This is a genomic window from Iodobacter fluviatilis (assembly GCF_900451195.1).
In the GTDB taxonomy this organism is placed as follows: Bacteria; Pseudomonadota; Gammaproteobacteria; order Burkholderiales; family Chitinibacteraceae; genus Iodobacter; species Iodobacter fluviatilis.
The window spans coordinates 2592543-2647804 of sequence record NZ_UGHR01000001.1 but is presented as its reverse complement, the minus strand read 5'-3'; the positions used below and the strand labels follow the sequence as shown (position 1 = coordinate 2647804).

Annotated in this window: 64 protein-coding genes and 1 riboswitch (2 of these 65 cut by a window edge); of the genes, 30 read left to right on the top strand and 34 right to left on the bottom strand. The window is 50.5% G+C overall.

Features of this window, described 5'->3' with window-relative positions; translation table 11 throughout:
• The 5 genes from DYD62_RS12215 to DYD62_RS12195 all read right to left on the bottom strand — a co-directional run.
• On the bottom strand, nt 1–291 hold the beginning of the coding sequence (locus DYD62_RS12215) for a type I restriction-modification system subunit M (RefSeq protein WP_115227589.1). Its footprint begins 2505 nt before the window's first position; 291 of the gene's 2796 nt are visible here — the first part of the coding sequence; it begins with the start codon at nt 289–291; its stop codon lies off the left edge, out of view.
• A 465-nt stretch (nt 292–756) separates the two neighbouring features.
• Nucleotides 757–3279: a DUF262 domain-containing protein gene (locus DYD62_RS12210; RefSeq protein WP_267896129.1), complete on the bottom strand. Its 2523-nt coding sequence runs from the start codon at nt 3277–3279 to the stop codon at nt 757–759.
• Nucleotides 3280–3290: 11 nt separating this feature from the next.
• Nucleotides 3291–5039, bottom strand: coding sequence for a DUF262 domain-containing protein (locus DYD62_RS12205; RefSeq protein WP_115227587.1), 1749 nt, complete (start codon nt 5037–5039; stop codon nt 3291–3293).
• 62 nt (nt 5040–5101) lie between these two features.
• The gene (locus DYD62_RS12200; protein ID WP_115227586.1) at nt 5102–5629 is read right to left on the bottom strand and encodes a hypothetical protein; all 528 of its coding nucleotides are present in this window, start codon (nt 5627–5629) and stop codon (nt 5102–5104) included.
• A complete protein-coding gene (locus DYD62_RS12195) occupies nt 5629–6078 on the bottom strand; it encodes a helix-turn-helix domain-containing protein (RefSeq protein WP_174900835.1) in 450 nt (149 codons plus the stop codon). Before DYD62_RS12195 ends, DYD62_RS12200 begins: the two co-directional genes overlap by 1 nt.
• Nucleotides 6079–6316: 238 nt before the next feature.
• On the opposite strand from DYD62_RS12195, the gene DYD62_RS12190 reads away from it, so the two are divergent.
• The 14 genes from DYD62_RS12190 (at nt 6317) to DYD62_RS12125 (ending at nt 16539) form a co-directional block, all read left to right on the top strand.
• A complete protein-coding gene (locus DYD62_RS12190; protein ID WP_115227585.1) occupies nt 6317–6625 on the top strand; it encodes a helix-turn-helix domain-containing protein in 309 nt (102 codons plus the stop codon).
• A 12-nt stretch (nt 6626–6637) separates the two neighbouring features.
• Nucleotides 6638–7552, top strand: coding sequence for a DUF3102 domain-containing protein (locus tag DYD62_RS12185; RefSeq protein ID WP_115227584.1), 915 nt, complete (start codon nt 6638–6640; stop codon nt 7550–7552).
• Between the two features lie 3 nt (nt 7553–7555).
• Nucleotides 7556–9340: an integrase catalytic domain-containing protein gene (locus DYD62_RS12180; protein WP_115227583.1), complete on the top strand. Its 1785-nt coding sequence runs from the start codon at nt 7556–7558 to the stop codon at nt 9338–9340.
• 14 nt (nt 9341–9354) lie between these two features.
• Nucleotides 9355–10575 carry an ExeA family protein gene (locus DYD62_RS12175; protein ID WP_115227582.1) on the top strand — a complete coding sequence of 407 codons (1221 nt, stop codon included), beginning with the start codon at nt 9355–9357 and terminating at the stop codon, nt 10573–10575.
• Nucleotide 10576: 1 nt separating this feature from the next.
• A complete protein-coding gene (locus tag DYD62_RS12170; RefSeq protein ID WP_115227581.1) occupies nt 10577–10900 on the top strand; it encodes a hypothetical protein in 324 nt (107 codons plus the stop codon).
• The gene (locus DYD62_RS12165) at nt 10897–11175 is read left to right on the top strand and encodes a hypothetical protein (protein ID WP_115227580.1); all 279 of its coding nucleotides are present in this window, start codon (nt 10897–10899) and stop codon (nt 11173–11175) included. Before DYD62_RS12170 ends, DYD62_RS12165 begins: the two co-directional genes overlap by 4 nt.
• On the top strand, nt 11157–11513 hold the full coding sequence (locus DYD62_RS12160) for a hypothetical protein (RefSeq protein WP_115227579.1): 357 nt from the start codon (nt 11157–11159) through the stop codon (nt 11511–11513). Before DYD62_RS12165 ends, DYD62_RS12160 begins: the two co-directional genes overlap by 19 nt.
• Nucleotides 11510–12121: a DUF3164 family protein gene (locus DYD62_RS12155; protein ID WP_115227578.1), complete on the top strand. Its 612-nt coding sequence runs from the start codon at nt 11510–11512 to the stop codon at nt 12119–12121. The genes DYD62_RS12160 and DYD62_RS12155 overlap by 4 nt, the downstream gene beginning before the upstream one ends.
• Before the next feature lie 36 nt (nt 12122–12157).
• The gene (locus DYD62_RS12150; protein WP_115227577.1) at nt 12158–12442 is read left to right on the top strand and encodes an HU family DNA-binding protein; all 285 of its coding nucleotides are present in this window, start codon (nt 12158–12160) and stop codon (nt 12440–12442) included.
• A 67-nt stretch (nt 12443–12509) separates the two neighbouring features.
• Nucleotides 12510–13091, top strand: a complete 582-nt coding sequence (locus DYD62_RS12145) for a gp16 family protein (protein WP_115227576.1) — start codon at nt 12510–12512, stop codon at nt 13089–13091.
• Entirely contained in the window at nt 13088–13444 is a 357-nt protein-coding gene (locus tag DYD62_RS12140) for a Mor transcription activator family protein (RefSeq protein WP_233702910.1), read from the top strand. The genes DYD62_RS12145 and DYD62_RS12140 overlap by 4 nt, the downstream gene beginning before the upstream one ends.
• A gap of 263 nt (nt 13445–13707) precedes the next feature.
• Nucleotides 13708–14502: a bifunctional hydroxymethylpyrimidine kinase/phosphomethylpyrimidine kinase gene (thiD, locus tag DYD62_RS12135; RefSeq protein ID WP_115227575.1), complete on the top strand. Its 795-nt coding sequence runs from the start codon at nt 13708–13710 to the stop codon at nt 14500–14502.
• Between the two features lie 285 nt (nt 14503–14787).
• Nucleotides 14788–15768: a hypothetical protein gene (locus tag DYD62_RS12130; protein WP_115227574.1), complete on the top strand. Its 981-nt coding sequence runs from the start codon at nt 14788–14790 to the stop codon at nt 15766–15768.
• A 114-nt stretch (nt 15769–15882) separates the two neighbouring features.
• Complete coding sequence (locus tag DYD62_RS12125; RefSeq protein WP_115227573.1) at nt 15883–16539, top strand: glutathione S-transferase family protein; 657 nt, start codon at nt 15883–15885, stop codon at nt 16537–16539.
• On the opposite strand, the gene DYD62_RS12120 is transcribed toward DYD62_RS12125, so the two are convergent.
• From DYD62_RS12120 to DYD62_RS12100, 5 genes are all read right to left on the bottom strand, one after another.
• A complete protein-coding gene (locus DYD62_RS12120; protein WP_115227572.1) occupies nt 16519–17019 on the bottom strand; it encodes a DUF2938 domain-containing protein in 501 nt (166 codons plus the stop codon). The genes DYD62_RS12125 and DYD62_RS12120 overlap by 21 nt on opposite strands.
• 193 nt (nt 17020–17212) lie before the next feature.
• Entirely contained in the window at nt 17213–18472 is a 1260-nt protein-coding gene (locus DYD62_RS12115; RefSeq protein ID WP_115227571.1) for an ABC transporter permease, read from the bottom strand.
• Nucleotides 18465–19145, bottom strand: coding sequence for an ABC transporter ATP-binding protein (locus DYD62_RS12110; protein ID WP_115227570.1), 681 nt, complete (start codon nt 19143–19145; stop codon nt 18465–18467). Before DYD62_RS12110 ends, DYD62_RS12115 begins: the two co-directional genes overlap by 8 nt.
• A gap of 135 nt (nt 19146–19280) precedes the next feature.
• Nucleotides 19281–19769, bottom strand: a complete 489-nt coding sequence (locus DYD62_RS12105; RefSeq protein ID WP_115227569.1) for a DUF2796 domain-containing protein — start codon at nt 19767–19769, stop codon at nt 19281–19283.
• Between the two features lie 16 nt (nt 19770–19785).
• The gene (locus DYD62_RS12100; protein WP_115227568.1) at nt 19786–20439 is read right to left on the bottom strand and encodes a DUF3299 domain-containing protein; all 654 of its coding nucleotides are present in this window, start codon (nt 20437–20439) and stop codon (nt 19786–19788) included.
• Between the two features lie 145 nt (nt 20440–20584).
• Here DYD62_RS12100 and DYD62_RS12095 point away from each other — a divergent pair, with 145 nt between their 5' ends.
• The 11 genes from DYD62_RS12095 to DYD62_RS12045 all read left to right on the top strand — a co-directional run bounded on the left by DYD62_RS12095 (nt 20585) and on the right by DYD62_RS12045 (nt 30587).
• Nucleotides 20585–21061, top strand: a complete 477-nt coding sequence (locus DYD62_RS12095; protein ID WP_115227567.1) for a low molecular weight protein-tyrosine-phosphatase — start codon at nt 20585–20587, stop codon at nt 21059–21061.
• An 86-nt stretch (nt 21062–21147) separates the two neighbouring features.
• Nucleotides 21148–21257, top strand: a riboswitch (yybP-ykoY riboswitch).
• 105 nt (nt 21258–21362) lie between these two features.
• On the top strand, nt 21363–21932 hold the full coding sequence (locus tag DYD62_RS12090; RefSeq protein WP_205836294.1) for a TMEM165/GDT1 family protein: 570 nt from the start codon (nt 21363–21365) through the stop codon (nt 21930–21932).
• 94 nt (nt 21933–22026) lie between these two features.
• Complete coding sequence (locus DYD62_RS12085) at nt 22027–23319, top strand: NCS2 family permease (protein WP_099396195.1); 1293 nt, start codon at nt 22027–22029, stop codon at nt 23317–23319.
• 12 nt (nt 23320–23331) lie between these two features.
• Nucleotides 23332–23892, top strand: a complete 561-nt coding sequence (locus DYD62_RS12080) for an adenine phosphoribosyltransferase (RefSeq protein WP_115227566.1) — start codon at nt 23332–23334, stop codon at nt 23890–23892.
• A 79-nt stretch (nt 23893–23971) separates the two neighbouring features.
• On the top strand, nt 23972–24526 hold the full coding sequence (locus DYD62_RS12075) for a hypoxanthine-guanine phosphoribosyltransferase (protein WP_115227565.1): 555 nt from the start codon (nt 23972–23974) through the stop codon (nt 24524–24526).
• A gap of 138 nt (nt 24527–24664) precedes the next feature.
• Nucleotides 24665–26344 carry a magnesium transporter CorA family protein gene (locus DYD62_RS12070; RefSeq protein ID WP_115227564.1) on the top strand — a complete coding sequence of 560 codons (1680 nt, stop codon included), beginning with the start codon at nt 24665–24667 and terminating at the stop codon, nt 26342–26344.
• A 106-nt stretch (nt 26345–26450) separates the two neighbouring features.
• On the top strand, nt 26451–27698 hold the full coding sequence (glyA, locus tag DYD62_RS12065; RefSeq protein ID WP_115227563.1) for a serine hydroxymethyltransferase: 1248 nt from the start codon (nt 26451–26453) through the stop codon (nt 27696–27698).
• 252 nt (nt 27699–27950) lie between these two features.
• Nucleotides 27951–28403, top strand: a complete 453-nt coding sequence (nrdR, locus tag DYD62_RS12060; protein WP_115227562.1) for a transcriptional regulator NrdR — start codon at nt 27951–27953, stop codon at nt 28401–28403.
• A gap of 179 nt (nt 28404–28582) precedes the next feature.
• Nucleotides 28583–29710, top strand: coding sequence for a bifunctional diaminohydroxyphosphoribosylaminopyrimidine deaminase/5-amino-6-(5-phosphoribosylamino)uracil reductase RibD (ribD, locus tag DYD62_RS12055; RefSeq protein ID WP_207916422.1), 1128 nt, complete (start codon nt 28583–28585; stop codon nt 29708–29710).
• Nucleotides 29685–29879 carry a YfgJ family double zinc ribbon protein gene (locus tag DYD62_RS24425; protein ID WP_115227561.1) on the top strand — a complete coding sequence of 65 codons (195 nt, stop codon included), beginning with the start codon at nt 29685–29687 and terminating at the stop codon, nt 29877–29879. Before ribD ends, DYD62_RS24425 begins: the two co-directional genes overlap by 26 nt.
• On the top strand, nt 29880–30587 hold the full coding sequence (locus DYD62_RS12045) for a riboflavin synthase subunit alpha (RefSeq protein WP_115227560.1): 708 nt from the start codon (nt 29880–29882) through the stop codon (nt 30585–30587).
• Nucleotides 30588–30699: 112 nt separating this feature from the next.
• On the opposite strand, the gene DYD62_RS12040 is transcribed toward DYD62_RS12045, so the two are convergent.
• The 20 genes from DYD62_RS12040 to DYD62_RS11945 form a co-directional block, all read right to left on the bottom strand.
• Entirely contained in the window at nt 30700–31278 is a 579-nt protein-coding gene (locus tag DYD62_RS12040) for a hypothetical protein (RefSeq protein ID WP_174900834.1), read from the bottom strand.
• Between the two features lie 137 nt (nt 31279–31415).
• Nucleotides 31416–32642 (bottom strand): beta-ketoacyl-ACP synthase, encoded by a 1227-nt coding sequence (locus tag DYD62_RS12035; RefSeq protein WP_115227559.1) that lies wholly within the window; start codon nt 32640–32642, stop codon nt 31416–31418.
• On the bottom strand, nt 32639–33370 hold the full coding sequence (gene fabG, locus DYD62_RS12030) for a 3-oxoacyl-ACP reductase FabG (protein WP_115227558.1): 732 nt from the start codon (nt 33368–33370) through the stop codon (nt 32639–32641). Before fabG ends, DYD62_RS12035 begins: the two co-directional genes overlap by 4 nt.
• 210 nt (nt 33371–33580) lie before the next feature.
• Nucleotides 33581–34048 carry a hotdog family protein gene (locus DYD62_RS12025; RefSeq protein WP_172476499.1) on the bottom strand — a complete coding sequence of 156 codons (468 nt, stop codon included), beginning with the start codon at nt 34046–34048 and terminating at the stop codon, nt 33581–33583.
• Nucleotides 34035–35219 carry a beta-ketoacyl-ACP synthase gene (locus tag DYD62_RS12020; protein ID WP_115227556.1) on the bottom strand — a complete coding sequence of 395 codons (1185 nt, stop codon included), beginning with the start codon at nt 35217–35219 and terminating at the stop codon, nt 34035–34037. Before DYD62_RS12020 ends, DYD62_RS12025 begins: the two co-directional genes overlap by 14 nt.
• 177 nt (nt 35220–35396) lie before the next feature.
• Nucleotides 35397–35942 carry a DUF3261 domain-containing protein gene (locus DYD62_RS12015; protein ID WP_115227555.1) on the bottom strand — a complete coding sequence of 182 codons (546 nt, stop codon included), beginning with the start codon at nt 35940–35942 and terminating at the stop codon, nt 35397–35399.
• Nucleotides 35930–37153 (bottom strand): NAD(P)/FAD-dependent oxidoreductase, encoded by a 1224-nt coding sequence (locus DYD62_RS12010; protein WP_115227554.1) that lies wholly within the window; start codon nt 37151–37153, stop codon nt 35930–35932. Before DYD62_RS12010 ends, DYD62_RS12015 begins: the two co-directional genes overlap by 13 nt.
• Nucleotides 37154–37223: 70 nt before the next feature.
• Nucleotides 37224–37493: a CBU_0592 family membrane protein gene (locus DYD62_RS12005; protein WP_207916428.1), complete on the bottom strand. Its 270-nt coding sequence runs from the start codon at nt 37491–37493 to the stop codon at nt 37224–37226.
• Between the two features lie 4 nt (nt 37494–37497).
• On the bottom strand, nt 37498–39840 hold the full coding sequence (locus DYD62_RS12000) for an MMPL family transporter (protein ID WP_132038636.1): 2343 nt from the start codon (nt 39838–39840) through the stop codon (nt 37498–37500).
• The gene (locus DYD62_RS11995; RefSeq protein WP_165928638.1) at nt 39824–40405 is read right to left on the bottom strand and encodes an outer membrane lipoprotein carrier protein LolA; all 582 of its coding nucleotides are present in this window, start codon (nt 40403–40405) and stop codon (nt 39824–39826) included. Before DYD62_RS11995 ends, DYD62_RS12000 begins: the two co-directional genes overlap by 17 nt.
• A 233-nt stretch (nt 40406–40638) precedes the next feature.
• On the bottom strand, nt 40639–41076 hold the full coding sequence (locus DYD62_RS11990; RefSeq protein ID WP_115227551.1) for an acyl-CoA thioesterase: 438 nt from the start codon (nt 41074–41076) through the stop codon (nt 40639–40641).
• A complete protein-coding gene (locus DYD62_RS11985) occupies nt 41066–42610 on the bottom strand; it encodes an HAL/PAL/TAL family ammonia-lyase (protein WP_115227550.1) in 1545 nt (514 codons plus the stop codon). Before DYD62_RS11985 ends, DYD62_RS11990 begins: the two co-directional genes overlap by 11 nt.
• The gene (locus DYD62_RS11980) at nt 42597–43556 is read right to left on the bottom strand and encodes a lysophospholipid acyltransferase family protein (protein ID WP_115227549.1); all 960 of its coding nucleotides are present in this window, start codon (nt 43554–43556) and stop codon (nt 42597–42599) included. Before DYD62_RS11980 ends, DYD62_RS11985 begins: the two co-directional genes overlap by 14 nt.
• Entirely contained in the window at nt 43553–44290 is a 738-nt protein-coding gene (locus DYD62_RS11975) for a glycosyltransferase family 2 protein (RefSeq protein ID WP_115227548.1), read from the bottom strand. The genes DYD62_RS11980 and DYD62_RS11975 overlap by 4 nt, the downstream gene beginning before the upstream one ends.
• 73 nt (nt 44291–44363) lie before the next feature.
• A complete protein-coding gene (locus tag DYD62_RS11970; RefSeq protein ID WP_115227547.1) occupies nt 44364–46061 on the bottom strand; it encodes an ApeI family dehydratase in 1698 nt (565 codons plus the stop codon).
• Nucleotides 46054–46587: a COG4648 family protein gene (locus DYD62_RS11965; protein ID WP_115227546.1), complete on the bottom strand. Its 534-nt coding sequence runs from the start codon at nt 46585–46587 to the stop codon at nt 46054–46056. The genes DYD62_RS11970 and DYD62_RS11965 overlap by 8 nt, the downstream gene beginning before the upstream one ends.
• Nucleotide 46588: 1 nt before the next feature.
• Nucleotides 46589–46846, bottom strand: a complete 258-nt coding sequence (locus DYD62_RS11960; RefSeq protein ID WP_115227545.1) for an acyl carrier protein — start codon at nt 46844–46846, stop codon at nt 46589–46591.
• Nucleotides 46847–46877: 31 nt separating this feature from the next.
• Nucleotides 46878–47138, bottom strand: a complete 261-nt coding sequence (locus tag DYD62_RS11955; RefSeq protein WP_115227544.1) for a phosphopantetheine-binding protein — start codon at nt 47136–47138, stop codon at nt 46878–46880.
• Complete coding sequence (locus DYD62_RS11950; protein WP_115227543.1) at nt 47125–47907, bottom strand: lysophospholipid acyltransferase family protein; 783 nt, start codon at nt 47905–47907, stop codon at nt 47125–47127. The genes DYD62_RS11955 and DYD62_RS11950 overlap by 14 nt, the downstream gene beginning before the upstream one ends.
• A complete protein-coding gene (locus tag DYD62_RS11945; protein WP_115227542.1) occupies nt 47900–48619 on the bottom strand; it encodes a beta-ketoacyl synthase chain length factor in 720 nt (239 codons plus the stop codon). The genes DYD62_RS11950 and DYD62_RS11945 overlap by 8 nt, the downstream gene beginning before the upstream one ends.
• Nucleotides 48620–48975: 356 nt before the next feature.
• Here DYD62_RS11945 and ribBA point away from each other — a divergent pair, with 356 nt between their 5' ends.
• The 5 genes from ribBA (at nt 48976) to DYD62_RS11920 (ending at nt 52585) form a co-directional block, all read left to right on the top strand.
• Complete coding sequence (gene ribBA, locus DYD62_RS11940) at nt 48976–50082, top strand: bifunctional 3,4-dihydroxy-2-butanone-4-phosphate synthase/GTP cyclohydrolase II (RefSeq protein WP_115227541.1); 1107 nt, start codon at nt 48976–48978, stop codon at nt 50080–50082.
• Nucleotides 50082–50555 carry a 6,7-dimethyl-8-ribityllumazine synthase gene (ribH, locus tag DYD62_RS11935; protein WP_099396170.1) on the top strand — a complete coding sequence of 158 codons (474 nt, stop codon included), beginning with the start codon at nt 50082–50084 and terminating at the stop codon, nt 50553–50555. Before ribBA ends, ribH begins: the two co-directional genes overlap by 1 nt.
• The gene (gene nusB / locus DYD62_RS11930) at nt 50552–51019 is read left to right on the top strand and encodes a transcription antitermination factor NusB (RefSeq protein ID WP_115227540.1); all 468 of its coding nucleotides are present in this window, start codon (nt 50552–50554) and stop codon (nt 51017–51019) included. The genes ribH and nusB overlap by 4 nt, the downstream gene beginning before the upstream one ends.
• A 107-nt stretch (nt 51020–51126) precedes the next feature.
• Nucleotides 51127–52086, top strand: coding sequence for a thiamine-phosphate kinase (gene thiL, locus DYD62_RS11925; protein ID WP_115227539.1), 960 nt, complete (start codon nt 51127–51129; stop codon nt 52084–52086).
• Nucleotides 52076–52585: a phosphatidylglycerophosphatase A family protein gene (locus DYD62_RS11920; RefSeq protein ID WP_115227538.1), complete on the top strand. Its 510-nt coding sequence runs from the start codon at nt 52076–52078 to the stop codon at nt 52583–52585. The genes thiL and DYD62_RS11920 overlap by 11 nt, the downstream gene beginning before the upstream one ends.
• 51 nt (nt 52586–52636) lie before the next feature.
• Here DYD62_RS11920 and DYD62_RS11915 read toward each other — a convergent pair whose 3' ends face one another.
• The 4 genes from DYD62_RS11915 to mog form a co-directional block, all read right to left on the bottom strand.
• Nucleotides 52637–52981, bottom strand: a complete 345-nt coding sequence (locus DYD62_RS11915; protein WP_115227537.1) for a PEP-CTERM sorting domain-containing protein — start codon at nt 52979–52981, stop codon at nt 52637–52639.
• A gap of 386 nt (nt 52982–53367) precedes the next feature.
• Nucleotides 53368–54120 carry a 5'-methylthioadenosine/adenosylhomocysteine nucleosidase gene (locus DYD62_RS11910; protein WP_099396166.1) on the bottom strand — a complete coding sequence of 251 codons (753 nt, stop codon included), beginning with the start codon at nt 54118–54120 and terminating at the stop codon, nt 53368–53370.
• Nucleotides 54121–54298: 178 nt separating this feature from the next.
• On the bottom strand, nt 54299–54970 hold the full coding sequence (locus tag DYD62_RS11905; RefSeq protein WP_115227536.1) for an alpha/beta hydrolase: 672 nt from the start codon (nt 54968–54970) through the stop codon (nt 54299–54301).
• Between the two features lie 77 nt (nt 54971–55047).
• Nucleotides 55048–55262, bottom strand: partial view of a molybdopterin adenylyltransferase gene (mog, locus tag DYD62_RS11900; protein ID WP_115228289.1) — the final stretch only. The gene runs 367 nt beyond the window's last position; 215 of the gene's 582 nt are visible here — the last part of the coding sequence; its start codon lies beyond the right edge, outside the window — the gene reads right to left on this strand; it ends in the stop codon at nt 55048–55050.

Here is a 55262-nt window from a genome sequence, read left to right as displayed (position 1 = left end):
AAACCATGGATCATTCCATCGCGCACGCAGCGGCACATAAAAATACTTACCCGTGTATTGGTCAGGATCATTGAGTAAGTCATCCACATCCTGGCCCACCAGGCCATCCGCGGCAGCCTGATGCCGGATTTCGGCACGGCGTTGATCAAATAAATCACTGGCGCGCTTCAGAAATAACATACCAAAGATGTATTCCTTGTACTCACTGGCATCCATATTGCCGCGTAAATCATCACAAGCAGTGAGCAACAGGTTTTCGAGCCGGGCAAGAGTCAGTTTGCCAGAAGCCATGAATGAACGTCCTAGATTGAAAGTGAATGCATAAAAGACACTCCCTTGATTGACAAGGGGGAAGAATGATCATTAATGATCATTAATGATCATTAATGATCATTAATGATCATTAATGATCATTTTAGATCAGCGCATTGTACCTGCTATAAGCAGGCACAGACCACCCATAAGGGCAGCAAAAAGTCATTTTATAGCCACTTAAGCGGTCAAATTTATGATCAATAGCCTTGCTTTACCCAAGCTGGCAAAGCCTTTATGTGGCCAAGTGATCCATTGGTTTTATTGGCATACACCCGTGCAAACTACAGCAGGAAGACGAGCCTGTTCGGGCTGTGCTTGATAACAATCAGCTTGTTATCTTGCAGCACTCCGTTTTCAGTGGCGTCGTCTTCCTCAACCAATCATTGGCTCAGATCCAGTGATTCACGTTATGGAGAAAAATCAATACTCCATTTTTGAGCTTCACGCTACTTGGCTACCGTCGCTTAAACCCTCCAACTGAGGGCAAAGCTCAGCGATCTTGGCGATGGCATTTTTGGTGTCTTTGCAGCGGTAAACATAGTCCTCACTGGTGCATAGCCCGTCTTCAGCTTGATAAGCTTCTAAATCCGTGATGATGCAGAATCCACAACGCACCAGAACTTCTTGTAACTCACTTGGGAATGGGGTTGCTACGTCATGAGTACGATAAAAAAGAAGATAGTACTGGCCTTGCATAAAAAATACATTTAAACCAAGTCGTTGTTTATTGGCACAAAAGCCGTCAAGGATTAGAGAGGCTCTCTCATCACTACTACGTACGGGGTTGTAGCGTTTATTCTTGAAAGGTGCGGTACATAATTGGCTTTTTGCTAGCTCTAATTCTAAATATTTTGAGTAAAGTTCACTGTGATAATGATTGCGCTGAGACTCGTGTAATAACACCACCTCTTCGGAGTTGGCAACAATAAAGCCCTGATTGCAAAGACTAAATAACTCATGCCGTGCAATTAACATGGTCTGCCAGCGCAATGAAGAATCAGAGAGCGCTTTCGAGCAGATTTTTTCTAGGCCAGATTTTAAATGATGAATATCAAAGCGAGGATCATCGAATACCGCTTTTACATGGAGTTGCCGTTGATGCCACACGCTTGATTCATCCAGAGGAAGCCGCAACAAACGCCGCCAGGAATGGTCACGATCAATATTGCTTTTGATTGTACGTGTGCTGAGCAGGTTAAATCTATCTGCCGTTGTTGACGTGAGATAGTCACCTTTAGCAAGCACTGCACGCTCCCAGGCAAAGTCTAAAACCCCAGAGCTTTGCGCTATTGCGCTAAATAGAGCAGAGCCGCAGCTTGCGTAGTGTTTGAATTGCTCTAAGTAGTTTTTTTCCTCTGCATCAAGCCACCCAACGTTTTTATGCTGATTAAAGTAGTCAACAATGCCGCTGAATTTTAATGCGTAGCCGATTTGCCCCCTGAAGAATTCATGGCTTTCGAGTTGAGTAATGGCAGCCTCCCATTCAGAAGACTTAAGCAAAAGATGCGCTTTCAGTTTCTCTTCAAAAACCTGAGCAGAAAGAAAACCCTGCACTTGTACATCTTGGATCAGCAAATTAAGAATTGTGCCTTCCATTTTGGCCAGATCATGAATAGAGACTAAAGCCTTGTGATAATCATCTACTGAATTAAAAATGGTGTTTTCAGTCAGGTTGTAAATGACCCGCATCCAGGCTTCTAATTCAGCACCCGCCTTACCCTTAGCCAAAGCAGTATAAAAAGCGTGAAACTTCAGCTTTTCTGGGTAACTAGAATTATTGGCTATTATTTTCTTGAATACGTTTTCTTCATCGTAATGGCTGTTTTTCTGCAGGTGCATTGCAATACCAGCGCATGAGCTGCTTGCTCCGCGTAGCAAATCTAATTGTGTGATCAATTCAATGATCAGTGGCTGTGACAAATAGCCATTGCGTTCACACTCAATAAAGGAGAGTTGAGTGATTTTACCTCCCTGCCCAAACAGGGTTTTGGGTAGGTTCTCATTGTTTTGTGCAGGGTTAAGCAATAGAAAATTAGCAATACTGAGGACGATAAAATTCATTAGCTCATCATCATAAGACTCATCTTGTGATGTGACATTACGATAGTGCCAGAATAAATCGGCCCAATCCGTATCAATTTTATGAATGAAATAGTCATAGCCAGACACCGCGCTCTGTTTAAAGCTCAGGTGGTATTTAGGCCATGTCCCTTGGAATGACTTAATGACTTTTTCTAGCCTTGCCTTGAAATTTTCAAAATGTGTCAAAGGTTTTCCTCTGGCGTTCATTTTGATATACAAGTCATCGGTGAGTTTAAATTCGGCAAGATTCAGGAATCGAAAGGTAATGACGGGGTTTTCTTTGTCGATCAGTTTGGAAAAATAATCAGCATGCCCAGCAAATTGTTGATGAATTGCATCCAGCATGGTTAGCATCGAGCGAATAGTAGGATCGCTCTCCCATGATAAATAAAACCAAGCACGATCTTTAATCGTTTTGCTCAGGCACCCCTTGCCGGATTCCTGCAGTAAAGCACTGAAATCGATGTCTTTGGCCACCAAAGCATTGCAAAACTCCCGCGAACTGCTGCGCGTTTCGTAGGTAAAATGGGAGACGCCACCCGCACTTAATACCTGCCGGAAAGATGCTCCCTGACCCGCAATTTGCGCGAGATACCAGTGCAACAAGAAAAGGGTTGTTAAGCGCTGCTGACCATCCAGCGGCGTAAAGCTGTCTCGCCCATCTGCTTTGTTTGTGATGCTGCCATAGACAAAATCCAAATCCCGAAAGGGCAGGCCTTTTTCTAAGTAACTGTGCAAAGCTTGCAAAAAGGTATCGCGCACTTCTGCCACTTCAGCCCGCCCCTGGGCGTAATCCCGCTGGATAATCGGGATCTCCACTTGCATATTTTTTTGCTCAAACAGCTGGTAAAAACTAAGTTGTTCGCCTGATCCTGCATTCATTTCTATCCTACTCATTTACTTGTTCCTTCCTGCTCAGGCAAATAGTCTTTTAGCATTTCACCTATCGCATGCTGATAATCTTTTGCATCCGATTCTTCCCAATGCATTAGTTCAATCACGGATTGGCGGCTGTAATATTTTAAAAAAACGTTCTTGGTGCCTATGGGGATAAAAACCCCATTTTTATCATTGTCAATAATGCGGGCCCGCTTGATTGGGAAGAGCGCGTTTTTGTAGCTTCGGTTTGTTGTGGCGTCGAGTAAGGCTAGATTTCCTAGCTGATCTCCCCATGATATGGGGCCTTGTTTGAAAAACCTGATCACCCTTTCATAGAATTCTTTGAATTCACTTTCATCAATACGCTCTTTATCAAGCAGACTGCTTGCCTGCGTAGCAAATTCTTGCCCTTCTTTGGCTTCACTTTTGCCAAAGTATGTCTCAATATCTCTTAGCCATTCTTGTCGAGCTGTACCCGCAGGTGAGGAGTCTGTTTGGGAGCGAATATGCTCGATATCCCATTTTTCTTGCTTATAGCGGTCAAAAGGGAAACGAACGTCGGCTTCCTTTGTTGACAATAAGGTTTGAATATTAAATAACAAAAGCAATTTTTTAATGTCAGCGTTGCCATATTCAAGATTATCTAACTGAACGTTGACCAAGCCACGGATTTGCGTTTTTAGGTGGTTTTTAAAGTCTGTTTTAGTGGAGTTTTCCTGTTCTGATTTCTGTTTTAAAGTGGCTATTTCCTTCCCACAATCAACAAGATAGCCAATTAAGTGATATAGCTCCCTATCCTGAAACCATTCATCAAAAGTCAGGAAATAACGCTTAATTCCTTGCCACAACTGCTCAACATCTATCTTGTCGGTCTTGAAATCTTCATGGAACTTATGAAAAGTGAAAAATGCCTCATCACTCGGCTTTTTCCCCTTCATTAGGTCGAAGATATATTCAATCCGTGTTGGGTATCGTTCGTTCGAATTACTGATGAAATACCAGAGTGCGGGCTCCTGAAGGCGTTTTTCTATAGCATCCCATTCGGTGGCAATCTGCAATTGTTTCAATCTGGCCTGATCATTATGGAAATGATTTTTTTGTAAAAATAAAGCTTTAATTAATTCCGCATTAGTCAGTGGAATTTTGCCGATATTAATGCGTGAAAAAACATCAATGGCATAATCGTTATTGACGCATTCATCACTCAGGTCATACCAAATGACCTTTACAGCACGTTCTTCTGCAGATTTGGCCAATAAGATTGCCATCAACTTGTTGTTATCATTGAAATCTTTTTCAGCGAACCAGGTCTGAATCGCCTCGTACGCTTTGACCATGTGGTAGAAATCAATATTATCTAAGTTGGATTCTTCGTGAATTCTCTGTAGAAATGCTTCACATTCTGGGCGAGTTTCATATTGCAGCGTATACAAGGACTTTTTATAAGCATCCGCTAAAGGGCGTCTCAGATGCTCCTGCTCCATATAGTGCAGAATAAGACGGAGCGTAGTGAGCCTTTGCTGCCCATCTACAACCTGCCAGCAATCGTTCTGCCGAATGACAACGACCGGCTGCAGGCAATAAAATGCAGAATCATTCCCCCCCGCCGATTGACTAAACTCCCAGATATCATCCAATAGATCTTTTACTTGGCTTGCTCCCCAGCGATATCCGCGCTGATAGGCTGGGATATAAAAGACTTCTCCTAATAGTTCATAGATATTTCTGAGACAGAGTTTCTGAGGGAGTTGGCTTTCATTCATCGTTATTAAACTTCTTTGTAAGTGTATGTTGTGGCTGCAGGGTTTTGATACTCAATGGCTATTTACCTGTACCAAAGCATCATCCCCATGATGATCAGTAGTATGGCTGCGGCGACAAGGCGTTTGCTGCTGGCGTGCTCTGCACAGCTCATACAGGGCTGATTCATTTTTTCAACAGCGCTATTTGCCCTTAGCGTTTGTTGCTCTAAATCGGTTTGCTTTTGGGTTAGCTGTTGTGTAGCAAGGCTGGCGGCCAGCTCTTTTGTTGCCAGTAAGGCGTTGGTTTTTTCTTGTTTTTCCGAGTCACGCATGGTTCGTGTTTGTATCACTTCTGCGATTTTTTGCAGGGTGGCGATTTGTTCTGGTTGCAGGCTTTTAAACAGGCTGATGCCGTAGAGCGTTTGGCTGATTTTTTCTATTTCTTCTTTGCACTGGCCCTCGGTGCAGATTTTCATCAGTTTGGAGACGGCATGGTTGAGGGCGGCGTTTTGGGTGGGGTTGCTTTGCGACAGATGAAAATGGATCGCCGCGCCGGGTTCGGCATTCACGGCCACGCCTACATTGCCTTCTATTTTCACGCCTTGCTGCATTATTTTTCGTTCCTGCTTGTCGTCATATCAATTCTGAAATCTCCTCCGCTGACGGATTCTATTTGCTGGCCAACATGGCCTGCTACGGCAAATTTGCTGCTGGCTGGGGTTTCGCCGCTCAGGGCAAACGCGAGGATGCGTTTGCGCGTTTTTTCGTCCATGGCGCGAAATTCATTGAGCAGGGTTTGTTCTTCGGCGCTCAGCCGTTGCGGCGCGGGGTGTTCCCGCTCGCCGGTAAGGATATAGGCGATATCCGCCCCGGCATGGGCGATGGCGGCCAGATAGCCCGCATCGGGCTGGCGCTTGCCTTTTTCATACAGTGATTGAGATTGGCGGGTGGCTCCGGGCACGCCTGCACGGGCGGCAATGGCGGCGAATTCGGTTTGGGATAGTCCCATGAGTTCGCGCTCTGCACGCAGCCTGTCCCCAATGGAATTAAAAATATCCATAAAACACCCTGAAATTGGAATCAATTGATTCCATAATCACTATGACATGGGCTGGGGGATTTGCTGTTTAGGGCTTGCAAAGCCCAGCCTGCTGCCGATGTGCTGATTAGCTTACTGATTATGCCTGTTCGGTTTCAGTTACGGTAATAAGTTTTCACCTAGTGAAAGTATTTATCTAGTCGGACGGTAGTCCGGGCCTGCAGTGATTAACCGCCAGCCACGCTGGCAAGGAGGAAGAATGAGCAAAACCCAAGCCAGCGGCAAAGGCAGCCGGGTGTTGCAGGTACTTAAAGCACTGCGCGGCCACACGATTACCGGCCTATCGAATAAGGATTTGGCCGATGCATTAGGTTGCAGCCCCGCCACCATCACCCGCGATATGGCGGATCTGATTGATGCGGGTCTGGTGGTGAAGTTAGACAACGGGCGTTTCGCTCACAGCATTGCCATGCTGCAAATCGCCCAGGCCCATGCCGAGCATGTGGCGAAGTTGCAGGACCGGATTACTGAAATTAATCGTCGTATCGTGGCTGGGGCCATGAACTAAAGGAGATGTGAGATGGGACGCGAAAAGCAAACCGCCAGTGAAATCATCGATTTACCGTCATTGCCCGCAGAGCAGTTGATGGCTCAGCAGCAGCAAATGAGCACTTTAACGCAGGATATTAGCCAGCGTTTTGGGGATGGGCAGCTTTATGACCGCATCCGTATTGTGAATGAAGCGCGGTTTTATATGGCGCAAAGCGCCGAGGCCATGCTGGAAGCAGGTAAGCGTTTGATTGTGTTGAAAGAGAATGAAGCACATGGGGAGTTTATTGAGATTGTTCAGCAGCAGCTTGGCCTGAATGATCGCACCGCCCGTTTAATGATGCAGGCAACGATTAAGTACACCTCTCCCGCACTTGATTCAAAACGGCAAACGTTTGCCGTTTTGGGTAAATCAAAACTATTTGAGCTGATGGTTGAAGATGATGATGAATTAGTTGCACTTACTGACGGTGGAACTGTCGCAGGACTGACTCTTGACGAAGTGGATCGTATGAGCGTGCGGGAGCTAAAGCTCGCTTTGCGTGAATCGCGTGATAACGCCACCGCTCAAGGTCGTTTGCTCTCCGATAAGAACAGCAAAATCGACGAGTTGGCGACCAAGCTTTCTGCCCGTAAAACCCATGTAAAAGTCCCCACCCCCGATGTTGAAGGCGCAGAAATCCGCAAAGAGGCCAGTGCCTTTGCTTTTGAAGCGGAATCCATTCTGCGCGGTAAATTACATGCGGCATTTGAAACGCTGTTACAACACAGCGAAAAATCCGCCATCCCGCATGACGATTTTATGGCGGGGCTATTGGGACAATTGCAATTTACGCTTAATCAGCTGCGTGGTGAATTCAGTATTAAAGAAGCCCCTGATGGTGAAGCGATGCCTGCCTGGCTAAGAGAAGAAGCCCCGCTGCCTGCCGCGCAGGAAGAGGCCTAAGCCATGAGCGCCGTCCTCACCGAACGCATTGTTGCTGTGGCACAAGCTGCCCGCCTTGCCGGGCATGGCGGCAAAGGCGCTATTTATGAAATAGCGTGCCGCGATTTATGCCTTTCCCCCGGCACGCTGGCCAGAAGGTTGAAGGAGGTCTCCGTGACTCAGCCACGTAAACAGCGCAACGATGCGGGGCAGAGCCAGCTAAGCCGGGATGAGGCGATGCTGATTTCGGCACTGCTGATGGAGTCAACCCGTAAAAATGGCAAACGTTTGTATTCAGTGGCGGATGCGGTGGAAACACTGCGGGCGAATGCCATGATCCGGGCGGAGTGTGTTGATAAAGCGTCGGGGGAAGTCAGGCTCTTATCGACCTCCAGTATTTCACGGGCACTGCGTACGTATGGCCTCCACCCAGATCAGTTACTGGCCCCTGCGCCGGTAACGGAGCTGGCCAGCCTGCACCCTAATCATGTTTGGCAAATCGATGCCAGTCTGTGCGTGTTGTATTACCTGAAGCCGTCTATTGATCTGAACGCAAACGGCCTGCGGGTGATGGATCACACGGAGTTTTATAAAAACAAACCTAAAAACGTGGCGCGGATTGCAGCTGATCGGGTGTGGAGTTATGAAATCACCGAGCACTGCAGTGGCTGGATTTATGTGGAATACGTGATGGGGGCAGAGTCGGGTGAAAACCTCTGCTCGGTACTGATTAATGCCATGCAGGAGCGTGGTGGTGCAGACCTGCTGCACGGGGTGCCAAAGATCCTGAATCTGGACCCCGGCTCGGCCAATACGGCATCCATGACTAAAAACCTGTGCCGGGCGCTGGGCATCCAGATGGTGGTGCATAAGGCAGGCAGCGCCCGCGCCACCGGCCAAGTTGAAAACGCCCGCAATATTATCGAACGCAAGCTGGAGCCGGGCTTGAAATTCCAGCCGGTGGCTAATTTGGACGAGTTAAATGCGCTGGCTAAGAAATGGCGTGCTCATTTTAACGCTACCGCAGTGCATAGCCGCCACGGTAAGACGCGCAATCAGATGTGGATGACGATTTTAGCCAGCCAGCTGATTAAAGCGCCATCGGTTGAGGTATGCCGCGAGCTGGCGGTGGCCGAGCCGGAAAGCCGCAAGGTGTCGCCTAAATTACGAGTTTCATTCCAAGGGCGTGAGTTTGATGTGTCCAGCGTGCCGGATGTGATGGTGGGCGAAAAACTGATGATCACTCGCAACCCATGGCGCAGTGATGCGGCGCAGGTGGTGTTGGTGAATGAGGACGGCATGGAGGTGTTCCACATCGTGCCTGAGGTGCTGAAAAACGAATACGGCTTTGCTGAATCAGCCGCGACTTTTGGTGAGTTTAAATCCCACGCGGAAACACCGGCCCAACGGGCGGTGAAACAGATTGAGCAGCTGGTAATGGGTACAGATTCACTGGCCGAAGCAGAGGCCGCCCGTAAAGCCAAGGCATTGCCCTTTGGCGGCCAGCTTGATCCTTATAAACATATTGATGATGCCCAGCTGCCGACCTATCTGCCACGCAGAGGTATGGAGCATGACCTAACCGCGCCAGTGATTGAGTTCCCGCCGCTTACGCATATTGAAGCAGCCAAATTGCTGAAGATTGCTGTTGAAAACGCTGGTGGGGAATGGTCGGGCGAACGCTTTGCTTGGCTACAGCAGCGTTTCCCTGCTGGTGTGCCTCAGGAGCAAATAGAAGTGATCGCCGCCGAGCTGATTAGCCCTGCTGCAGATAAAAAAACACCGTTACGCATCGTTAAAGCGGCCTGATTAAGGAGCTGAAAATGTTGAGATTAAAAGGCGTATTGCACTCTTTATTAATAAAGCAATGTGATTTGGCTACCGCGATTGGTGTTTCAGATGCGGGTGTAGCGCAAATCATTAACCACAACGATTGGCCCAAGCTCAAAAAGACGGATGAATTAAAAACGGCCATTTTGGCGTTTCTGGCGGAGCACGGCGCGGCTGTGGCCCAAACCCTGTATGTATTTGATGTAGAACCAAGCCCTACTGCGTTTACAGGGATTCGGGTGAATAACGATCAGGTTCAAAACGCGCGGATTCACCATTCAAAAACTGCACTCAACGAGGATGACGTCATGTTGCTTAGAAAACAAACCTTGCATCAAGCCACTCGCAAGCATTTTGGGCTGTTTCGAGATCCGTTTGCGGATGAGGCGGTGCAGTCGCATGAGGATATGTATATCAGCCCCGATGTGCGCTATGTGCGCGAGGCGATGTTTCAGACCGCTAAGCACGGCGGAATGATGGCGGTGGTGGCGGAATCTGGCGCGGGCAAAACTACGCTGATGCGCGATTTGCAGGACCGTATCCTGCGCGAAAACCTGCCGATTATGATTATTCGCCCTTATGTTTTGGCGATGGAGGGGAATGATCGCAGCGGCAAAACACTAAAAGCCAGCGATATTGTTGAGGCGATTAAAAGCGCGGTGGCCCCGCTGCAAAGAAACCGAGTTAATCCAGAGGCGCGGTTTAAGCAGCTGCACACGGCGCTGTGCGACAGCCATCAGGCAGGGTACAGCCACTGCCTGATTATCGACGAAGCCCACTCGCTGCCGATTGCCACGCTGAAGCATCTGAAGCGGTTTTTTGAGCTGGAAATGGGTTTCAAAAAGCTGCTGAGCATCATCTTGGTGGGCCAGCCAGAACTAAAAGCCAAGCTTTCTGAACGCAATTCTGAAGTGCGCGAGGTGGTACAGCGCTGCGAGGTAGTGGAGCTGCTGCCTCTGGATGGCGCACGGCTGGAAGACTATCTGAAATTCAAATTTAGCCGCATGAATAAGCCGGTGGCCGAGGTGATCGACGCGAGCGGTATTGAGGCGCTGCGGGCCAAGCTGACTTTAGCCAGCGGCCGGACTGGGCGTAATGAAGTGGTTTCTTTGTTGTATCCACTGGCAGTGGGCAATCTGCTGACTGCGTGCATGAATCTGGCGGCGCAGCTGGGTGCGCCGGTTGTCACTGCTGATGTAGTGAAGGGGGTGTGAGATGGGAATCGCAATGCATGCTGTGGATTTACAGCGCCTAGGGCTGGCCAAGGCGATGAAGGTCGCTGAACACGTAACCATGTCGTTACGCGCCATAGATTGGTTGATACGCAAAGGTTTATCAGTGGCTTTGCAGGGCAGCAAGGATGAGCTAACTGGAAAGCCGTTTGTGCTGATTGAATACGCCCACGGTTACTGCTCCAAATTTAAGGCCGATTTTGGTGCCGAGCGTGTGCGCTGCGTATGCAATCACACGGGGACGTTTGAGGTGTGGCAGTTTGAAATGAATGGCTGCCTGATCCAATGGCTGGAGGTGAAATCATGAGCGCTACTGTATTGAAGCCCGATGTGCTGAACCGCGAAAACGAGGCACTGCGCCGTTTGCGTGGGTTTGGAGTGCCAGTGCTGCGGGTGATCCCCAGCTCGCAAGTGGTGCCTGCAGATGATGCGATCACGCTGGAGATTGACGCGCATTTTCGTAAGGCGCTGCGCAATGTGATGCTCAGCGGTATGCAGGTGCGCGATGTGGAGGGTGTGCGTGTTTGCGTGCAAGCCACACAAATGTATGGCGTGCATATTTTATGGCGCGAAGCGGCGTGATGCGCGATCTGGACGAGGCCACCCGTGCTGAGCTGGCTGCAAAGGTTGAAAAGCGGGTTGCGGCTGGGATGGATCGCTCATTGGCTCGCCGCAAAGTTTGGGATGATTACCAGGCGGAGCTGGTGGCGATCGCGGCGGGGGTGGCAGGGATTGATGAACGCCCACCGCCACCGGATTTACCACCGGCACGGGAAAAGGGAAAAACGTATCAGCCTAAAAGTTGGTACATACCCCGCACGGACAGTGGCCAGGATTTTTTTACCCCGGAACGCATGCAGAAATCGCGCAGCGAGCTGGAAAAACTGAAGAAGCGTCTAAAAGCTGGAGTGAAATCATGAAACCTGAAGATTTTATGGAAGATGCCAAGGGGCGGTTCATCCCCGTAGCAAGCATCAAAGAGATCGATATCGAGCGCGACAAGCTGGTTAAAGAAATCGTGGGTAAAGCCAAAGAAATGCGCGATTTGCTGCGTAAATTTAAGCTGGATCTGATGGGCGATGTGGAGGCGTTTTGCGATCTGAGTTTTGAACGCTATAACGCGCCCATCGGCGGTAAAAAGGGCAATGTGACGCTGACCACATTTGACGGTAAATATAAAGTCGTGCGGGCCATGCATGACGTGCTGACGTTTGATGAAGGGCTACAAGCTGCGAAGGCCTTGATCGACGAGTGCGTCAATAGCTGGTCTGAGGGTGCAAACCCGAATATCCGCGTACTGGTGAACGACGCTTTTCAGGTGGATAAGGAAGGAAAAATCAGCGCAGGCCGCGTGCTTGGCCTTCGTCGTTTGCAAATGGTGGATGCCACGGGCAAGTGGGAGCTGGCGATGTTAGCCCTGGGTGAGAGCCTGCGGGTGCAAGGCACAGTGCCTTATATTCGCGTGTATGAGCGGGTGGGCAAGGAAGGCAAATACGAAGCCATTTCGCTTGATGTTGCGGGGGTGTAGTTGTAAAAACTTTTTAACGCTCAAAAGGAGCAAAGCATGTTTAAAGCAGACTTGATCAACAAATTAGCAATCAAGCTTCAAGACCGTCAGATGAGCAAAGCCGATGTTGAGGCGTTTCTCAGTGCATTGGGTGAGGTCACGCAAGAGGCGCTGGCTAATGGTGATGATGTGACGTTGCCGGGGTTGGGTAAGTTGTCGGTGGCGGAGCGTGCCGAGCGCGAGGGCCGCAATCCTCGCACGGGTGAAACCATCACGATTGCCGCCAGCCGCACCGCTAAATTTAGCGTGAGCAAGGATTTAAAAACCGCAGTTAACCGCTAATCCCCTGCGTACAGCGCCTTTATCTATAAGGGCGTTGTGCGAAGTGAATTTAATCTGGAATCTGATCATGGCAAGTAATGCTCATTTAGCTCAAATCCACATTGCAAAAAAACAGCTTGCGATGGATGACGACACCTATCGCGCCATGTTGAAAGAGATTGCGGGTGTTGAATCAGCCAAGAATTTAAGCGTACCGAAAGCACTTGCAGTGCTGGCCCATTTGAAACGGCGGGGTTTTAAAGTGACATCTGCAAAGGCGGGTTCAAGCCGACCATTGGATCAGGAAGAAACGAGCAAAAAAATCCGGGCGCTGTGGTTGTTTTTGCATGAGTTGGGCGGCGTTAATAATGCATCAGAGGCGGCACTGGGTGCGTATGTGAAACGAATGACGGGTGTAGAGGCGCTGCAGTGGATTAATCACAGGCAGGCGCAAACGCTGATTGAATCACTAAAAAAATGGGCGATGCGGTTTCTACCCGCCGCCGTTACCAAGCTGCAGCAAGAGATTGACGCTGTTGGCTGCACTGAAGAGGTGAAGATTGAGATTGCTAGATTACTCAGTCTCACCAGCCGTGGCGCGTTTGATCCGATGCAAGCGGCGTGGGAATTCATGACGGATCATTTGAATCATTCAAAGGAAAAATCATGAGCATGGATAAAAACTTTCGCAGCAAAGGCCCAGAGTTGCTGGTCGATCTGACCGACAATATTGCAGCGGCATTGGTTGAGCTGGCGAGCATCGATCAGGAAAAAGCCGCGCAATTGGCCAGCGAGATTGCAGACCGGATGGCCGCACATTGGGGCGGGCAGAATATTTATTTTCCGATGGGCTTGTCGGTGAGACTATCCAAACGGGACCAGCTTATTTATGACGAGTTTGACGGCACCAATCACAGCGATCTGGCCCGAAAATTTGGTGTGTCGCTGCAGTGGATCTATAAGATAGTCAAAACAGTACGGCTGGAAGAGATTGCCCGCAGACAGCAGGATCTGTTTGTGTAAACAAAAACGAGCCAATTTGTGGCTCGTTTTGCTTTTCACCTGCAGCAAGAGTATTTCACTTCAACAGTCCCAAAGCTTCCCGTATGATCCCAACCAGTCCCACTTATCGTGCATACCCCTGTGGATTTATCTCACACCCCCTCACTTTAAAAAGCCCTATGCAAAGAGCGTGGTTGTTATGCTTTTCGCTGTTTGCTAATAAAAAAACAATTTGCTTAGCGCGCATGGGATGTACCCCGCCGCGTATTTCTATGGATTGATTGATGATTAATGCACTCACAATTGCAGGCTCGGATTCTGGCGGTGGCGCGGGTATTCAGGCGGATTTAAAAACTTTTTCGGCGCTGGGCGCTTATGGCATGAGCGTGATTACCGCGCTTACCGCCCAAAATACGCAAGGGGTACATGCTGTTCACCCTGTGCCGCCTGATTTTGTGCTGGCACAGCTCAACGCCGTGCTGGATGATATTCGCGTTGATAGCGTCAAAATCGGCATGTTGGCCAATGCTGAAATCGTCAGTGCCGTGGCTCAGGGCTTACGCCGGCACCAGCCAGCTTGTGTGGTGCTGGATACCGTGATGATCGCCAAAGGCGGCCATCCGCTGTTGTTGCCGGAAGCGATTGCAGGCATCCGCGGTCAGCTGTTGCCGCTGGCCGATTTAATTACCCCAAACCTGCCCGAAGCCGCTGCCTTGCTGGGCGTGGCAGAAGCGTGCAATGAAGAGGAAATGCAAGCGCAGGGGCATGCATTGCTTGAAATGGGGGCAAAGGCGGTATTGATGAAAGGCGGGCATTTAGGCGGGCAAGAAAGCCCGGATTGGCTGATTACGCCAGCCAGCGTTACCCGCTTTGCTGCGGAACGAATCGCCACAAAGCATACTCACGGCACAGGTTGTACGCTGTCAGCCGCATTGGCCGCTTTACGTCCCCGGCATTCAGATTGGGTGAGCACGGTGCAGGCCGCAAAGCAGTATTTGCTGGCTGCAATTGCAGCAGCAGATCAATTGGAAGTTGGCCATGGAATAGGGCCAGTTCATCATTTTCAGGCATGGTGGTAGTACTGGGTTGTATGTCATGTCTTTCGCCCGGCCTAGAAGTTGATTTTTTAATTGCCTGCTTCATATCGTGGGCTGAATGTATTGAATAAGTCTTTGTATATGGATAAGCAGGCTGGGCCAGCCAATAAGTAAGCCATTGAGTGTTTGAAATGCGCGATGATTCTGTAAGTGAATTAAGTGCCCGGCTGAGTTCTGATGAAAATGATTTCAAGTGCTTCTGCTATGATGAAACAGACGCTGTTTATGCCTAGCAGCTTAAAATTTTTATGAGCAAGGAGCTTTGCTGTGAAAGTTTTATTCATTTTTATACTATTGTCTTTTTCTGACGTCTTTGCGGCCGGCAAGCAAATTTTTGTCGTAGAAAGCTATCACAAAGAATATAAATGGGATGCAGAATACAGAAAGCAAATCAGCGATAAATTGGGGCGGAAGTATCAATTAACATTTTTTGAGATGAATACAAAAAGGCTGCCGTCTGAAGACGTGGCAGGGATGGCTGAAAAAGCTCTAAAGCTGATTGATGAACTTAAGCCGGCTTTAGTGATACTGGGGGATGATGCCGCGCTGGAGTTTTTGGGAGAGAAAATCGAAGAAAGGGCAATCCCTGCTGTGTATCTGGGGATTAATAAAAACCCCCGCTCTTATTTTAAAAAAGACCCAAAGTATATTAGCGGAATACTGGAGCGCCCCTTGTTTCAGCGCTCATCCTATTTTATTAAGACATTATTGCCAAAAGCTAAAAAGGTACTGATTCTTTTTGATGGGGACCGTACATCAAATATTGTTTTTAATGATTCATTTATGGGACGCCCTTCGCTGGTTTTAAATAATGTTGTATTTGATGTGAAGCTTTGTAAGTCATTGGCCGAATGGAAAACAGAAATTGAGGATGCTGGGCAAAATAATTATGATGCAGTCGTTATTGGTCTTTATCAAAGCCTAAAAAATGACAAAGGGTTGAATGCTGATTCTGAAGAGGTGCTTGCTTGGACAAACAGCCATTCGGATAAGCCCTTGTTCGCATTCTGGGATTTTGCTGTAGGCAAAGGAAAATCAGTAGGGGGCTTTGTGCTGCAAGGGGCAGCGCAAGGTAAAGCCGCTGCCGATATGGCTGAAAAAATATTGCAAAATCCCGACCGTTTACCCGGCTCTTACTGGCCTGTATTCTTGCAGGAAGGCGCTTTTGTTTTTAGTAGCCATGAGCTGGCGCGCTGGAAAATTCAGATGCCTGCAGATATGCGCCAAAAAGCTGTTTTTGTTGAATAATTTGCCGCGATTATATTGCTTGGAAATGTGCTGAATTAATCGGCGTATTTATATTTTATTTGCTGATTGTTCGTGAAATAAAAAATGATACAAAAATAACAGGGAGTTTCAGGAGTGTATAAACTCTATTATTACCCTAGAAATGCCAGCTGGGTTCCCCATATTTTTCTTGAAGAAATGGGTGTGGATTATGAGCTGGTGCTGGTTGATCGAAAATCTAAGGCGCAGAAATCTGCAGAATACATGCGCTTAAATCCTGCCGGGCGTATTCCGACTTTAGTGCATAAAGACGTAGTGGTTTTTGAAAGTGCGGCCATTTGCCTTTATTTATGCGAGCAAAATCCACAGGCTGGTTTAATTCCTGATGTGACAGACCCGCTTCGTGCCAAGTTTTATCAGTGGCTTTTTTATTTAAATGCAAGCTTGCAGCCAGAGTTGATGCTTTATTTTTATCCGGCCGAACACACAACGGTGCTTAATTGTACTGCCGCTATTGCTGAGGCTCAGGAAAGCCGTATTACTGAAATGTTTAGTCTGTTAAATGCGGAGTTAGAGGGCAAAACGTTTTTAGTGGGTGATTATATGACGGTGTGTGATTACTATTTATTTATGTTATCGCACTGGGCGAGTGATTTTAAAAAGCCGCCCTTATCCTTTCCAAGCTTAGGCCCTTATCTCTGTCAATTAGCCAAACGCCAAGCAATGATTAATGTGTGTGAAGCAGAAGGGACGAGTTTGGCAATGTATGATTCAGCGGTACAAAAAACTTAAACACAAGGCCGCTCCATACAAGCCCACGCCAAAGACTGTATGGGTCATCAGGCTGCGTAGTCGGGCTTGCTTAGGATTGGGGGTTTTAGAGGCGGCTAGCCCTGCGCCCATACTGGGTTGCATCATAAGAAATGGAAAAACCACGGTCGCTATGCCAAATAGAATGGTAGTCAGCGCCACAGGCTGAGTCAGCCATTCTGGCCCGGCGATGGCGGTGAGCAAAGCCGCAAAGAAAACACCGCTTGCGTAGTGGGCTAGCCAGCCTATCTGTAATTCCCCCTTGATTGGCGAAGCCTTGGCAATGCTGTCATGTCTAAAACGCCCGCTCTGCATATGGCCGATCCAGCGGCCCACCATAGCCCAATTTAGCGATTGAATATTAAAAATGCGTTTCAATAGTAAGGCCCACAGGTCCATGAGCAAGGTGGCACCAAGGCCGGTAAGGATGATTTTTAAGATCATCTCTGATTCGGTATTCATGACTTATTCCATTTATGGCTATTTTTTATCGAGGTATCTTTTTATAGCGGTAAGGCGACGGCAAGGGTTGCCAGTGTTTGAATTATTGTTGGGCGTGCGAAACCCGCCGTTTTCTGTAGCATTTCATACAAAAATCCGGTGGGTTTCTTCTGTTCTGCAAAAGATAGGCCGCATACCTTTAGCCCCGCCGCAGCTAGCTCTGCTGGCTTAATCCATCACTTAAAGACATCCGGTAAGCACGCCACGCGGGAATCGCGCCGATGAGTGCCCCGGCCACTAAGGTTGCCCCCAGCATTAAAAACTCGGTTTGTGTGGGGGGATTGATGGCAAGACTCAGGCCATAAAATTCGCGCAACAACGGGCGGCAGGCGATGATGATCAGGTAGAGTAAGCCAACGCCTGCGGCCGTGCCGGTGCTGACTAGCAGCAGCGTTTCGCCCATCACCAGCACAAATATCTGCCATGCTCTTGCGCCTACCGAGCGCAGGATCGCCATTTCGCGGCGGCGCTCGTTTAGCCCGGTTAGCAGGGCGGTGAGCATGCCCAGTAAGCCAATCACCATAACAAAGCCTGAGACCACCAATAAGGCCTGTTCGGCGATTTTCATTAGCTGCCAAAGCTCGGAAAGCGCCACACCCGGCATGATCGCCATCAGGGTTTCATCAGAAAACTGATTAACGGCGCGCTGATAGCTAAATAGTGAGGTGCGTGATTTAAGCCCAACATAAAAAGCGGTAATCGTCACCGGCGGTGCAATGCTGCGGTTTTCATCTGTGGCAAGTACGCCCATTGAAGACAGTAGCGAGGCGCTGCCTGATTCCCAGCCCTCGTGAATAGCCGTTAAGCCATCCAGCGAAACATGAACAGTGTCGTCAACTGGGGTGCCCGTTGGGGCCAGAATGCCGGTGATGCTAAAGGGCTGATCGCTGTGCTCAGACATCGCGCCTTCACCACTGCCATGGGTTAGAACGATTTTTCCGCCCAACTGATAGCCGAGTTTTTTGGCGACATTGGCACCGAGCACTGCATCATGTGTGCGTGCAAAGATCGTGCCCTTAGCAAGCTGCAGATGCTGGCTGTCGCCAAATTGTAGGTATTTAAAGTAATCGCGGCTGGTGCCAAGGACTGAAAAGCCTTTATGGCTGTCGCCAAGCGATACAGGAATGGTCCATGCCACACGCTCGTCTTTGGCGAGCTTTTGGTAGCTGCCCCAGCCAATATTATTGGTCGCATTGCCAACGCGAAAGACGCTGTACAGCAAAAGCTGCACCGATCCTGTTCGTGCACCCACAATCAGATCAGTACCACTTACGGTGCTGGAGAAACTATTTCTGGCCTCTGTGCGCAGTCTTTCTACGCCGATCAGCAGTAAAACAGATAATGCCACGGTGAGTATAGAAAGGGCGACGGTGAGCCTGCGGCTGAGTAAGCTTTTAAATGCAATTTTAAACATCGTGTGTCTCCATCGTATTGATGGCGGGCAGGCTGACGCTGCGGTCAAAATGCATGGCGAGCTGTGGGTCGTGGCTGACCAGCAAGATGGCGGTCTGATGCTCTTTGGCGCATTCAAATAAAAGCTCGATAAATGCGCCTCGCCTTTCTGCATCCAAGGCCGAAGTGGGCTCGTCTGCAATCAGAATTTCGGGCGCGCCTATCAGTGCGCGGGCCAGCGCCACGCGTTGCTGCTGGCCAACTGACAGCGCGCTGACTGACTGATGTAAGTGCGTATGTAAATCGAGTCGTTCAAGCAAATGCAGGGCCTGCGCTTTAGGCTCGCCTGTACGCTGTCGGCGCAATTTGGAAAACTGGCAGGGTAGCAGCACATTGTCGAGTACCGATAAATAAGGCAGCAAGTTAAATTGTTGGAATACATAGCCCAAATGATCTGCTCTGAAGCGGTCCCGCCCAGGCCCGGATAGTCGGGATAAATCCTGTCCCAGTATTTTGATTCGGCCACTTTGCGGTAAATGAATGCCCGTGAGTAAAGAAAGTAGGGTGCTTTTACCGCTGCCACTGGGGCCGTGCAAAAACAGGTGTTCGGCTTTAGCAAGCTTAAATTCCGGGATGCTGAGCGTCGGGCGAGCGCTGCCCGGCCAGGAGAACTGCAGGTTTTCGATCTGGATCACGGCTTACCTTTGTTGGACATTGCCCGTTGTTTTACAGGCACAGCAGGGGCTTGATGGTGTTGCGTTTATTAACGTGGGTGGGGTGCCGCAGGAGTAGCTAAGGCTGCTCTTGCGGGCATACTTGCTGTAGCTTACTTACTTCAAATTCAGCATCTGGCCTGATTTAAGCGTGATTTGCTTTTGCCCATTGGTATTGGCCAGGTTGGCTGTGATTTTCTTAAAGCCCGGGAAGTTTTTCCAAAGGGTAAGTGCGATGGTCCCTGGTGTGGCGGCGCATTCAAAGTGATATTCGGCTTCAATATCGCTGTGTCCGCCCTTGGCAAAATCAGGCATTTTTACGCTGGGCGCAGCGGCTTTGCACTGTGCGGATGCATCAATTGCAAATAAATTGCCCGCATTTTGTAATTGTTCGGTCACCGCCTTAAGCTTTGCTTTTTCGGTGTCATTCTTAGGTTTGTGTTCAAAGCCAAGTAGGTTGTCGGCCGGGCTTTCAAGCGTGATCACTAGCTTGTTGCCTTCGATGGCCACATCCATTTCTGCTACGCCATGCACATGAGCGCCGTGTGCAGAGGCTAGCCCGCTGAAAGATAAAGTAAGTAATGCACTAAGTAGTAGGTTGTTCATGCTGGTATCCTGGTGTTTATTTTGGGGCTTGATATTCACGTACTTCGTTGGCGGTCATGGCGTAGCCGACATCCACTTTGCTGCTGCCATCAGACCAAGCTACATCTGATTTGGATGATTTAACGAGCAGCTTGCCGCTGACAGTGACCGGGGCAAATAAGTTGCTGGATGGAAAGCCTTTTGGGTATTGCACAACAATCATTTGATTTGGCGGCGGTGCAGGAACATGGATGCATGCGCCAATGACGGGGACCAGAATAAATTCAGTCACTTTTTTATTGTTTTGCTTTAGAGGTAGTAAATAGCCATCCAGCTTTACCGCTTGATTGTTGAGCGCGGTTTGCATTTCGCTGGTGCGTCTTTTTTCATAAGCACTGATTTTTTCGACTAAAGGCTCCATGTCATTAAAGTCTTCATTCAGCAGCGCATTGATATCTGTGCTGAGGTCGGATGGTTTAAATTTGCCTGCGGCCATAATGGCTTTTTGCTGGCGCTGTTGAAAAGCGCGTGTAAGTCTTGTTTTTTGTTCCGGGCTTAAATTACCCACTGCTGCGCGTAAGCTGGACGAATCGGGCTGCAAATCGCTCCATTTGATCGGGCGGGCATCGGCTGCAAAGAGCGAGTGGCTGATAAGCGTTGTCAGTAAAATGGCGAGCAGGCGATGAATCACGTCAGGTCCTCGTTGGAGAAATTTTTTTCAATTGTAACTGTGTTGCATTTGAAAATGTTGCATGTCGTAAATATTTAATAAAAGGTGTGTCGTAATCGTCCGTGGCAACCGGATGGATCACGGCCGTTTATGCTAAAGGTGAATCATGAAAAAATTTAAAGTGCTCTTTGTTTGTACCGGCAATATTTGCAGAAGCCCAAGCGCCGATGGCGTGATGCGCCGGATGCTGGCTGATGCGGGGCTGGAGCATGCTGTTGAGGCTGATTCGGCAGGCACTCAGCGTTATCACATGGGTGAAGCGCCGGATGATCGAGCGCAAAAGCATGCAAAAAAGCGGGGTTATGATTTATCTTTTTTACGCGCCAGAGTGGTAAATCAAAGTGATTTTGCAGTGTTTGATTTGATTTTGGCGATGGATAAGGGGCATTTAAGGGCTTTGCAGTCGCTTTGCCCGCCTGAATTTATGTCTCGTGTAAAATTATTTTTATCCGTTTTGCCAGAAGGCGGTGAAACAGAAGTGTTGGATCCTTACTATGGCGGTGCTGCTGGGTTTGAGACCGTTCTGGATCAGTGTGAGGCAGGCTGTGCAGCCCTGCTGAAACAGATCAAAACACAGATTTAAGGCATGTAAATAGTATTATGCAGAGGCGGTTTTTGTAATCTGGGATTGCAGCATGCATAAGGGGTGGTTAAAATCCGCGCTTTGGTCTTCGGGGGAGTAGTCGCCTGTATTGGCTTTTTAAAGCTTTTACGGGGAATACGTCAACATACTTGAATCCATAGATTCATGGCGTATTCGGCTGAAGCGGTGTTCTGTTATCAGAGCGCAGGCAGGCCTGACAAGACCTGAGGTTCGTTCAGCATTTCCCGGGGTGGGCAATGCTGCGCGACCTCTATCCTGCCCGCCCCGGAAACACGACTCGATGATTGATACCTTTCTCATTTCTACCGGCGTTGTCGCCGTTGCCGAAATCGGCGATAAAACGCAATTGCTTGCGTTAATCCTTGCCGCACGTTTTCGACGTCCTCTGCCTATCATCTTAGGCATCTTTGTTGCGACTGTACTCAATCATTTTGCTGCAGGCTGGATTGGCCAGCAGGTCGCAGGCATGATTTCCCCCCTTATTTTGCGCTGGATTATTGGCCTGGGCTTTTTAGCTATTGCTGCTTGGGCGCTAGTGCCCGACGAAATGGGCGAAGAAGAAGCACAAATCAAGCCTTACGGGGCCTTTTTAGCGACAGCCGTTGCCTTCTTTCTGGCCGAAATCGGCGATAAAACTCAGGTTGTCACCGTGGCGCTGGCGCTGAAATATCAGCCGCTTTGGGCGGTTATCGCGGGCACCACACTAGGCATGATGATTGCAGATGTGCCTGCTGTGTTTGTGGGTAAGTGGATTGCTGCCCGGATGCATATTTTGCGCTATGTTCGTTTTGTAGCTGCAGCCGTATTTGCCTTATTAGGTGTATTGGCTTTATTGGGTGTTGGTGGTTAATTTTTTTTAACGTGTGAAAGTCGGCGTTTGTTGTTTTCTATCAGATAACAACAGGCTCCGGCTTATTTGTTTTTTCTAACGGGGAAATGGGCTCATGCTCGAAGCATTGTTCAAACTAAAAGAACACGGTACTAGCGTTAAAACCGAAGTGATTGCAGGTTTTACTACGTTTTTAACCATGGCCTATATTATTTTTGTCAATCCGGCCATTTTGGCGCAAACCGGCATGGACTTTAATGCCGTATTTGTGGCGACGTGTCTGGCTGCCGCATTTGGTACAGCAGTGATGGCGCTCCTAGCTAATTACCCGATTGCGCTGGCACCAGGTATGGGCTTGAATGCTTACTTTACGTTTGCTGTGGTAAAAGGAATGGGCGTGCCATGGCAAACGGCCTTGGGTGCGGTGTTTATTTCTGGCGTGATTTTTGTGCTGGTTTCCTCGTTTAAATTGCGTGAAGTGCTGGTGAATGCAATTCCGCATTCATTAAAGCTGGCTATTTCTGCGGGTGTGGGTTTATTTTTGGCCATTATTGGTTTGAAAAGTGCAGGCCTGATTACCGCTTCGCCAGTGACCATGGTGCAATTGGGTGATATCCATGCGCCAAGCACATTATTGGCTGTATTTGGTTTCTTTTTAATTGTGGCGCTTGAATATCGCAAGGTAAAAGGCGCAATCATTATTGGCGTATTGGGTGTGACGCTGTTATCGATTTTATTCGGCTTAACCGAATTCAAAGGTGTGTTTTCTCCGCCACCATCGATTGCACCAACCTTTATGCAAATGGATATTAAAGGCGCGTTGAATGCGGGCCTTCTGGGTGTCGTGTTTATTTTCTTCTTTGTGGATTTGTTCGACACCACAGGGACTTTAGTCGGCGTATCCCATCGTTCGGGTTTGCTGGATAAAGATGGCAAATTGCCACGCTTAAAGAAAGCGCTGTTCGCCGATTCTTCTGCCATTATGGTAGGGGCGGCCTTGGGTACTTCAAGTGTTACAGCCTATGTTGAATCAGCTGCAGGTGTGGCTGCTGGTGGCCGTACTGGTTTAACCAGCCTTGTGGTTGCAGCCTTGTTTCTGGCTGCGCTGTTTGTGGCGCCTTTGGCAGGGACTGTGCCAGCCTATGCAACCGCGCCTGCGCTTTGCTATGTGGCCGTACTGATGGCCCGTGGTCTGGCCGAAATTGATTGGGACGATATTACCGAGGCTGCACCTGCCGTGATTACAGCCGTGGGTATGCCGTTTACCTATTCGATTGCAGACGGGATTGCTTTTGGTTTTATCAGCTATGCCGCAATTAAAGTGCTGGCCGGGCGCTATAAAGATTTAAGCCCTGCTGTATTGATTATCACCGCGCTGTGGCTGGTTAAATTTGCTGCGTTTGGTTAAGGAAGAGATTTGATGAGCTTATTGCAGGCAGAACCACCTTACGCAGAATATATCCGCGATCGCATCCGTACCGTGCCGGACTGGCCACAGGCGGGTGTGCAGTTCCGTGATATCACGCCCTTATTGCAAGATAAAAAGACCTTCCGTGTTTTGGTTGATATCTTTGTCCATCGGTATATGGATATGGATTTAGACATGGTGGCAGGCGTGGATGCGCGTGGTTTTATTCTGGGTGCAGTGGTGGCTTATGAATTAAACCTCGGCTTTGTGCCGGTGCGTAAAAAAGGCAAATTACCCTTTTTAACGGTGGCAGAAGAATACGAGCTGGAATACGGCTCGGCCACGGTAGAGATTCATACCGATGCCTGCAAAAAGGGCGATCGCGTATTGTTAATTGATGATCTGGTGGCAACCGGTGGCACCATGGTGGCTGCGGCGAAGTTATTAAACCGCCTTGGAGCAACTATTGTAGAGGCCGCTGCCATTGTTGATTTGCCAGAGCTGGGCGGATCAAAAATCGTGCGTGAGCAGGGTATTCCTTTGTTTACCGTGTGCGATTACGCCGGGCATTAAAGATGTGTAGTGGAGGCCGCTGCCTGCGTGGCGGTCCCCTCGTTTTTATTTGAATGACTTGAAGAAAAGGTACGCTATCGTGACCCTAGAACTCCCTGAAGCCCAAACCATTATTGATAACTCGGATTGCCTGCACAGCGAGGCAGAAGTACTGGCTGCGCTGGATCGCATGGCTGTGGAGATGACGGCTGATTTACAATATGCCAATCCGATTGTTTATACCGTTATGAATGGTGGCTTGATTGTGTCAGGGCACTTATTGCCACGCTTACGCTTCCCTCTGGAAGTGTCCTATATGCACGCCACGCGTTATCGCAAAGAAACCAGCGGTGGTGTGCTGGATTGGAAAGTAAAGCCGCAAGAAAGCATGAAGGGCCGCGTTGTCGTTATCGTGGATGACATCCTGGATGAAGGCCATACACTGGCGGCCATCTTGGAATACTGCCGTGAGCAAGGTGCAAAAGAAGTGCGTGTTGCCGTGCTGATTGATAAAAAGCACGATCGTAAGGCGGTGGGTGTCACTGCTGATTACGTTGGTCTGCAAGTAGAAGATCGCTTCCTTTTTGGCTGTGGTATGGATTACCAAGGCTATTGGCGCAATACGCTGGCGATTTATGCTGTTCATGGTATGTAAAATGTAATTTTGGTGAGATTTATACCAAAGCCCTTGTTTACTTGATGTAAACAAGGGCTTTTTTTTGCTTACACCTTTGCGGCTCATTATTTTCTGACTTTGATCTATTCTGACGTAATGAAGAATAAGGAGGTCAAGATGGCGGATGCTGCTGAAACCATGGTTCGTCACTTTAGGCAAATTCTGATCTGGCCCTTGCAGTTAATGCCCTTGGCTCAGCCTGTGGGTAGTGGCGCAGTGATGGGGCGGCATTGGGAGCTGATGAAAGAGCTGGTGGCAGAAGATTCGCCATGGCAGATGCGGCCTTCGGTGTTTGATATGGATCCGCTGGCTTTTCAGGAGCGCCATTATCGCGAATTTGTCACCTTTCTGCCCTATGTGCAGCGCTTTTTATACGGGGAAGGTGCGGCAGAAGCGGGGGGCGGTGCGGATGGCTATGGTGGCTCGCCACTGCATGTATTCAGGCGGCACGATATCTGCACGGTGCGCATGCACTACAAAGATGGCTCGCGGCAGGATTTTAAAGTGGCGCATATCGATCTGTATTTTTTTTACGATATCGATATCGTTATTCTGGCGTTTGAAATTCTGGCCGACAATGTGCCCTTGCAACGGGCTCAGGACACATTATTTCGCTTTGGCCGCGCTTTTCCGGCGCAATGGGATGAAGACAAAACCGCGGCCAGCTGCCTGCAACAGGTGAAATGGCTGGATGTGAAAGGCGGGGTGATTGCTGCGTCTGATTACGACCATAAATCGAAATATCTATCCCATGTTGGCGAGTTTAGGGCTGCACCCATGGCCAATCACTGGGACGCGCTGTTGCGCCCTTTGGTTTTGCACCATTCCACTGAATTGGGCGAGCTGCGCTACCGGCAGATTGAATATCACCGCATGCCCTTAATGGCCTATCTGGCTTTTGATGATCCGTTTGATTTAAGAGATGAAGATTTTTACCGCCTTGGCATGGTGACCCGGCCTTCGCAAGGAGGCGATTTACCTTACACGCCTAAGGTGTTTCAGGAGTTTGAAGCGAGCTGCTGTTATGACCGGTTCTGGGTGCCAGAACGTCGTCACGATGCATCGTCTACCCGCATGATGTGCGATGGCCATGCTTTTGTGCTGGTGGGTAAATACGGGCATGGCTTTTTTAGTGATCCCTATACGGGCGCATTAGGGCAATTCAGGCATCAGTATTTCTTGCTGATGATGATTGCGCATTTTCATAAAGCGGCGCTGCTTATTTTTTCTGACCGGCTGGCGGTGGCGCTGTCGAGGCTGCAAATTGGCGATGTCAGCTCGGCACGGCGGTTTAAGCGCGGGATACGCGTTTTGCAGGAGGTTTTTTTACGCTTTACCCAGCGCTACTGGTTTTGTGAGATATCAAATCAGGTGGTGGCCGATCAGATTTTTCATATGGCACGCCGCCATTTGGGCACAGAGGCTCTGTTTGCAGAAGTAAGGGAATCCATCGACAGTATGAGCCAATATCTGGAAAACGATGATTTGCGCCGTCAGGCCGATACCGTGGTGCGCCTGACAGTGGTGACCATTCTGGGTTTGGTTGGCACGACCGTGACAGGGTTTTTAGGGATGAATCTATTTGATTTGTCGCACGATGCAACGTGGCTGCGGCTGCTGTATTTTTTCGCAACATTTATTCCTATTTCAGCGCTGACGATGTATTCCCTGATGAAGTCAAGGATGCTTTCGGAGTTTTTAGATTTTATGTCAGATGACCGCATGGGTTTGTCTGATAAATTGAAAACGATTAAAGCGAACTGGCGTAAAAAAAAGCAAGCTAGGAATAAGCTATGAAAGAGGATCATGATTAATCGCGAATTCCTCAATTGGAAAAGGCCTCGTCCGTGGTAGAATCCTGCGCATTCCCTATTCCCAACCGACTTACGGAAGCGCCAACTCTATGTTCTCCAAGTCCGCCACTATCGCCCAATACGATCCTGATTTAGCCGCTGCCATTGCAGGTGAAGTTGTTCGCCAGCATGAGCATATCGAGCTGATCGCGTCAGAAAACTACACCAGCCCAGCGGTGATGGAAGCTCAGGGCTCGCAACTGACCAATAAATACGCTGAAGGTTATCCTGGTAAGCGTTTTTATGGCGGCTGTGAATTTGTTGATACCGTTGAACAGTTGGCGATTGATCGCGTGAAAGCACTGTTTGGTGCAGAGTACGCCAATGTGCAGCCGCATTCCGGCTCGCAAGCCAACCAAGCTGTGTATTTCTCCATCTTAAAGCCAGGCGATACCGTAATGGGTATGAATCTGGGTCACGGTGGTCACCTGACACACGGCTCGCCAGCGAATCTTTCCGGTAAGCTCTTTAATATCGTGGCTTACGGCCTGAACGAAAACGAAGAAATTGATTACGACGATATGGAACGCGTAGCGCTTGAAACTAAGCCTAAGCTTTTGATCGGCGGTGCTTCTGCTTACGCGCTGCGCTTTGATTGGGCACGTATGCGTGAAATCGCCGACAAGGTGGGCGCTTACTTTATGGTGGATATGGCGCATTACGCTGGCCTGATCGCGGCTGGCGTGTATCCAAACCCAGTGCCACATGCTCACTTTGTAACATCGACGACTCATAAAACATTGCGCGGCCCGCGTGGTGGTTTGATTTTGGCTAAAGCTGAATTTGAAAAATCGATCAATTCGAATGTGTTCCCAACGCTGCAAGGCGGCCCTTTGATGCATGTGATTGCAGCTAAGGCTGTGGCATTTAAAGAAGCAGCAACACCAGAATTCAAAACCTACCAAGAGCAAGTGCTGAAAAACGCACAAGCCATGGCTGCTGCCCTGATCGAACGTGGTCTGCGTGTAATTTCTGGCCGGACCGAATCGCATGTTTTCCTGGTAGACCTGCGCTCTAAAGGCTTAACAGGTAAGGCTGCAGATGCGCTGCTGGGCTTGGCTCACATTACCGTGAATAAAAACGCCATCCCTAATGATCCGGAAAGCCCGTTTGTGACTTCTGGTATCCGTATCGGGTCGCCAGCGATCACCACTCGTGGTTTCAAAGAAGCAGAAGCGGTACAGGTCGCGAATCTGATTGCAGATGTGCTGGATAATCCAGCCGATGAAGCCAATATCGCGGCTGTTGCAGTAAAAGTAAAAGAATTAACCGCCCGCTTCCCAGTTTACGGCGCTTAATTGACTTAATCGTTTAAGTATTGTTACGTCTTAAACCACAGAGAGCACAGAGGGCACAGCGTTTTACAGAGAAAACCTCGGCATGACTGAGTGATAAATTCTGAGTGATGGGAGAGGCAAATGGTGCTTACATCATGAAAGACTTTAGCTAAGCCTGACCTTGATTTTCTCTGTGTCCCTCTGTGGTCTTTGTGTCCTCTGTGGTTCAAGATTTAGTTTCAGTTCTATTTTCTTGTTCTTTGCGGGGTTGTGATGAAGTGCCCCTTCTGTGGTTCCCCTGATACGCTGGTTGCTGACTCGCGTGTATCTGATGATGGCGATTTAGTGCGCCGTCGCCGTCGTTGCCCTGTGTGTGATAAGCGCTTTACCACCTTTGAAACCGCCGAAGTGCGCTTGCCGCAGGTGGTGAAACAAAATGGTCAGCGTGCTGAATTCGATCGTGAAAAAATCCGCACCAGCTTTGAGCGCGCCCTGCATAAACGCCCGGTGCCCACGCCCTTGGTGGACGACGCTATTCTTCGAATTATTCAAAAGGCTTTGTCGCTGGGCGACAGAGAAATCATGAGTCGCCAGATCGGCGAAATGGTGATGTCTGAGCTCGCCAAACTCGATAAAGTCGCCTATATCCGCTTTGCCTCTGTATACCGCTCCTTCCAGGACGTCGACGATTTCCGCGATGTGATTCGTGAAGTGAGTAAGGAATAAAACGCCCGCTTAACCTTCACAGCTTATCCTCGCTCACAAAATCTTGAACCACAGAGAACATCGAGAGCACATAGTTTCACTGAGAAAGTCCAAGTTTGGTTTTCTCTGTGAAACACTGTTTCCTTCTTTGTGGTTCAAGGTGTGGGTTTTGTTATGCCTGTCTCATGCTTAGGAAACCTATGAACGTGATCGATCATCAATATATGCAGCTGGCTTTGCAGCAGGCGGCTTTGGGGCAAAATAGTGCTACGCCTAACCCTTCTGTGGGTTGTGTGTTGGTGAAAAATGGGCAGGTGGTGGGGGCGGGTTTTAGCCAGCCTGCGGGTGGCGGTGTGGTAAAAGGCGCGCCCGGCGCGCATGCCGAGGTGATGGCCTTGAGTATGGCGGGTGATTTGGCTCGCGGCGCTACTGCATATGTCTCGCTGGAGCCTTGCAGCCACCATGGCCGCACACCGCCTTGCGCCGATGCTTTGGTGAAAGCAGGCGTTGTACGTGTGGTGGCCGCACTGACCGATCCTAATCCCTTGGTGGCGGGGCAAGGTTTAGCGCGTTTGGCTGCGGCTGGGATTGAAGTGAGCTCGGGCGTCTTGCACGCAGCAGCGCTGGAGCATCACAAAGGCTTTATCAGCCGCATGGTTCGATCCCGTCCTTGGCTCACGGTCAAAATGGGCGCCAGCCTAGATGGTCGTACGGCGCTGGCTAACGGGCAATCCCAGTGGATTACAGGCCCTGCGGCCAGATCCGATGTGCAAAAACTACGCGCCCGATCCTGCGCGATGCTTACCGGGGTGGGCACCGTGCTGGCGGATGATCCGCAGCTGACGGTGCGCGAGTTTGCAGTTGAGCGGCAGCCACTGCGTGTGGTTCTAGACAGCCAGCTGAGAACCCCGCCCGATGCAAAGTTGTTTAAGCAAGCTGGTGTACTCATTGTTGCGGCTCAGGATAACAAGCTCAAGCGTCATATTTTAGAAGCCGCAGGGGCAGAGGTGTTGATTCTGGCCGATGCTCAGGGCCGCGTTGATTTAAATGCGCTGCTGCAAGAATTGGCCGTGCGTGGCTGCAATCAAGTCACGGTTGAGGCAGGCGGGACGCTTGTTGGTGGCCTGTTTCAAGCGGGATGGGTGGATGAATTGTTGCTATATCAAGCCCCTGTGATCATTGGTGACACAGCAAAAGGCATCGCTACACTTGATTTAACTGATCTAAACCACAAGCTACAAGCTAAGGTAGTAGAGCGTCGCTTAGTTGGAGACGATTTGCGGCTTACACTGCGCTTTACTGATGCTGGGGAATTCTATGCCGGATAAACTGACAAATGAGCAAAAATCGCTGCCAATTTGCCCTGATTGCAAGCGGCCGCTTGATGTGGTCGCGGCCTGTGGCTCGGTGAGTTATTTTTGTGATCATTGCAACTTACTTAAGTCTTCGAAGCGTGTGCGCGAAGCAAATCCAGAACTCTTTAAGGAAGCTGAATAAATGTTTACGGGGATTGTGCAGGGCGTTGCAAAGATTGAAGCGATTGATGACAGGGAAGGCATGCGGACATTTCGTATCGCCTTTCCGGCTGGCTTTTGTAAAGACATACAACTAGGTGCCAGCGTGGCGATTGATGGCGTTTGCCTAACGGTGACTGAAATTTTTGCCGATGACAAAGCCAGCTTTGATGTCATGTTGCAAAGCCTGCGCATTACCTCCCTTGGGCAATTACAGCTGGGAAGCCAGGTAAATGCCGAACGCGCCGCTAAAGATGGTGCAGAAATTGGCGGCCATCCGCTTTCTGGTCATGTGGATTTTACCGCTACGCTCTTGGATATTCGTAAGGATAATGAAAACTGCTGCTTCAGAATCGGCGTGCCTAAAGCTGGGATGAAATACATCTTCGCGAAAGGCTATATCGCCTTGGATGGCGCTAGCCTAACGGTATCTGAAACCAATAAAACAGACTGCTGGTTTGAAGTATGGTTGATTCCCGAAACCCGCCGCATGACGATTTTTGAAGGCAAGGCGGTGGGCAGCATCTTTAACGTAGAAATCGAGCGTGCCACACAAGTGGTTGTCGATACCGTACGCGATGCCTTGGAAGAAAAACTTGGTGTGCTCATGCCCGCACTGGAAGCCCTGCTTGCTCAGCAGGGGGTGGATGTTTACGCGCTGGCTGAAACCGTGGCTTTGAAAAAGCCTTAACCCCGTAGACTCAGAGATTAAGCGGATATGCCATTAAATAGGTGGCAGGCTTTGTAAATCGGCCAGATAGATATATTCCTTGGGTTCATCTATCTGGCGGATAAATATAAAGTTAGCTGGTTTTTGCAGGCTCGCTATTTTTGATTGTTGTGCTTTCTAATGGCTCACTATTTTCTTTTGCTGAAGCATCATCTTTAATATCAGCATCTTCTTTAATGGTGTAGCTTGCATCTTTTACCCAACGAGCTAAATCTTTACCGATTGCAATTGCAGTGCGATCAAGGATAGAGCAGGTGCCACGAAAACCACCCCAGAATCCTCCAACTGACCAGCGGTTTAATCTTGATTGACGCTGAACTTTCCCATTTTCTAAAAGCTCTGCAACTACAGTAATTGATTTAGGACCGCTAAACCCACCGCCACCAACGCCAGTAACTCGTGCAATTCTTAGGCGTAGTACATTGCCATCAACTCTAGTGACATCTGCTGATACGGTCCCTTCTGCGCGGTTAAGGTGGGCTAAACTGCTTCCAACGCGTTTAGTCAGTAGCTCTTCAACATTGCATTCTTCTTTTACTCGCTTAATCACACTGGCATCCGGCAAATATAGAACAGGTGTTTCAAGATACGTTTTTTCGCTTGCCATAACAGTGGCAGAGCCAAGCATTAAAAGCATAATTACTAATTTCATTACGGATAACCTTATGTTTTAAAAGGGACGATTATTTAAATCGTTTAAGTCATTCAGTTGGTGCTCACATTGTTGCTGATAGTTTTTCTTTTGGATTCCCTGTGTTTCAAAATTTGGTATTTACTACGTGGTATCAATCAACCCCAGCGCTTAAAAATCAGCGATGTATTTATCCCGCCAAAGGCAAAGTTATTGCTCATGACGATATCGCATTCGATGGCTCGCCCCGTGCCGGTAATGTAATCCAAGGGGGCACAGCGCTCGTCTGGCTCTGTCAGGTTAATGGTAGGGGCAAACCAGCCGCTGTTCATCATTTCGATGCTGATCCACGCTTCCAAAGCACCACAAGCGCCCAGAGTATGGCCCATATAGCTTTTGAGCGAGCTGATGGGGGTCTGTGCACCAAACACCGCCAGCGTGGCGTGGGATTCGGCGATATCGCCATGATCGGTGGCGGTGCCGTGGGCATTGATATAGCCAATGTCCTTGGGTTGCAGCGCGGCATCTGCAAGGCTCAGACGGATGGCCTGGGTCATGGTGGCCGAATTGGGGTGTGTGACATGCGAGCCATCGCTATTGCTGCCAAAGCCGATGATTTCTGCATAGATATGCGCGCCGCGCGCCAGTGCGTGTTCCAGCTCTTCCAGTACCAGTGTGCCCGCACCTTCGCCAATCACCAGCCCATCACGTTTACCGTCAAAAGGGCGGGGAGTAGCTTCGGGCGTAGCGTTTTGCACGCTGGTGGCAAATAGGGTATCGAAAACAGCGGCTTCGGTGGCGTCCAGCTCTTCAGCACCGCCGGCCAGCATAGCGATTTGTTTGCCGAATTTGATGGCCTCATAGGCATAGCCTATGCCTTGGCTGCCGGAGGTACAGGCGCTGGAGGTGGTGATAATCCGGCCGGTAATGCCAAAAAATACGCCGATATTGACGGCCGCAGTGTGCGACATCATTTTGATATAGGTGGTGGCGTTAATGCCTTCGGTGGATTTTTCCGCCATCATGCGGCCAAAGTCACCAATCGCTTTGGGCGTGCCGGCAGAGGAGCCATAAGAGATTCCCATCTGGCCGCTTTTGACCAGTGGATCATCCAGTAGACCCGCATCGATCAATGCCAATTCGCTGGCGCGAGTCGCCATCAGTGCCACGCGGCCCATGCTGCGGGTGCTTTTGCGGTTGTAATGCGCAGGCAGCTCAAAGGGCGCTGCAGGTGCACCCAGCTGGGTATTTAGCCCTTCAAAAACTTGCCATTCAGGCATCACCTGGATGGCATTTTTGCCTGCTTTAAGTGCCGCTTCAACGGTCTTCCAGTCGTGGCCAAGCGGGCTGATGGCACCGATGCCGGTAATAACAACGCGTTTCATCCTACCAAGCCTCCATTCACTGAAATCACCTGACGTGTGATATAGGCGGCATCTTCCGACATTAAAAAGCTGACGGCTGCGGCAACTTCTTCAGGTTTACCCATGCGCTTGGCCGGAATGATTTTCAGGGCTTCTTCTAATACGCGCTCATCCACCATTTCGGTGTCGATCAGGCCGGGCGCCACGCAGTTTACAGTGATGGCTCGGCTGGCTAGCTCCACAGCCAGCGCTTTGCTTGCGCCAATAATTCCTGCTTTGGCCGCGCTGTAATTCACTTGGCCGCGATTGCCGATCAGTCCAGAAACGGACGATAACGTGACAATGCGGCCAGGTTTTCGTTGCCTAACCATCGGCATGGTGAGCGGGTGCAACACATTGTAAAAGCTATCTAGATTGGTATGAATCACCGCATCCCAGCCTTCCGGTGGCATGGCGGGGAAGGCGTTATCCATAGCGATACCCGCATTACAAACCACGCCGTAGTAGCAGCCGTGCGCTTCGATATCGGCGAGTAAAACTTCTGCTGTTTGGGTACGGTTAGCCACATCAAATTGCAAAATACGGCTGTTTTGGCCCAGTGCGGTGATTTCGGCTGCGATGACTTCGGCGGCATCGATGCGGCTCTTGCAATGCAGCACGATATCAAAGCCATCTTTGGCCAGCCGCATGGCAATCGCGCGCCCAATACCCCGGCTGGAGCCTGTGACCAGAATTGTTTTGTTACTCATTGCTTGCGTCTCATTGTGTATTTTTAATTATTTGGGTCTGCACAAGGAGCTAAACCTTGAATCACAGTGTAAAACGAGGACACCGAGAACACAGAGTAAACCGGTTTATCTTTGTGATTTTCTCTGTGAAACTCTGTGGTCACTGTGCCCTCTGTGGTTCAAGATTTAGCGCTCTTACACTTACCATTTTTCTTGCTTAGAACGATTTTCTCATATTGTTGTACCCGCTTGCTCCGCTAAAAACGCGCTCGCATCCAGTGGCTCAAATACGGTGAGTGCGGCTTGGGCGACTTCCTGCTGCTCAATCAAAATCTGACAATCAAATTGCCCTAGGCCATTGTCGGCCTGAAAGGCTCTGCTAATTTTGATGATGAGCACTTGGCCTAGGGTAAATTCGCTCACCTTGCAGCTATAGCGGCGGCTGCCCAGTAAAAAACCGATTTTAGGCACTTGCCCGGCTAATCTTGCTTGCCAGCCAGCCCATGCGGCTACGGTTTGCGCCATATATTCAACGCCAGCCCATGCACCCACGCCTGTGCCGGTAAAAAACAGATTGTCTGCGGCGATGGTTACTTCGCATTCAAAATGCGTGTCGTCCCCAGCGATGGCGCGATCGAGCAAAAGCATCCTGCCGGAGTGCGGCACGATCTCGCTGATGTGGTATTCAATCGGCTGCATGGTTTTTTCCAAAAATAAGCACGGCATTACTGCCACCAAATGCAAAGGAATTGCTGAGCGTATATTGCAGGGGAGTTTCTGTACACTGACCAGGCTTTACCAGTGCCAGAGGGGGCATTGCAGGGTCGCTTGCGCCATCCCACCAGTGAGGGGGAAGTTGTCCTGTGGGATTGCCGCTGAGGGTAAGCCAGCAGATTGCCGCTTCAATGGCACCCGCAGCACCCAGCGTGTGGCCGGTTAAAGGCTTGGTCGAGCTGCATGGTGTATCGCTACCGAACAGCTTGCCAATGGCGAGGCTTTCCATTGCATCATTTTGCGGTGTGGCGGTGCCGTGCAGATTGATATAGCCAATGTCTGCCGGTTGCAGAGCGGCCCGCTGCAGCGCTTCCTGCATGGCGGTACTGGCCCCTTTGCCGTCCGGTGCGGGCGCTGAAATATGATGTGCGTCCGAGCTTTCACCCCAGCCTAGTAAGGCGACGGGGCCGGGCGCTTTACTCATTAAAAATAAGGCCGCGCCTTCACCAATATTAATGCCACTGCGATGAATGCTCATGGGCTGGCAGCGCTCTGCACTGACCGATTCCAGCGCTGAAAAACCAGCAACGGTGAAATCGCACAGCGAATCTACGCCGCCGCAAATCACCACATCACACATGCCTGCATTAAGCAGCCTTGCTGCACTCGCCATCGCTTTGGCGCTGGAAGAACATGCGGTGGAAATGACCATCACCGGGCCTGCAAGGCCCAGGAGAGTGCTGAGTGCGGCAGCGGGTGAGCCCAGCTCTTGCTGCGCCATATGAAAGCCCTCAGCAAGCTGACCTGATGCCTGATATTCGGCAATGGCCGCCTGCGCCTCGCCTATGCCGGAGGTGCTGGTCCCTAAAACCAAGCCAATCCGCTCCGCTCCAAAGCGGGCAATGGCCGCGTCTACCTCAGGGCGAATTTGTTCCAGCGCGGTAAGCAGTAGTGCGTTATTGCGGCTGTGCAGCTTGGCTGGCAAGGTGTCTTGCGAAGCAAGCTCGCTATTGACTACGCCCAGATACAGGGTTTTACCCAGACATGCCGTTGGCGCAACACCGCCCGGTACATCCGCAAACAACGCCCGGCGCACATCATCAATGCCATTTCCCAGCGCGCAAATAATACCCAGTTGATTTAAATAAATACTCATCGTGTATGGCTATCAAGTAACAAAATGCATATTCCTGTTAGAAACCTCAGGTCTGCAGATACAGGGACCACAGTATTTAAAAACAGCACTCAGAAGCAACCTTGAGAAAAACGTTTCTTGCGTTTTCTCTGTGTGCTTTGTGTTTTCACGGTTCTCTGTGTTTGCAGATCTTTGGGTTTAAGGTGTTTCTTTTGAGTCAATCACTAGCCGGTAGTGCTCAAGCGTGTTTTCTATATCAGCTTGCCCTGTCCAGCGGGGCTCTGCGTGATAGCGGATGGTGATGATGGTTTGCTGTCCTTGCGTCAGTGTGCGGATGCCGCCTTCTTCACTGAGCGTCCAGCCCGCAGGTAAAGCCGCCTGAATGGTGGCGAGCGGCCAGTACACCAGTTGCACATCACGCAGTACGCGCTGCTCATCCACCTCTTTGGGCAGCAGGGCGTGACGGCTGCTTGTTAGCGATTGGCCATCCCAGCTTACCGTTAAAATACGCTGCCCCAGGGCAAAGCCTGCTAGCTGGACTTGCTCCGGGCTTATTTCCAGTAAGGCATCCAAGGTCTTGGGCGGGCTGCTGTTGGCTGGTAAGGCCGAAACGCTTAGTCTTTGCGTCAGACTCACCGATCCTGCGAAGGCGGCAGGGGGTAAGCGTAAAGTAGGTAAGCGAGTCTCAGGCACTTCACTGGCGCAGCCCCCAAGCAAGGCAAGGAGGACAATTAAGCCGCGCACAATTGCTCCAGCGTTTTTAAGCGCTTAGGTTGCGCCACATAGGGATTGTTTAAATCCCATGCGTAGCCCGCCAAAATAGCGGAAATCATCCGGCGCACGTCTGTAGACTGATTCTGATGGAAAATTACATCCTGAAAGCCACCTTCATACCAGCTGCTGACAAAGGCCCTGAATGCATCGACGCCTGCTTTCAGCGGATCTGCATAATCGCTCTGCCAATTAACCGTTTCACCTGCAAATTCGCGCTCAATCGCTGCGGCGGCAAGGGCTGCTGATTTTACCGCGATGGTGACACCGCTGGAGAATACCGGGTCCAGAAACTCGCCCGCATTGCCCAGCAAGGCAAAGCCTTTGCCGTATAAGCTGCTGACATTGGCAGAATAACCAATCAGCTGGCGGGCCGGGGTATCCCAAATGGCGTTTTTAAGCACGGCTGACAGGGTAGGTACTTCGGCAATAATGGCCTGTAAGCGCTCGGTTTCGCTGCCCTGATATTTTTCTAGAAATTCTGGCCTAGCGACTACGCCTTGTGAGCAGCGGCCATTGGAAAAAGGAATGGTCCAGAACCATACATCGTTGTGATCGGGGTGCACGCTGACTAGGATTTTATTGCGATCAAAGCCTTCTTTTGAAATGCGATCTTCAATATGGGTAAAGTAAGCGCCACGCACGGGGAAATCCGAAGGGGTTTCCAGCTTAAGTAGGCGGGGCAGAATCCGGCCAAAGCCACTGGCATCCAGTAAAAAGCGGGCGCTGATTTGATAGGTTTCTGTGGCAGATTGCACGGTAATTAAAGGCTGATCACCATCAAGGTCGATGGTGGTAACTTGCTGCTGGTAGCGAATCGCCGCACCTGCTTTTTCGGCAGCTTTGGCCAGCACATGGTCAAAGTTGCCACGCTGTACCTGGTAAGTGGTGCCCCAGCCTGGAGAAAATTTATCTCTGAAATCAAAAGCAGTGGATTGCTCGCCCCGTACAAAGGCCGCGCCGTTTTTATACTGGAAGCCTGCTTCAATCACATCTTGTAAAAAACCGGCCGCTTCGATGTATTCCATGCTTTGTGGTAACAGGCTTTCGCCAATCGAAAATCGTGGAAACACTTCTTTTTCAATGATCAGCACATGACGGCCTTGCTTACGCAATAAGCCTGCCGCCACCGAGCCGGAAGGGCCCGCGCCGATAATCAGTATTTCTGTGTGTTCAATACGCATTTCATTTCTCTTCTGTATTTTTAGGTTTTGTTTTTGTTCTGCTAAGCGGGCTAGGGGTGCGCTGACCAACTCAATGAATAAACTGCCCTGCTCTTAAGATGCCGATCAGGCCGACAATAATCCAGAATCCATATAATAAGGTGTAAGCAGAATCGCGTTTTAACGCCGAGCACCAAGCCAGCATGATGGCGTCGATGGTGTTCAGGCTCCAGATAAGCATAAATGGGCTGGCCGGGCCCCGCCAGCTAACCAGGCTGAAGCTGAAAATACGCATCAGCACCCCGATCATCTCAATGGTGCGTAGGTTTTGAAAAATAAAGCGGTTAAGTGTCAGGATCATTTTCTTATTTTGTAGTTGGCATAAATGCAGGGGTGAAAAGCCAGGAAAGTCCGATGCCCAGTAGCATGGTCAGGCCAAAGGCATGCAATGCAGGGGTGGCGGAGAGCGCCAGTAAGCCAAAAGCAAGCAGGGTAGAGGCGGCCGCCAGCGTGACCGATAAAAACGGTCTTGTTGCTTGGCGATCGGGGTTTTCCAGCAGGAAAATCCCATAATCCACGCCCATGCCTAAAATCAGCAGCAGCGCCAAAATATTGAATAACTGCAGGGGCTGGCCCAGCAGTGCCAGAATGGCTAAGGCCAGACCACTGGCGAGCAAGGTGGGCAGTAGCGCCCGCCATGCCTGCCTGCCAAAGCGGTAGCTGAGCGCGGCAAAAACCAGCAGATAGCTGAGCGCTATTACCCAAGCCATCAGCACCCGGTAGCGGCCCATAACGGTGGAGACTTCGGCGACTTTATCTACCCAGCGCACGCCTGCCACGCTGGGGGCAATCGCCGCCAGCTCTGCAAGCTGCGCTGGTTTACTGACGCCACGCAGCAGCATCACGCTGGCGTAGCCGTTTTCAAACTTCCCCAGCCACTGATGGCGTAGGGGTTCTGAAACAGGAGCCGCCAGCCAGTCCGCAATCAAAAGTGGCGCGGTAGTTTTGAACGCTGGCGTCAGCGCTTCGCCCAATGCCAGGCTGGCCTTGGACAGCACGCCTTGCTCGCTAAACACCACGCGTTCTACCAGTGCTTGGTTTGCTGCTTGCTGCGCTAAGGAAGGAACCCAGTCGCTGATGGCCTGATAGCCATTGATGCTGCCTTTGTCTATCAGAGGTGCAAGCCTAGTTTTGAGCGCTTCTTCTTGCTGCAGGACGGCTTCGATGCTTGCGCCGCGAATTAAATAAAATTGCGCGGGGCTGGGTAAATCAAGCAGCTGGCTGACTTTAATTTGCTGGGCGATCAGTGCGGGAGGCGAGCTTTGCAAGAGCCGCACATCGTCGTTGCTTTTGATGGATAAGCCACCCCAAAGCAAGGTGATTGCCACGATTAAGCTCAATATCAGCGTTAAACGATTGCGCCCTAGGCTGGGCCAGAGTGCGCGGCGTGAGCCTATCCAAAGGGACAGGCGGGTGTGTTTCATTTCCCCTTTATCAAACAGCGGAAACCACCACATCACGGTGACAAAAGCGGCCAGCAGGCCCGTGGCCGAGAAAACGGCAATTTGCCGCAGGCCTGGGAAAGGGGTGAGCGCCAGCAGTAAATAACCGATGGCGGTGGTGAGCATCGCCAGCCACATCACGGGCGACTGTGCTTTGAGCATGGCCCAGCGCTCTGCTGCGGGGCGGCCCTGGCGGCTGCTGAAATAATTACTGCCGTAGTTTTCGGCCACCCCAACCAAGCTGGCCCCGAAAACAAGGGTAATTAAATGCAGGCGACCAAATAATAGCGTACACACCGAAATAGCAGCGAGCAGGCCAATGGCAATTGAAATCGTCACTAAAATACGCGGGCGGAGGGCGCTAAAGGCAAATACGGTGAGCAGTACAATGCCGATCATTGAGCCGATCCCAATGGTATGGACTTCGCGTTCGGCCTGGCTGGCTGCAGCTGCGGCGTGTAAGGGCACGCCAACGCTTAAAACTTGCACTTCAGGCTGAGTTTTGAGTGCGGCGGCTTTGGCCGCATCCAGTGCCGGAATGAGTGCCTGCTGCGCTTTCACTGAAAACGCCGGGCCATTTTGCTCCAGCGTCAGCAAAACATAGAAAGCCTCGCCAGATGGGGACGAAGTGCTCAGCGATAAGCGTCCGTCACGGATACGGACTTTGCTTTCTGCCGCCCGCTCTCCCAGCCATGCGCCAAGTAAATTCAGTGGATCATCTTTCCACTCGCCCAAACGGGGCATGCCGATGCCGGGCTGATACAGTGCGGCAACGGCGCGCTGGGCCAGCTCATCACTGCTGGTGCTTGTAAGTTGCTGGCGTTGGGTTGCGCTCAGCAGCTGATTGCGGTGCGGGGTAAAAAAACTAAGCCATTCACTTTCATCGCCCATTTTGTAGCGTAATGCGAGCGGTAGCTTGCTTTCTAGCAAGGATGCGGCGTAAGCGTCGGCTGCGGCAGACGCTCTTTCCCAAGTCTGCCCGCCGATCAGCACCACCACCCGTTTAGATGCCGAGTCGCTGAGTTGCCGTGTGGCATTTTGCACCGTCGGGTCGCGCTCATCTTGCGGCAGCATGGCGAGGATATCGGTATCCAGCTGCAAATGGCCGGACCACAGATAAAGATTATGCCCGGTAAAGGCGAGCACGATCAGCAGCCAGACTTTAGCCAGTAGCCGGATGGATGCCTGATTACTCAAAACGAGCACGCTCCTCGCTGCTGAGTGTGGCAGGTTCGGTGTTTTGGGCGGTAAAGCGGATCAAAGTCTGATCGTTATTGGCTTCGTCGAGCAAAATACGGCGGACAAATTGATCGCCAGATAGCTCGATCTTACGCATGATTTTGCTAAGCGCCGCTTGCTTTGGGGTGAGCGTAAGTTGCCATGATTTGCCGCTTACACTGCCTTCAATCTTAAATAACTCGCCTAAGCTGCCGATATCGCCATTCATTAAAGAAAACAGCAGGCCATTAATCATCCGTACGGATGGCTCTTTGCTGGCGCTCAGGCGAAAAGCCACTGCGCCATCTTGCTTGGCCACAATTTCATCACGGCTTAGCTTAAGGGAGCTGGCAAAAGGCGTTTTGGTGCGCCAAAACACCCCCAAATCTCGCGCGACTAAAAAATCACCACGTGATAGCAACGGTTTTTTAAAACCACTCACCTGTTTGTTTTGCTCAAAATCACCCCGCAAAATTTCTGGCTGAATCAGGCGCTCTTTAACGCTGCTTGCTAAGTCAGCGGCATGGCTGCTGATGGTAAAAATAGCGAGCAAAAAGATCGTAAGAAAATGAACTACGGTTATTGTTTTGCATCGATTTCTAATCCACAAAATAAATTCTGCAATCGTTGCACTGGTGTTTTTTGGGTCCACTGTATTTCGCCGAGCGAGGAACAAGCGGGGCGGCTTTCTTTTGCTTACTTTTCTAGGCCGTTCAAGAAAAGCGAGTCCCAAGCGGGGGCCTCCCGCCCTAAATACGGTGCCGGAGGCACTTAAATTATTTAACATTATTGCGGCTCCTCCACCCCAAGCCGCTCCCAAAGAATCGCCGGGCAAACATATTGCATTTCACCCGTATTCATATCGACAGCTACCTGTATGGTATGGGCCTGATTGATTTTCTGGCCACTGACCGCATCTTTAATCAGGTAATTAATCTTTAAGCGGCTTTCCCACTCTGTAATTTCGGCGCGCACGATGAGCTTTTGCTCAAAACGGGCCGGTTTAACGTATTTCAGCCGCATATCCACAATCGGCCATGCATAGCCGGATGCTTTCATTTGCGGATAATCGTAATTAAATTGGCTGAGCAGCGCGCAGCGGGCAATTTCCAGATATTTGGGATAATTGCCGTGCCAGACGATATCCATCGGATCCAGATCGTGAAAAGCTGGGCTGAGCGCAATCTCGATGCTGAGGCAGGGATGGGTGGGTTTATTTGGCATACAAGGTCCAGACTTCTGCGCGAATATCCAGGATCAAGGCTTGTAGCTCCTTATCTAAAGCGCGGTCTTCTACCAGCAATGGGATGCGGTCTTCCAGATCCGCCTGCATGGCTGCAAGTGCTTCTGGCAGCTGCAGCGCTGGATCAATACGGCGGCGCAGCGCAATACCCTGACGGGCAGCAATCAACATGGCGGCGACCACTTGCTCGGTCAGCTCCAGTACGCGTAAGGCATCGCGTGCTGCAATCGTGCCCATGCTGACTTTATCCTGATTGTGGCATTCGGTAGAGCGGCTGAATACCGAGGCGGGCATGGTTTGTTTCAGCGCTTCGGCGGTCCAGGCAGATACGCTGATTTGCAGTGCTTTTAAGCCATGGTTAATTGCTGCGCGCGGACCGGTGCAGCCGGACAGATTAGACGGCAGACCGTGGTTGAATCGGGTATCAACGAGCAGCGCCAGCTGGCGGTCGAGCAAATCGGCCAGATTGGCCACGGTGTTTTTTAGGCTGTCCATGGCAAAGGCAATATGCCCGCCGTAGAAATGCCCGCCGTGTAAAACGCGCTCGTTTTCAGCGTCGATAATTGGGTTGTCGTTGGCGCTGTTCAGCTCATTTTCGATCAGTGTTCTGAAAAATGGCAGTGCGTCTTCCAGTACGCCAATCACATGCGGGGCGCAGCGCAGGGAATAGCGATCCTGCAGCCGCTCGTCATTGCGGCTGGGCCGCGGGCTGGCCAGATCATTACGGATGCGGGCCGCCACGGCTTGCTGGCCGGCGTGCGGTTTAACGGCAAAAAGCGTTTCATCAAAATGGTTGCTATTTCCCGCGCTGGCCACCACATTCATGGCGGTGAGCCTTGCCGCAAGCTTGCAAAGGTAATCAGCACGCTGCCATGCAAGGCAGGCCAGTGCAGTCATCACCGCCGTGCCATTCATCATGGCAAGGCCTTCTTTTGGGCGCAGGCGCAGTGGCTGGATTTCCAATTCGGCAAAGACATCGCTGGCATTGCGGCGCTCGCCGCGATACATCACTTCCCGCTCGCCGCACAGTACGGCAGCGACGTATGACAAGGGCGTTAAATCGCCGCTGGCCCCGACCGAGCCTTCTGCCGGAATCAGCGGCAGGATGTCGTGTTTGAGTAAGGTTTCCAGCTGATCAAGCAGAGCAATGCTGACGCCCGACATGCCTTGCGATAAAGACGCCAGCCGCGTGGCCAGTACGGCACGGGTTTCTTCCTGTGTTAAAAAGCGCCCGGCACCGCAGCCGTGATAGGTGTAAAGATGATGCGGCAGCTCGCTGATCAGCTCGGGAGGAATGGTCACGGTGCAAGAGTCGCCGTAGCCGGTGGTCACGCCATAAATGACGCCGTCTTCACGCAGGAGCTTGTCTAAAAAATCAGCGCCTTTTTGGATGCGCTGGCGAAATTTCGGCTCGCCTGACAGCACCGCAGATGATTTTTTCAGGGAGATCGCAACAATGTCTTCGATGCATAATCGTGTGCCATCGAACGTGATGGCAGGCTTAGTGTTTGTCATGTGTCTGATCCCAAAAGGCAAAAAAGTTAAACCAGTCGTAGGGCGAGCGTTTGAGGAGTGCGGTAATGGCTTGGGCGTATTGCGCTGCATAGCCTGCCATCGCGTCCTGACGTTGGCCTCGTGGCAAAATCACCCGATTGGCCAGTGTTTCAAAATGAATGTGGTAGCCACGTCCTGCGTGGGTGCAGCCCAGTAAATAGAGCGGGCACTTTAAGAGGCTGGCTAGGATGTAAGGGCCCGCTGGAAAAGGCGCGCTTTGGCCTAAAAAATCGGCTTGTACGGTTTGGCTGGCAAAGACGGGAATCCGGTCGCCAGCAATGACAATATATTCACCGGCGGCTATTTTTTCGGCCAGCAAGACGGCGGTTGCAGGACCGACTTCCGAGACTTCGATCAGTTGTAAGTCGTTATCAGGATTAAGCCGTTTTAAGAGCTGGTTAAATTGCCTAGCGTGGCGAGTGTGCACCAGAATATTGAGGCGAATCTTGCCGGTGTCCTCGGCCATGGCGCGGCAAAGCTCAAGGCATCCCAAGTGGGCGGTGATAATAACGCCACCCAAACCCTGCTCTGCGGTGGTGTAAAACGCTTCACGGCCTTCTGTGCTGACATTGCTAAACTGATAGCGGCCAGAAACGGCCAGTAGCTTATCCAGCATCGTTTCGGCAAAAAGTGCGAGGTGTTTCAGGCTGTCTCGCCAGCTTGCAGCATGGCCCAGCGCGCCTGTAGCGGCCTCCAGACGTTGCAAATATTGCATCGATGCGTGGCGTAAGGCCGGGCGGCTTAACCATTGCACGGTAATCACCGGATAAAGACAAAGCCGGAACGGCCAGCGACCTAGGAGCTTATGCACCCAAAAAAGCAGCCAGATACCTGCAATAAAGGTGTTTTCGCTAATGTCTGCCCAGTGTTGTTGTGATTTTACTGAGTGTTGTGATGGTGCGCTCACGAGGCAAACTTTCTCCAGATGAGCAGCGGGGAGCGCAGCAACATGCCTGCAAACAGCCGTGCGTGCATGCGTGAGATCAGTACATTATCCAGCAGGGTTTTAAAGTGAGATACGCCGTCGCTGGGATAGGTCACTTTAGTAGGCTGGTTGATGACGGGCATGCCGCGCCAGTACAGACGCACCGCAATATCAATATCAAAATCCATGCGCTTGCCGATATTGCGGCTGTTAAACAGCGCAATAGTGGGCGCAAGTGGGTAGATGCGAAAGCCGCACATTGAGTCTTTAATCGCCAGCGACAGGGTGTTAATCCATACCCAGATATGGGTGGCATAACGGGCATACAGGCGCACTTTGGGCACGCTTTCATCGTAAACCGGGCAGCCGCAAATCAGGGCATGGGTGTTTTGCTTTGCCAGCGTAATAAAAGTGGGAATATCGGCGGTATTGTGCTGGCCATCCGCATCAATTTGTAAGGCATGGCTGTAGCCCAGATCTAGCGCGCAGCGCAGGCCCGCCACCATCGCGCCACCCTTGCCCTGGTTCTGCGCCAGCCGCACAAGCGTCACGTTTTGCTCCAACTCTTTATCCAGCTGATCTAATACGGCCGCGCAACGGGCATGGCTGCCATCGTCGACCAGAATGCAGTGCAGATCATGGCCGCGTACGGCATGTACAACCGCACTGATGGCTTCGCCATGGTTATAAACAGGGATCACGACGCATATTTTCATGCTGTGCCTTCCTGGCTGATGCCGCTGCAGGCGAATATCATGTGTTGATATGCAGGAATCACCATGTGGATATTCATGCAGGATTTCCTAAAACAATCCGGCCGCTGGCGTGTGTGCCTGTGGTAGATAGAAATTTAAACGTCAGCATGGTTTCAGTGTCTTTGCTGAGTGTTTTTAGCTCCAGCTGAATCTGGCTGCCGGGACGAATCAGCTGTTGAAACTTCAGTACTTCCATGCGCAAAAACGCAGCGGGCAGCTCAAACAACTCTCGTGCAAGGCAAAGCGCCCACTCTAGCTGTGCCACGCCTGGCAGAATGGGGGCGGTATTAAAGTGGCCATCAAAAAAGGGCGAGCTGGCATTGACTTCAATAGAGAGCAAGGCTGCGTCTTTGCTGCGCTCAAGCAGGCGCGCTTCGGGGCGGCGCGGATCGAATAGTGCGAGCAGTGCCGCGTGGGTGGTTTTGCTCTGGGTATTGCTGGGCAAAGCCCAGATGTAGCGAAAGCGACGCGGCAGGGCGCTGGCCTCGCTTGACTCTGCCAAGGCATGACGTAAGGCCTGATTGAGTGCTTTCTTGCCTTGCTCATCCACTAAGCGCCAGCCTGCTTCACTGGGGCTGGCGATCAAACCCAGAGAAAGCCGCTGGCCGGGCAGGACAATCAGGCGTACGTCGTCCAGTAGCGGTGTGGCCAGCAGTGCCTGCTCCATGGCGCTGAGTGAAATGCGTTTTTCCTCGATCTTGATAATGCGGTCGCTGCGTCCAAGCAGCTCAAAGCCACTTGGGGTAAGCGTGACGCGATCATTGCTGGCTTGCCAGTCGTTATTGCTCAGATGGGGCGAGCGCAAAAAGAGCGTTTCGTTTTCCACGCGGATTGCAATGCCGGGCAGCGTTCTCCATGCGGTTTGATGATCCTGCTGGCGTTGTCGCCAAGCAATGCCGCCGGTTTCTGAGCTGCCATAGATTTCAAACGGGGCGCTGCCAAGTAAATTGCGGCAGGCGGGCAGGGCTTCTAGAGGTAAAGGCCCGCCAGAAGAAAATACCGCGCGTAAGGATTGGGTCTGCCATTTTAGCTGCTCAGGCAGGCGTTTTAAATGGGCAGGGCTGGCTACCAGAATCGTTGTGGCAGGCGAGGCATCCCTCAGCGCTGCGGCAATGTCTTCAGGATAAACCAGTCTTTCCGCATCAAAGACACGCCCGGCCGAGAGCGGCCATAAAATACGGAACAATAGCCCGTAAATATGCTGATGCGAGACGGTGGCCAGCACGGTGGCTCCGGCGCTTTGTTTGCCAAAGCAGGCTTCAAGCGCAGCGACTTCGCTAAGCAGTTGTGAAAGCTTTTTAGGAATGGCGCAGGGTTCGCCGCTGCTGCCCGATGTATAGACCACCAGCATGACAGCGTTCAGATCCAATACTTGCCAGTTGTTTGCTGAGCCGTTTGCAGCAGAAATGGGCGAGAGTGCCGTCGGAACATCACCGGCAAAGCCATCTGTGCTTTCCTGCAGTTTTTGCAAAGTGGCTGGCAGGATGTCGCTGGGCAGGTACACACATTTACCCGCGTGCCATGCGCCTAAAAGCGCGGCGGCAAAGGTAGTGCTGTCATTAAAGTACAGTGCAAAGCGGTGGCCGCTTTGCAAACTGAATGCATGATGCCAGCGGGCAACTTCTTTAATGAAACTGCCGTAATCCATTATTTGCGCGGCGTTTTTGGCCAGGGGGTAAGTGGATTCCCTGGTCGTAAACAGCAGGCGGTCAAGTGAAATAAAGTTAGCCATAAGCAGCCCTTACTCGCCGCCTGATGATCCATTCCCCCAGAAAGAGTATGCCCATCAGAATGTAGGCAATCAATCCGTTGTATAAGGCCCAGGCAGCGTCCGACCAAAACGCGGTGATCAAGGCCGCGCAGCCGTTAAAAATAAAAAAACCACACCAAACTTGCGTTACCCGGCGTGTATAGCGCACGCCGCTCTCAGGCAGATCGGGCTCGCTTAGCCTTGCTAGGCGCTCAATGGCGCTGGGCGGATACGCCAGCGACAGTGCAAAAGCAGCACAAAGCACTGCATTGACCAGAACGGGATAAAGTTTGAGCGGCAAAAGTTGGTTGCTCGCAAAACTCACCAAGGCTAGCAAGGCAGCGCCAGTCGCAGCAATCAGCCAGATTTTCTCTTTTGTTAGCAAGGCACGCGTCAGAGCCATGGCCACTAGCAATAGCGCCAGCCATTTTGGCTCGAAATGGCCCAAACCAAGATAAATCAGTACAGGGTAAGCGAGGGTGATGATACCTAAAACGAGGGTACGCATTTTAAGCTGCAGATTTTTCTTGCGTCAGCTCATAGAGTGCATCAACAACATCTTGTAAGGTACGCACGGCTTTAAACGCATCGGGGTGCAGGCGTTTGCCGGCAATGGGTTTAAGTTTAACGATGAGATCAACGGCATCAATGCTGTCGATATCCAGATCTTCGTAAAGGCGTGCTTCTGGGGTGATTTTGCTGGCTTCGGTATCAAACGTTTCTTGCAAAATGGCGCTAAGGCGTTCAAACATTTCTTGCTTGGTCATGGGTGTTCCTTGCTACACACGGGTGTACTTGTCAGTTAATGCGTGCTGAGGCAATAAAGGTTGCTAATGCTTGCACGCTGGCAAAATGCGCGCGGGTTTCGCCTGAATCTGCAGACAGGCTAACACCATAACTTTTTTGCAGCACTAAGCCCAGCTCTAAGGCATCAATGGAGTCCAGGCCTAAGCCGTCCACAAACAGCGGGGCGCTGGAGTCGATATCTTCCGGGCTCAGGTCTTCAAGGTTGAGGGCAGAGATAATGAGTTGTTTGATTTCTTGTTCAAGCGCCTGCATGGGCGGTGTTCTCCGGTAAAAAATAGTCGTGCAGATATTGAGTGAGCTGACGGGCGGCAAGGGCAGTTTCGCCGCCTGCCTGTTCTAAAAAAGGGGCAACAGCAATATCGTCCCCGATATCCAAAGTAAAAATCATACGGCTGGCGGGCACTTTCCACCATGGTAAACCTTTGGTGAGGCTGAGTGGCTGGCAGCGTATGGTAACCGGGGTGATATCGCATTGGCCGCGCAAGGCAATATTGGCTGCGCCGCGCTGAAGTTTCATCGATCCGTCTGTTGCCGTTCGTGTTCCTTCAGGGAAAATAATCAAATCATTGCCTGCGTGCACCGAAGCGATACAGTCGTCGATGAGCTGCGAGCCGGAATTATTGCAAATATAGGCCGTCCCTTTTATGGGGCCGCGGGTAAAAGGATTTTGCGCTAAGCCTGCTTTGACGACGCAATCCGCGTTTTTAACTAAGGAAATTAAAAACACCACATCGATCAGTGTGGGGTGGTTCGCCAGAATGAATCGCCCAGGGCGCTGCAGTTTTTCAATGCCCCGGATGCTGTAACGCAAAATGCCCAGTATGCGCATTAATTCAATAAAAAACTTAAAAGCGTAATGGATCGTTAAGCGTGCCAAGCGGGTTTTGTGCGCACTTTGGCGCACGCATAAATGCAATAGCGGAAAGAAAACCAAGCCGAGCGCCAGACCACCTAGGCCAAAGGCAGAAAAAGCGAGCGCAGTCGCAAAAATCCGCCAGCTTCTTTCCAGTGTCTTAAACATGTCGCTGCCAGACCCAGGTTCGTGTGCCCACGGTATGCTGATATTCGGGCTGATCGGAAAGTAAAAAACGCAGCGCAGCGATGCTGCCCGGCAGGTCGTCATTAGTCTGGTTTTGCCCGCAGGATTTGCTACAGAGGCTAATGCCTTGTTCTGCTTTGACCAGCTGGCAGGCAAAGGCGTGTGGAAACTCAGGCGTGTCGGCAAAAATAGGGTGAGGCTGCGGCAGAGGCTCTTCGTAAAAAACCAGCAGTACGCTGGCCGCGCCATCGGCCAGCAGTGCCAAAGCTTCTGTGAAGGCGGCTTCTGTGGTTTCCTGGCCTGCGGCTATGGCGGTATAGCTGCCTGTATCTTTGCGGGCAATAGAAAATAAAGCAGATATCGCGTTATGCACCGACATACTGAATGCAGTTGGTGAAACGGCATGGCTGAGCGCTAATTGACTGAGTTGGTCTACCGATTGCGCCATATCGCCATAACGGGAAGCAAAAATAACCGGGCAAGGTGTAATTTCTTCACTGGCCCAATAAGCCACCTGCAAGGCCATTTTACCTAAGCGGCCTACGCGGCGGCGCAGCATGGACGGCATTTCGCTTAAGGTGGGGTTTTCATCGCCAGCTGGGGTATGGGGCGCAGCCAGATAAGCCAGCCATGACGATTGCTCATGCAAGCCAGGAGCCCAGGCGGCCCATTTTGAGATTTGAAATTGAATCATTGATTGTCTGGCTGATTACTTAATCTGAATAATTTGAGCGAGTGGCGTGGTTTAATTTTTATCAGCGCTCGTTCACTTCGCCAGCAAATGCTTTGAAGTCCGCGAGAATAGCAGAGGCGTCAGCTGAAAGAAAGAACTTTGCCCTGATGTCATATCCGTTTTAATGACTCTGAAGCCGATTTTTCAGATAAGACAGTGGGAAAAGTGGCTTGCTTATGGTCTATCTCCCGCTGATCTGGGACAATAGCCGCTTATTAGCTGCTGCAACAACATGGCTTTAATGCCTGAAAGGATGTTGTGGCGGGTAAGGCCGAATTTATTTGCTTTAAGTGATCTTAAAAAATAAAGGTACTGCTATGAGTGTCAATATCTCCCCAGTCCAGGAAATTATCGAAGAATTACGTGCCGGGCGCATGGTGGTGCTGGTAGACGAAGAAGACAGGGAAAACGAGGGGGATCTGGTGCTGGCGGCAGATTTTGTGACGCCAGAGGCAATTAATTTTATGGCGAAACATGGTCGTGGCTTGATTTGCCTGACAATTAATGCCGAGCGCTGTGCTCATTTAGGTCTTGCGCCTATGGTTCGCGCTAATGGCTCGAGCTTTGGGACTAACTTTACCGCCTCGATTGAAGCGGCGGAGGGCGTGACGACCGGTATTTCTGCGCATGATCGTGCTTTAACCATTAAAAAAGCCATTGCCTTTGATGCTAAAGCCAGCGATATCGTGCAGCCTGGCCATGTCTTCCCAATTATGGCGCAGCCAGGTGGGGTGTTGGTTAGGGCAGGCCACACCGAAGCGGGCTGTGATCTGGCCGCATTAGCTGGTGTAACGCCTGCCAGCGTGATCTGTGAGATCATGAATGACGACGGTACAATGGCCCGTTTACCTGAACTTTTAGTATTTGCTGAACAGCATCAGCTAAAAATTGGTACTATCGCCGACCTGATTCATTATCGCAGTCGTACCGAAACACTGGTGGAATGCGCCGGGCGCCGCACGATTACAACGTTCGCAGGTGAATTTGAGCTGGCGGTTTACCGCGATAAGCTCACTTCAGCCAGCCATCTGGCGCTGATTAAAGGCCAGCCAAGTGCAGATACTGAAACATTGGTGAGGGTGCACGAGCCTTTGTCGGTGATCGACTGGATGGATTTAGGGCAGACTGGGCATTCTTGGGATGTGAAGTCTTCCTTAGAAGCCATTGCTAAGGCGGGCTGTGGCGTGATGGTGCTTTTACATCGCGCTGAAGATGGCAATGATTTATTAGCTCGCGCCTTGCCGGAATTAGGCTTAAATGAAAACAAGAAATGGGATTTGCGCACCTATGGTATTGGTGCACAAATGCTAAAAGACTTAGGTGTGGGTAAAATGCGCTTATTGTCACCAGAGCGCCGTATCCCAAGCATGACGGGCTTTGGTTTAGAAATTACTGGCTTTGAACTATCTCAAGGAAAAAAATAATGAGCGTCGCTGCAAATATTCCTTTTATTGCACCTAATCTTGCAGGCAATGGGTTACGAATCGGCATTGTAATGAGCCGCTTTAATACACCAGTTTGTGAAGGTTTACGCGATGCTTGCGTTGCAGAACTTAAAGCACTGGGCGTGGCTGAGCAAGATATGCTGATCACGACTGTGCCAGGCGCTTTAGAAATTCCTCTGGTTTTGGCTGCTATGGCTGAATCAGATCGTTTTGATGCACTGATCGCTTTGGGCGCAGTGATTCGAGGCGAAACCTATCATTTTGAGCTGGTTGCCAATGAATCAGGCGCCGGTGTAAGCCGTATTGGACTCGATTACGGTATTGTCGTGGCAAACGCCATATTAACCACTGAAAACGACGAACAAGCAGAAGTCCGTGTACTTGAAAAAGGCACAGATGCCGCGCGTGTCGCCGTAGAAACCGCGAATTTATTAAAGGCATTACAAGCATGACCGAAGAAGTAGCAAAACCAAAATCATCCCGCCGCCGTTCACGCGAATTTGCCGTGCAAGGTATCTATCAATGGCTGCTGGCTGGCGATAATGTCGGCAATATTGAAGCCTTTTTGCGCGAAAGCAATACTAGTTTTGCCCGTGCGGACGAAAAATTATTTCGCTCTATCTTGTTTGGTGCCATCAAGGATATGAAATCCCTGCAAGACGCGATTGCGCCTCATGTTGATCGTCCTATGGATGAAGTCAGCATGGTAGAAGCCGCTGTATTGTGCGTGGCCGCGTATGAAATTATTTCTATGCCGGAAACACCCTATCCCGTCATTATCAATGAAGCCATTGAGCTGGCCAAAACATTTGGCGGTTTGGATGGCCATAAGTTTGTGAATGGTGTGCTAGATAAATTAGCGGCGCTGGTGCGCAGCGAGGAAGTGAGTGCAGGACGCGCTAAACGTCATGGTTAATGAGGTTTAGTTTGATAAAAAGACGGGCATGGCCCGTCTTTTTTTGCTTACTATTTGCATAAAATACGTTTTTATTGCCTTTTATACTTTGTGGATTTGAAAACGCTTTGAACGAATTCGATCTAATTGCCCATTATTTTAAGCGCCCTGCCAAAAATGCAGATTTAGGGATTGGTGATGATGCGGCATTGGTATCTGTTGCTGCCGGGCATCAGTTGGCCATCTCTGCGGATATGCTGGTTGAAGGGCGGCATTTTTTTTCGGATGCAGACCCGGAACGGCTGGGACGTAAAGTGCTGGCCGTTAATTTATCTGATCTTGCAGCAATGGGCGCAAAACCAAGCTGGTTTACGCTTTCTTTGGCGTTGCCCAAAATGGATGAGCCTTGGCTGGAGGCATTTAGCCGTGGCTTGTTTGCGATGGCCGGTGAGCACGATATTTCGCTGATCGGGGGCGATACAACATGCGGCCCTTTAACGATAGCTATTCAGATAGCAGGCAGCCTGCCACGCGGTCAGGCGCTTCTAAGAAGCGGCGCCAGAGCAGGAGATGAAGTGTGGGTGTCAGGGCCACTGGGGGGCGCTGCAGCGGCCGTTATGCACCGCACAGGCCGCGTAAAGCTGCCTTCTGATGTGGCAGAGCGCTGCGACCTTCGCCTTGATGTCCCCGTGCCGCGTATTGAGTTGGGTTTGCGCTTGCGCGGCATCGCCAGTGCCGCTTTGGATATTTCAGACGGCTTGCTGGCTGATTTGCGGCATATTTGTGAGCAATCGGCTTGTGGTGCGGAAGTTAGGCTGGATGCCGTGCCCTTTGTGGAAGACTTGCATGCCTTACCTGAGCATTTACGGCAGGAGGCTTTTTTGGCGGGCGGGGATGATTATGAGCTGTGCTTTACTGCTGCACCCGATCAGCATAAGGCTATTATTGCCCTAGCCGATGAGCTTGAATTGGGGCTTACTCTTGTGGGTAAAATTATTCAGGGCAATACCGTGCATCTTCTTGATGCCTCCCGCCAGCCCTTGCCGATTATCTTTCATGGATTTGATCACTTCGCCTATGAGTCATAAACAAGCCCCCTTGGTGCGCCCGACATGGCGCTTTCTGTTTGTTCACCCCGCCCATTTTATTGCTTTTGGTTTTGGCAGTGGCTTGGCGAAGAAAGCACCCGGCACTTTTGGTACGATCGCCGCATTGCCGTTGTTTGCTCTTTTAATGCAATGGCTTTCTCCGCAGGCGATCGCGTGGTTTTGTCTGCCGGTGTTTGTGATTGGCTGCTGGGCGAGCGAGGTGACGGGGAAAACGCTGGGGGTGCACGATTATGGCGGCATTGTGATCGATGAAATTGTTGCTATGTGGCTGGTGCTGCTTTTTGTGCCGGTCACAGTATTGGGCTGGGGGCTGGCATTTGCCTTGTTCCGGGTGTTTGATATTTTAAAACCCTGGCCTATTTGCTGGTTTGATCTGCGGGTGCCTGGTGGGATTGGAGTGATGATCGACGATATTCTTGCTGGCGCTTACGCCGTTTTGGCTTTGCTGCTGATCCAGCATTTTTATTCTTTGGCGTGAACGAGAGACACTTCAGAAAAAGAGCTTAAGCCTTGCTTAAGCTCTTTTTGCTTATCTGTTTCTATGTCGCCCCCTGCTGATTAACGCTATAACGCCAAGGCTGATCAATAAATAGGTTTCTGGCTCTGGAATTGTTTTATGTGGCGCTGCCATCATGGCATTGTTTTGTGCTGGAGAGGTGGAGTGCCTCGCCATATCGGAAATTCTTAATTGCTTCCATTCCGGAATCACTTTGTTTATGTTGTTTGTTTTTTTAATTGGTGTTTCAACAAAGTGATTCACTTCAGCCGCTGTATTTAATTCGGTGCCTGGTTTTATTTCAAACACGCTTGCGTGAGAGTGGCTGGCGATTTGCACGCTGAATGCAATATATATTCCTGCCCATAAGTACTTCATTTCTCACTCCTGAAGCAGTAATGCCTGCCTGATGAGTGATCATTTTCCGCCCTGATTAAATAAGCGATCAATTCAATTTTTTTGCCCTTAATTTATTTGGTATTAAGGTGAATTGCGGTAGTTATGCGCATGGGTTTGAGTTGGGGTGTGGCGGTGAAAAATGGCTTTTTTATTGCGCCGTCTGTTCATTAATCGTTATTTAGTTGCCGTGAATGGGGTTGGGTGGCTGTTTTTATATTTGTTTGTCATGCTTGCGTACGGGTATGTTGCCTGAGCTGGTATTAAATGAAAATAAAAGAGGGTGAATCGATTCACTGCGGGGATATTGGAATTGAAACACGGGAGGGCGTTACAGGCGCGTGCCTGTAACGCGGTAAGGCATACGTTTAGTGCAAAGACTGTGTATTTTGTTTTTTATGCATGGGTTGGAATGATCCGCCCATTGCATCCAGCTCTTCTAAAAGCGCAATTACCATCAGTGCGGAATGGTGGCCCGCTTTGATGATGTATTGGTCAAAATCAACGGGTGAATCGTTATTGGCGTTATCAGATAGTGATCTGATAATCACGAAAGGCACTTCATGCTGATAGCAAACCTGAGCAATGGCTGCCGCTTCCATTTCGCATGCGGCCATGGTCGGAAAGTTTTTGAGCATTTGCGCTGTGCGGGTGCTGTCGCAAATAAAACTGTCACCTGTGCAAATCAAGCCATCAATCGCTTGTACCTGGCCAAGGCTGGCTACGGCACGGTGCGCTGCGGCAACTAAATCTGCATCCGGCGTAAAGGCGGCAGGCTGCTGAGCCATCTGGCCGATTTCATAGCCAAATGCCGTGACATCCACATCGTGGTGACGTACTTCGGATGAGATGACGATGTCGCCAATCGATAAATGATCCACAAAGCCACCCGCAGAGCCAGTGTTGATAATGGCTTCAGGCTGATATTTAGCGATTAATAGCGTGGTGGCGATGCTGGCAGCGACTTTGCCAATGCCAGAGCGGGTGACGATCACTTGATGATCTGCCAGAGTGCCGCTGTAAAAATCGATCCCGGCTACAGTTTCTTTGCTGCTGTTTTCAAGCGAAGCAATTAGATGGGCCACTTCGGGCTCCATTGCACCAATAATTCCAATCTTCATTTTATTTTCTGACTTACAAAAAACGCGCGCGGCAAGGTGGCGGATAATGCCTCAGGCCAAGACATATGCCAAATGAAATAATCACTTTTCGGCTAAAAGTAATATTTGCTGCGATGGTTTTGAGATTTGTGGAGGATAAAGCAGAAAACAATTTAAAACTGTTTTCTGCACATATGGATCAGGCTAAGCGCTGACGAATAAACTGCCCGATCGCCTGGATTTCCGGCATGCACACTGAATGCTGCATCGGCCATGTTTGCCAGCTGATGCTAAAGCCCAGCCCGCTGAGCGTGTCTTTTGCGGCCACGCCAAGAGCAAGGCCTACAACAGGGTCGGCACTGCCGTGTGCGGCAAAGATGGGGGTGTTCTGGTTGCTGAGCCCGGCTTGGATTAACTCAGGCGCAGGCAGGTATGTGGATAGCGCCACAATCCCGGCCAGTTTTTCCGGGTGCAGCGTGCCCGCCGTATAGGCAATCGCGCCGCCTTGTGAAAACCCCGCCAGAATAATGCGATCACTCGGCACACCGCGCTGATTTTCACGCGCAATCAGGGCGCGGATCATTTCTACCGACACATTGACGCCGGCCACATCGGCCTGACGGCTGATTTGATCGAAATGCAGAATATCGTACCAAGCCCGCATGACGTAGCCGTTATTGCAGCTGATCGGCATATAGGGCGCGTGCGGAAACACAAAACGTACGGCTAAATCTGCCGGTAGCTGAAAATCAGGCACAATGCCCGCAAAATCATTGCCATCCGCGCCAAGACCATGCAGCCAAATAACGCTGGCGGTGGGCTGATCGGCGGTTTCAATTTCTACGCAGGGTAGTAATTCTGCATTGCTCATGATTTGTTCCTTGTTGTTATCGTGCAGGTGCTCAGGGCGCTGTTTATGGCGCTCGGCTGCGTATTTCAAACCACTGTTTATTGGGCTTTAATGGCGGATTTGGGTCTGAAACTGGCAACGATGGCTGCATGGGTTTCGATATAGGGGCCGTCTAACAGCTGAATGCAGTAGGGCACTGCGGCAAAAATGCCGTTGACCAAAACTTTGCCGTTTTCGTCTTTCACGCCTTCCAGCGTTTCTTTGATCGATTTAGGCTGGCCTGGCAGATTTAAAATCAGGCACTGTTTACGAA

What these genes read in the sequence shown, in the direction of transcription:
- nrdR (WP_115227562.1), top strand. Translation starts at nt 27,951, where the DNA reads ATGAAGTGCCCCTTCTGTGGTTCCCCTGATACGCTGGTTGCTGACTCG.
- DYD62_RS11950 (WP_115227543.1), bottom strand. Translation starts at nt 47,907, where the DNA reads ATGTTTAAGACACTGGAAAGAAGCTGGCGGATTTTTGCGACTGCGCTC.
- DYD62_RS12020 (WP_115227556.1), bottom strand. Translation starts at nt 35,219, where the DNA reads ATGAGTATTTATTTAAATCAACTGGGTATTATTTGCGCGCTGGGAAAT.
- DYD62_RS12085 (WP_099396195.1), top strand. Translation starts at nt 22,027, where the DNA reads ATGCTCGAAGCATTGTTCAAACTAAAAGAACACGGTACTAGCGTTAAA.
- DYD62_RS12170 (WP_115227581.1), top strand. Translation starts at nt 10,577, where the DNA reads ATGGGAATCGCAATGCATGCTGTGGATTTACAGCGCCTAGGGCTGGCC.
- DYD62_RS12210 (WP_267896129.1), bottom strand. Translation starts at nt 3,279, where the DNA reads ATGAATGCAGGATCAGGCGAACAACTTAGTTTTTACCAGCTGTTTGAG.
- DYD62_RS12120 (WP_115227572.1), bottom strand. Translation starts at nt 17,019, where the DNA reads ATGAATACCGAATCAGAGATGATCTTAAAAATCATCCTTACCGGCCTT.
- DYD62_RS11990 (WP_115227551.1), bottom strand. Translation starts at nt 41,076, where the DNA reads ATGCCAAATAAACCCACCCATCCCTGCCTCAGCATCGAGATTGCGCTC.
- DYD62_RS11920 (WP_115227538.1), top strand. Translation starts at nt 52,076, where the DNA reads ATGAGTCATAAACAAGCCCCCTTGGTGCGCCCGACATGGCGCTTTCTG.
- ribH (WP_099396170.1), top strand. Translation starts at nt 50,082, where the DNA reads ATGAGCGTCGCTGCAAATATTCCTTTTATTGCACCTAATCTTGCAGGC.
- DYD62_RS24425 (WP_115227561.1), top strand. Translation starts at nt 29,685, where the DNA reads ATGCTGGGGAATTCTATGCCGGATAAACTGACAAATGAGCAAAAATCG.
- DYD62_RS12200 (WP_115227586.1), bottom strand. Translation starts at nt 5,629, where the DNA reads ATGCAGCAAGGCGTGAAAATAGAAGGCAATGTAGGCGTGGCCGTGAAT.
- DYD62_RS11945 (WP_115227542.1), bottom strand. Translation starts at nt 48,619, where the DNA reads ATGATTCAATTTCAAATCTCAAAATGGGCCGCCTGGGCTCCTGGCTTG.
- DYD62_RS12175 (WP_115227582.1), top strand. Translation starts at nt 9,355, where the DNA reads ATGTTGAGATTAAAAGGCGTATTGCACTCTTTATTAATAAAGCAATGT.
- DYD62_RS12095 (WP_115227567.1), top strand. Translation starts at nt 20,585, where the DNA reads ATGAAAAAATTTAAAGTGCTCTTTGTTTGTACCGGCAATATTTGCAGA.
- DYD62_RS11915 (WP_115227537.1), bottom strand. Translation starts at nt 52,981, where the DNA reads ATGAAGTACTTATGGGCAGGAATATATATTGCATTCAGCGTGCAAATC.
- DYD62_RS11965 (WP_115227546.1), bottom strand. Translation starts at nt 46,587, where the DNA reads ATGCGTACCCTCGTTTTAGGTATCATCACCCTCGCTTACCCTGTACTG.
- DYD62_RS12155 (WP_115227578.1), top strand. Translation starts at nt 11,510, where the DNA reads ATGAAACCTGAAGATTTTATGGAAGATGCCAAGGGGCGGTTCATCCCC.
- DYD62_RS11985 (WP_115227550.1), bottom strand. Translation starts at nt 42,610, where the DNA reads ATGACAAACACTAAGCCTGCCATCACGTTCGATGGCACACGATTATGC.
- DYD62_RS11905 (WP_115227536.1), bottom strand. Translation starts at nt 54,970, where the DNA reads ATGAGCAATGCAGAATTACTACCCTGCGTAGAAATTGAAACCGCCGAT.
- DYD62_RS12150 (WP_115227577.1), top strand. Translation starts at nt 12,158, where the DNA reads ATGTTTAAAGCAGACTTGATCAACAAATTAGCAATCAAGCTTCAAGAC.
- DYD62_RS12195 (WP_174900835.1), bottom strand. Translation starts at nt 6,078, where the DNA reads ATGGATATTTTTAATTCCATTGGGGACAGGCTGCGTGCAGAGCGCGAA.
- DYD62_RS12190 (WP_115227585.1), top strand. Translation starts at nt 6,317, where the DNA reads ATGAGCAAAACCCAAGCCAGCGGCAAAGGCAGCCGGGTGTTGCAGGTA.
- DYD62_RS12105 (WP_115227569.1), bottom strand. Translation starts at nt 19,769, where the DNA reads ATGAACAACCTACTACTTAGTGCATTACTTACTTTATCTTTCAGCGGG.
- DYD62_RS11955 (WP_115227544.1), bottom strand. Translation starts at nt 47,138, where the DNA reads ATGCAGGCGCTTGAACAAGAAATCAAACAACTCATTATCTCTGCCCTC.
- fabG (WP_115227558.1), bottom strand. Translation starts at nt 33,370, where the DNA reads ATGAGTAACAAAACAATTCTGGTCACAGGCTCCAGCCGGGGTATTGGG.
- DYD62_RS12140 (WP_233702910.1), top strand. Translation starts at nt 13,088, where the DNA reads ATGAGCATGGATAAAAACTTTCGCAGCAAAGGCCCAGAGTTGCTGGTC.
- DYD62_RS12025 (WP_172476499.1), bottom strand. Translation starts at nt 34,048, where the DNA reads ATGCAGCCGATTGAATACCACATCAGCGAGATCGTGCCGCACTCCGGC.
- DYD62_RS12185 (WP_115227584.1), top strand. Translation starts at nt 6,638, where the DNA reads ATGGGACGCGAAAAGCAAACCGCCAGTGAAATCATCGATTTACCGTCA.
- DYD62_RS12145 (WP_115227576.1), top strand. Translation starts at nt 12,510, where the DNA reads ATGGCAAGTAATGCTCATTTAGCTCAAATCCACATTGCAAAAAAACAG.
- DYD62_RS12205 (WP_115227587.1), bottom strand. Translation starts at nt 5,039, where the DNA reads ATGAATGAAAGCCAACTCCCTCAGAAACTCTGTCTCAGAAATATCTAT.
- DYD62_RS12180 (WP_115227583.1), top strand. Translation starts at nt 7,556, where the DNA reads ATGAGCGCCGTCCTCACCGAACGCATTGTTGCTGTGGCACAAGCTGCC.
- DYD62_RS12090 (WP_205836294.1), top strand. Translation starts at nt 21,363, where the DNA reads ATGATTGATACCTTTCTCATTTCTACCGGCGTTGTCGCCGTTGCCGAA.
- DYD62_RS11975 (WP_115227548.1), bottom strand. Translation starts at nt 44,290, where the DNA reads ATGAAAATATGCGTCGTGATCCCTGTTTATAACCATGGCGAAGCCATC.
- DYD62_RS12160 (WP_115227579.1), top strand. Translation starts at nt 11,157, where the DNA reads ATGGCGCGAAGCGGCGTGATGCGCGATCTGGACGAGGCCACCCGTGCT.
- DYD62_RS12040 (WP_174900834.1), bottom strand. Translation starts at nt 31,278, where the DNA reads ATGAAATTAGTAATTATGCTTTTAATGCTTGGCTCTGCCACTGTTATG.
- thiD (WP_115227575.1), top strand. Translation starts at nt 13,708, where the DNA reads ATGATTAATGCACTCACAATTGCAGGCTCGGATTCTGGCGGTGGCGCG.
- DYD62_RS11970 (WP_115227547.1), bottom strand. Translation starts at nt 46,061, where the DNA reads ATGGCTAACTTTATTTCACTTGACCGCCTGCTGTTTACGACCAGGGAA.
- DYD62_RS12115 (WP_115227571.1), bottom strand. Translation starts at nt 18,472, where the DNA reads ATGTTTAAAATTGCATTTAAAAGCTTACTCAGCCGCAGGCTCACCGTC.
- DYD62_RS12010 (WP_115227554.1), bottom strand. Translation starts at nt 37,153, where the DNA reads ATGCGTATTGAACACACAGAAATACTGATTATCGGCGCGGGCCCTTCC.
- DYD62_RS12045 (WP_115227560.1), top strand. Translation starts at nt 29,880, where the DNA reads ATGTTTACGGGGATTGTGCAGGGCGTTGCAAAGATTGAAGCGATTGAT.
- DYD62_RS12080 (WP_115227566.1), top strand. Translation starts at nt 23,332, where the DNA reads ATGAGCTTATTGCAGGCAGAACCACCTTACGCAGAATATATCCGCGAT.
- ribD (WP_207916422.1), top strand. Translation starts at nt 28,583, where the DNA reads ATGAACGTGATCGATCATCAATATATGCAGCTGGCTTTGCAGCAGGCG.
- nusB (WP_115227540.1), top strand. Translation starts at nt 50,552, where the DNA reads ATGACCGAAGAAGTAGCAAAACCAAAATCATCCCGCCGCCGTTCACGC.
- DYD62_RS12035 (WP_115227559.1), bottom strand. Translation starts at nt 32,642, where the DNA reads ATGAAACGCGTTGTTATTACCGGCATCGGTGCCATCAGCCCGCTTGGC.
- DYD62_RS11910 (WP_099396166.1), bottom strand. Translation starts at nt 54,120, where the DNA reads ATGAAGATTGGAATTATTGGTGCAATGGAGCCCGAAGTGGCCCATCTA.
- glyA (WP_115227563.1), top strand. Translation starts at nt 26,451, where the DNA reads ATGTTCTCCAAGTCCGCCACTATCGCCCAATACGATCCTGATTTAGCC.
- DYD62_RS12005 (WP_207916428.1), bottom strand. Translation starts at nt 37,493, where the DNA reads ATGATCCTGACACTTAACCGCTTTATTTTTCAAAACCTACGCACCATT.
- ribBA (WP_115227541.1), top strand. Translation starts at nt 48,976, where the DNA reads ATGAGTGTCAATATCTCCCCAGTCCAGGAAATTATCGAAGAATTACGT.
- DYD62_RS11960 (WP_115227545.1), bottom strand. Translation starts at nt 46,846, where the DNA reads ATGACCAAGCAAGAAATGTTTGAACGCCTTAGCGCCATTTTGCAAGAA.
- DYD62_RS12070 (WP_115227564.1), top strand. Translation starts at nt 24,665, where the DNA reads ATGGCGGATGCTGCTGAAACCATGGTTCGTCACTTTAGGCAAATTCTG.
- DYD62_RS12165 (WP_115227580.1), top strand. Translation starts at nt 10,897, where the DNA reads ATGAGCGCTACTGTATTGAAGCCCGATGTGCTGAACCGCGAAAACGAG.